We start from the raw sequence: 57,036 nt of genomic DNA, 5'->3' as shown, positions 1-57,036 counted from the left end.
TACTGAGCATCCCGGGCTACAAGGCCGGCACCTGGACCATCGACAAGACCCACAGCTCCGTCAGCTTCAGCATTCGCCACATCGTCATCAGCAAGGTCAAGGGCACGTTCGATGACTTCGACGCCACCTTCGTCACCGGCGAGAACCCCCTGCAGACGAGCGTCACCGCGTCCGCCCAGGTTGTCTCGATCAACACCAACGAGCCGGGCCGCGACGGTCACCTGCGCACCGGCGACTTCTTCGACGCCGAGACCTACCCGACCATCGACTTCGTGTCGACCGGCGTGCGCATGGTGAAGGACGAGTACCTCGTCGACGGCAACATCACCATCAAGGGCGTCACCAAGCCGGCCACGTTCGAGTTCGAGTTCGGTGGCTTCGGTGGAGACCCCTACGGCAACTACAAGTTCGGTGCCACGGCCAAGACCGAGGTCAACCGCGAAGACTTCGGCCTCACCTACAACGCTGCCCTGGAGACCGGCGGCATGCTGCTCGGCGACAAGGTCACCATCACGCTCGAACTGCAGGCCGCGCTCAACGCGTAACCCGTAGCTTTCTCGTGAGCGGGCCCCACTTCGGTGGGGCCCTGCTTCGTTTACGAGCCAGCAGGAGTATCCACTCGGTCAGGCGTCGACGCAGTTCGGCACCGTCGAGGTCGGTGCGGCCGAGGTCCTGATAGTTGGGCGCCCAGGTTTCCACCCGGGGGTAGGCCTTCAGGGCGGCGAACTGGTCCCAGCGGCCGACCTCGGGGGTGGGGGAGCCGAAGGCGTCGTCGTAGGCGCGAGTGAATTCCTCGGCGACCGTAACGTCGTAAAGGAAGACAAGGTCCTGGCGGCACCAAGCCAGGTCGTAGCCGCGCGGCGCGCGTCCGGCTCCCGACCAATCCACGATCCCGGTCAGGTGGCCCTCATGCCAGACAGTATTGCCAGACCAGAAGTCGTTGTGGGTGAGCACGCGGGGTGCATCGCGGAGTTCTGTCCAGACCGCGTGCAGCGGTGACGTGGCCGCTGGCTCGGTGAACAGGTCGGGGAGCGACGTATCAACGGCCACAGCGTGGATGCGCGCCAGCGCCTCCCCGAGTTGCCGTGCGAAGTCCTCCGGGTCCTGCGGGGTGATTGAAGCCCGACCGGGCAGCAGCGTCGTGACGATGAGCGGGTATGCGTTCTGGGCACCGCTTGGGTCGGCGGCGAGCAGTTGCGGTGCCAGCTCACCAAGATCGCCCAGCCCGGCGAGCACTTCAATCTCGCGGCGCACAGCGTCATCACCGGGTGGGAACTGGCGCAGCACGAACTCGCTGCCCGTGGACGTGCCGATGACGTTCGTGGTGGCGTGGGTGCCGCCGGGAAGCGTGCGCACCCAGTGGAGCTCGCTGACGGCAAGCTCGCGGGCGGCCCACTCCAACACGCCGGGGGAGACGGAGACGGAATTCATGCTCTAAAGTTACGCGTCTCGAACGGCCTGAGCTGCGGTCGAGTTGCGTTACCGCGAGATGACCACTCCGGCCCCATCGTTTTGGCGAGATGCCATGTTCGACCCCTTGGCGGGCGCTCACGGGCCGAAGTTGTCGTGTCGACGTTGACGTTCAACGTCCACGGGGCGGAACGTGTCGTATCGCCGCCGGTGCGGCCAGGCCATCGGGCCGATGTCGTCCTCTCGCCCCGTGAACCTCCTCCTCGTCGGCGAGCCCGACCGCGAGCCCTCGGAGGAGTCACGCCGGGCGTGAGTCCGTGCTGTCGAGCCACAGGTCGACGGACTCGCCGCGGTGCACGCCGTCGCTGCTGCACTACCTGTCCTCTGGTCGGTGAGGCACTGCCCTGGCTCCACGATGAGGCCGAGATCAATGCGGATATGTGGGCAACGCCCGAGCAATCCAGGGGTTGGGTGACCGACCTGTACCGGAGGGTCGGCGAGCACTCCGCCGCGACCATCGAGACCCGCCGACGCGGCATGGTGGAAGGACTATCGGAAACGGTTGAAAGCGATGGCCGGGTCGGTGCGACTCTAGAGCGGATGCCCCAGCGGTCATGGCGCCGTCCCGATCTGTGCCAAGGTGCAAGAGGGGACGGGCTGATTCGGGCCCGCCGCCAGCGCTTGGCGCCAAATAGATCATTATTCCAATAGATGGAACAGCGGTCTAATCTATTGAGGAGTTTCCGTGTTCACCCTTACAGCCCTTGAGATTCCCGTCATTGCTGCCCCGATGGCCGGCGGAGCCTCGACTCCGAACCTCGCCCTCGCCGTGAGCGAGGCCGGCGGCCTGGGTTTTCTTGCAGGCGGCTACAAGACGCCCTCGACCCTGGCCGAGCAGATCGCCGATCTGAAGCAGCGCTCCGAGCACGCCTTCGGCGTCAACCTGTTCATTCCGCAGCGACCGATCACGGACCGCGGCGCCGTCGAGACCTACCGCGATGCGCTCGCCCGCGAGTACCCCGCCGCCACGTTCGGCGAGATCGCCGACGCCGACACCGACTGGTTCGCCGAGAAGGTGGACGTGGTCATCGACCTCCAGGTTCCCGTGGTCTCCTTCACCTTCGGCCTGCCTCCTGTCGACGCCGTCGAGCGGATGCACGCGGCCGGTTCGTTCCTGATCGCCACCGTCACCTCGGTGGCCGAAGCCCTCCAGGCCGAAGCCCGTGGCGTCGACACGCTCTGCGTGCAGGGGCCGGAGTCCGGCGGGCACCGGGCGACGTTCAGTACCAGCGACGAACCGGGCGTGATGCCGCTGGGTGAGCTGTTGATCGCGATTCGCGAGGTGGTGACGCTGCCGCTGATCGCGGCGGGCGGCATCCACTCGGGCGGGCAGATCGCGTCGCTGCTGACCAACGGCGCCGCGGCCGTGCAACTCGGCACGGCATTTCTGCGCACGGCAGAGTCTGGCGCGAACCCTGCCCACCAGGACGCCCTGGTCGATGTGCGATTCACCGATACAGTCGTCACCCGGGCATTCTCCGGCCGGCCGGCGCGAGGCCTGAGCAACGCGTTCATCACCGCCCACGATGCCAGCGCGGCGCACGAGTATCCGCAGGTGCATCACCTCACCAAGGGCCTCAGAGCGGATGCCGCCCGCCGCAATGATGCCGACGGGCTCGCCCTCTGGGCCGGTACCGGGTTTCGTGAAGCAAGCACCGGTCCAGCCGCGGCGGTGCTCCTGGGCCTGTGGATCGATGCGCACGCTGCCGTCAGCTCGTAGACACATCTGCCTGACCGGCCTGAAGATCGGTGAAAACCGTGGTGGGGCGCGCCCGAGGTAGGCTCTTTCGACAGGTGTGTAGCATCCGCTACCCGGTAGATCAGCGTCGATCGGCGCGAACAGCCCTGTAGCCGCCAGGTGCGAGCAGGTCGTACGACAAGAAATGGTTCTCCTTTGCGCAAAATAACTGAATTCCGGTCGGGAAAGCTCGCGGTCGCCGTCACTGCGTTGCTGGCTCTCGCCGGCGGATTCGTCGGCATCAGCGCCGCAGCCGCCAGCCAGCCTCAAGCCCAGCCGAACACTGCGGTCACCGGCGAAACCTACATCATCGGCACCGACACCACTTTTGCACCGTTCGAGTACCGCAAAGACGGTGAACTGACCGGCATCGACATGGACCTCATTCGCGACATCGCGAAGAACCAGGGTTTCACCGTCGAGATCAAGTCGCTCGGCTTCGACGCTGCTCTGCAGGCGTTGCAGTCCAACCAGGTCGACGGCGTGATCGCCGGTATGTCGATCACCGACGAGCGAAAGCTCATCTTCGACTTCTCCGACCCGTACTTCGACTCCGGCGTGCAGATGGCCGTCGCCGAGGACAACACGAAGATCACCGGGTACGCCGACCTGGCCGGCGAGACCGTCGTCGCCAAGCGCGGCAGTGAGGGCGAGACCTTCGCCAATTCGATCAAGGACGAGTACGGCTTCACCGTCAAGGCCCTGGCCGACTCCGCCACCATGTACGACGACGTCAAGGCTGGCAACTCCGTTGCGGTCTTCGACGACTACCCCGTGCTCGCCTACGGCATCAGCCAGAACAACGGGCTGAAGTCGGTCACCGAGAAGGAACAGGGCAGTTCCTACGGCTTCGCCGTGAACAAGGGCCAGAACCCAGAACTGCTCGCCGCCTTCAACACCGGGCTGGCCGAACTGAAGAGCAACGGCGAGTACCAGGCCATTCTTGATTCCTACCTGGAGCAGCCGGCACCCGTCGCAGCATCCGGTTTCTTCGGCCTGCTGAGCGACAGCCTGCCCGCCCTGATGAAGGGCCTCGGTCTCACCCTGCTCGCGACCGCGCTCTCCATTGTGATCGCCCTCGTGCTGGGTGTGCTGTTCGGCTTCTTCAAGGTCTCGGAGAGCCGTGTGCTGCGCGGCATCGCAAGCGTCTACGTCAGCATCTTCCGCGGCACCCCGCTGCTCGTGCAGGCATTCTTCTTCTACTTCGGCCTGCCGCAACTCACCGGGCAGTCCATCGACGTGCTCACCGCCGGTGTGCTCACCCTGAGCCTCAATGCCGGTGCCTACATGACCGAGATCGTACGCGGCGGCATCCAGTCGGTTGACCCGGGCCAGACCGAGGCCGGTCGCAGCCTCGGCCTCGGCTACGTCACGACAATGCGCCGCGTCGTGCTGCCGCAGGCCGTCAAGATCATGACGCCGTCGTTCATCAACCAGTTCGTGATGACCCTGAAGGACACCTCGCTCCTGGCCGTGATCGGATTCGCCGAACTCACCTACCAGGGCCAGCAGATCTATGCCGCGAACTTCCGCACCGGTGAGACCCTGCTGATCGTGGCCGCGCTGTACTTCATCGTCATCAACCTGCTCACCATGCTCTCCAACAAGCTCGACAAGAGGTTCAACAAATGAGCAAGATCAGCGTCACGGGTCTCCGCAAGTCGTTCGGCTCCAACGAGGTACTCAAAGGCCTCGACGTCGAGATTCTGGAGGGTGAGGTCGTCTGCGTCATCGGCCCCTCCGGATCCGGTAAATCCACCTTCCTGCGCTGCCTCAATAAGCTCGATGAGCTGAGCGCCGGCACGGTCATCGTCGACGGCTTCAACCTCGGTGACAAAACGGTCGATCTCAACGAGGTGCGTCAGCACATCGGCATGGTGTTCCAGCACTTCAACCTGTTTCCGCACATGACCGTGCTGCAGAACATCATGCTTGCCCCGGTCGAGCTGAAGAAGGAATCCACAGCGGATGCCCGCACCACCGCACTGAAACTGCTCGACCGGGTAGGCCTCGCCGACAAGGCGACGGCCCGGCCCGCGCAGCTCTCCGGCGGCCAGAAGCAACGTGTGGCTATCGCCCGGTCGCTGGCAGTGAACCCCGATATCATGCTGTTCGATGAGGCGACGAGCGCGCTCGACCCCGAGATGGTCGGCGAGGTACTGCAGGTCATCCGCGACCTGGCCGCCGAGGGCATGACCATGGTCGTCGTCACCCATGAGATGGGTTTCGCCCGCGAGGTCGCCGACCGGGTCATCTTCATGGCGGACGGCGTCATCGTCGAGGAGGGCACCCCGGCCGAGCTGTTCGGCAACCCGCAACAAGCGCGCACCCAGGACTTCCTTTCCAAGGTGCTCTAACGGGCCCGACCGCGACCGCGCTCAGGCGCGGTCGCCGACGATCTCTTCGCGCACCCGGCGCAGGTCTTCCATGAGTGAGCCGATCAGAATCCAGTGGTCGGGGTGCGGCGTCACGATGCGCAGCGGCGCGGTCAGGGCGAGCACTTCGGGCGCCAGCGGTTGCGGCACGACCGAGGGGTCGCCCTCCGCTCGGGCGAGTAGCGCCAGGTCGTGCGCCGCCCGCGCCAGCTCCCGGGAGAAGGCCTGAACGCTCGGCTCGTACTGCAGCGACTCGTCGTAGTGATCGTGCAGGGCGCGGGTCATGCCGATCGCGCGGGTCACGAGCGTCGGCAGCCGCACGATCATGTCGTGATCGGCGTCGAGCGCCACCCGCAGCTTGGCCTTGCGCGGGTTGAGCATGAGGCTCTCCTCGGCCTGCGCGATGGCCTTCTCCGCCGACACCAGCATCGGCCGCAGCAGCCGGGCCTTGATCATCAGCTCCATCAGGTCGATCGGTGTCTGCGCGGTGCGCAGCGCCTGCGCGATGCGGTCGAAGGTGTCGGCCAGCTCGCGAGCCAGCAGGCCGACGGCGTCGCGTGCGGGCGCGACCAGCACCGGGGGAACGATGAGCGCATTGATGATCAGGGCGATTCCCGCGCCGATGAAGGTCTCAAAGATGCGGTCGAGGGCGTAGCCGGGCGTCGTGGCGCCGAGGGCGAGGACGAGCATGGCGCTGATCGGAATCTGACTGGCCGACACCGGTGACAGTCGCAGCGCCCAGGCTACGAGGATGCTCACCACGATCGTGCCGAGCACGACCCAGCTGGACTCGCCCAGGAAGAACCCGATCGACGAGGCGATGATGACGCCGCCGATGACCCCGGCGGTGCGTTCGATCGCGCGGCCGAGGGTCTGATTGACGCTCGGCTGCACCACGAGCAGGGCCGCGATCGCAGCGAAAATGGGGAGGTCGCTCGGTAGCAGCAGCTGGGAGGCGATCCAGGCCAGGCCGACGGCGACGGCCATCTTGACGACCTGCAGCATCGGGAGTCGTTTGGAGATGCGCAGGGCCGAGGTTAGTTTCACTGGTCAAGGCTAACCCGTAGACCGCACAGTGAGACGGATGCCGGCTCTCACCGGTTCGGCGTCGGTACCGGCCGAACCGGCAGCTCCAGAAACCTGGCGTAGTCGGTGACGGCCCGATCGAAGCCGCGCTGCGCCTTCTCCGCCCTCGTCCGTGCCGCGGCTGTGCTCGGCTCCTCGAACAGCGCGGCCTCGGCGGTGACCCCCACCGCGGAAATTTTCTTGACCCAGGTGCCCACGATCTGCCCGTTCGTGACTACGAGCGGCAGAAAGATGCCGTTCAGCCCGGGAACAACCCGGGTGAGGTTCTCGGTGGAGATCACGGGCGTGCGATCCCGGTACCCGAGCAGATACTCGTCGAACCCGGGCAGTGCGAGCACCGGCGTGTGCTGGCGCAGGCCAGCCGGCGCTGCGGCATCCGCTGTTTCGTCGGAGAGAAAATGGGCGCCGCCGTCGACCTGCACCTCGGTGAGGCGCTCCCGAGCCACGGCCAGGCCGATTTTCGTGTCGGCGACGGTCAGCTGCGACCACCAGACGAAGTCCGCCAGGGTCGCCGGACCGTGGCCCAGAAAATAGCGGTACACGAATTCGCCGAGGGCTTCGTCGCGCTCGAGCCTGCGTGGGTTCGGCACCCATTCGTCGAGCAGCACGAGCCCCTGCTGGGTGCCGATCTGGCGGCCCCAGCACAGGGTTCCGGTCAGGGCGAGGTGCGCGATCATGTGGTAGCCGCGCTGGCCGTCGGTCGACAGCCCGGACGCCTGCAGCATGGTCATGAAGTCGGCCCGGCTGAGCTGTTTCTGTCCGGTCAGGGCGGCGATCGCGGCTTCCCGCGCCCGCTCCAGCACGGCCGTGTCGAGACCGAGCCGCGCGTTGATGGTGCGGGTCTTCTTGAGTAGCCGTGGGGTCGTCAGGCCCTGCATCCAGCCCAGTTCCCGGGCCGGCACAAAGTGCAGCGTGCCGCGCATCGGCCAGGATCGCACGATTTCACCCGTCGAAACGGATGTCTGCAGCTGACTGCGCGTCGTGCCGGGGGAGCGCACCCCAAGGGCCCACTGTCCGGCCGGGTAGTCCTGGGCCTGCACCGCCAGCATCCGCTCGGCGACTTCGACGGCACTCGCCAACGGGTCGCCCGCCAGACCCTGGGCACAGAGGCGCAGACGAACGACGTCGGCGAGGGAGAGAGCAGCTGGCATGACACCAGTATGCTCAACTCCCGCGCCGCATTCGCCCAGGCGTGAAGTACGCTCGCGTTACTTTCCGCGCCGACTCGGGCGCACGGCCCGAATCACCCGGGCGCTACCATCGGAGGTCTGGGTGCCGAAGGCATCGAACTCCTCTTCCGGGGGCCCGTCAGTCGGCCCTGCCCCACGACCGAACCGACGACGCAGCGCCTTGATCACCGGCGGAACCACGAGGAACACCACGATAACGGTATACACGACAACCGCGAGCGGTTCGCTCAGCAGTGCGGCCGGGTCCCCGGCGCTGATCTGCAGTGCGCGGCGCAGCTGGCGTTCCATCTCCGGGCCGAGGATGGCGCCGACGATGATCGGCAGCACCGGAAACCCGAAGCGCCGAGCCATGTAGCCGAGTGCGCCCAGAAGCAGCAGGAGCACAATGTTGAATGCTTGCATGTCAGCGGCGTAGGCACCAAGCGTTGCGAAGAACAGGATGCCAGCATAGAGGTACGGCCGAGGAATGCGCAGCAGTTTCGCCCAGAGTGGTGCGAGCGGCAGGTTGAGGGCGAGCAGCAGCGTGTTGCCGATGAACAGGCTTGCGATCAGCGTCCAGACCAGCACCGGATGGGTCTGAAAAAGCAGCGGTCCCGGGGGAATGCCGTACTGGTTGAATGCGGCGATCATCACCGCGGCGGTCGCCGTGGTTGGTAGTCCAAGGGTCAACAGTGGCACCAGCGTGCCGGCCGCTGAGGCGTTGTTGGCCGCCTCAGGGCCGGCCACGCCCTCAATGGCGCCGTGGCCGAACTGCTCCGGATGCTTGGACAGCTTCTTCTCCGTCACGTACGACAGAAAGGTTGGAATCTCGGCGCCGCCCGCCGGAATGGCACCGAATGGAAAGCCGATGACCGTGCCGCGCAGCCACGGTTTCCAGGACCGCTTCCAATCGTCCTTGCCCATCCACGGCACCCCGACCGGGATCGTGGGGGGTGTGCCGTGGCGCAGGTGCGCGGCGATCCAGAGGGCTTCACCCACGGCGAACAGGGCGACGGCGATGACGACGACGTCGATGCCGCCGGAGAGCAGTGGCTGCCCGAAGGTCAGCCGCGGCTGGCCGGTGGTGACGTCGAGGCCGACCAGGCCGATGGTCAGCCCGATGAACAGCGAGGCGAGCCCACGAATGCGGCTCGAGCCGAGCACGGTACTTACCGCTACGAAAGCGAAGACCATCATGGCGAAGTATGAGGGAGCGCCGAGTCCGATCGCGATCGCCACCACGAAGGGAGCGACGAAAACGAGGGCGATGGTGGCCAGGGTGCCGGCCACGAAGGAGCCGATTGCGGCGGTCGCGAGTGCTTGTGAGCCGCGGCCGGCCTTGGCCATCTTGTTACCCTCGAGCGCTGTGACCACCGACGAGGATTCGCCCGGGGTATTGAGCAGAATCGAGGTGGTCGACCCGCCATACATACCGCCGTAGTAGATTCCGGCGAACATGATCAGCGCCCCGGTCACGTCGAGCGCATAGGTGAGTGGCAGCAGCAGCGCCACGGTCATGGCCGGGCCGATTCCGGGCAGCACGCCGACGGCGGTGCCCAGCAGCACACCGATGAGGGCGAACAGCAGGTTCTGCAGGGTCAGCGCGTTGCCGAATCCCTCCATCAACAGGGTCAGGTTTTCCATTAGAGGATTCCCGTCAGCAGGCCGGCCGGCAGGTTGATGCCGAGGCCCAGTACGAAGCCGTAGAACGTTCCGACGGCGAGAAGAATGCCGATCACGAGCGCCCAGATGAAGCGCCGTGAGCCGAGCAGCAGGGCGGAGCCGTAGAACAGCAGCGCACTGCCGATGACGAATCCGAGAAAGTCCATGGTGAGGGCGAACACGAGAATCAGGCCGCCAAGGCCGAAGACGGTGGGCCAGTGGGCCTTCTGAGTGAGGTCGATATCCTCACCGTCTTCGGCGTCGGCGTGGCCGCCCCGCAGCACAGAGATCGCCAGGGCGATCGCACACAGGCCCAGGCCGATCGCAATGATCGTCGGAACAACCTGTGGTCCCATCACGCCGGCGTTGATGGCGGTGTGACGGATGTTCGCGGTGTCGACCGCGATCACGATCGCGATTACGGCGAGCAGGGCGGCGACTCCGAGCTCGGAGCGACCGTGCAGGCGACCCTGCAGGCGGCCCTGCAGCCCGGATTCCGCGTCTGTAGTGGGGGCGGTCATGCTTAGACCAGGCCCAGGGTCTTCAGCACGTCGGCGACGCGGGTGTCCTGCTCGGTGAGGAAGGTGCTGAAGTCATCGCCGGTGATGAAGGCGTCGGTCCAGCTGTTGTCTTCCAGAACCTGCTTCCACTCGGGGCTGTCGTGCATGGCGGTGACAGCGTCAACGAGACGAGCGATTTCCGCGTCGGTCAGGCCCGGTGCTGCCAGGAGTCCGCGCCAGTTGGTGAAGACCAGGTCGATGCCCTCTTCGGTCAGGGTCGGGGCGTCGATGACCGGAACGCGCTCTTCGCTCGTGACGGCGAGCACGCGCAGGTCGCCCGACTTCACCTGCTCGAGGAATTCGCCGTAGCCGGATGCACCGAACTGCAGCTTGCCGCCGAGGATGGCCGGGAGCAGTTCGCCGCCGCCGTCGTAGGCGACGTAGTTGACGGCGGTCGGGTCGATGCCGACGGCATCCGCGAGCTGCATCGGCAGCAGGTGGTCAGGGCCGCCCGGGGAGGAACCGCCGCCGACGGCGAAAGTGGACGGGTCGGCCTTCCACGCGGTGACGAGGTCATCGATGGTCTGGTACGGGGAGTCGGCGGCGACGAAAATGGCGCCGGCCTCTTCGATCAGGCCAGCGATCGGGGTCGCGTCGGCGACCTTGGCGTCACCCTCGTTGGTGTACGCGGCGCCGACGACGCCGAGGCCCATCATGAGCAGAAAATTGGCGTTGCCGGTTTCGGTCAGGGTCCGGGCGAGGCCAACGGTTCCGCCGGCGCCGGCCAGGTTGGTGACCTCGGTGCCGGTGGCGAGGTCCAGGTCATCCATCACCTTGACCGCGGCGCGGCCGGTGACGTCATAACCGCTACCCGGGGCATTGGGGATCATGACCTGAAGGTTCTCGATCGGGCCGCCTACTGCGGCCTCGGTGTTCTTGGCGCTCGTGACTCCGCAGGCGCTGAGGGCCAGAACGACTGCCCCGGCTAGAAAAATTGTGCCCGCCGTTCGACGGGGGCGCATGGTGCGTGCTGTGATTGGCATGCTTCAAATCCTCTTCGATTTCTGGCGAGCGTCTTTGCCGGCCGGGATCAGCCTGCGTGGTGAGAGCTATCCGACACAACTTGTGGCGTTAGTGAACGTTGTGTAGCTTGTGGTTGCGTACCGGCTGGCCTGGGCAATTTCGGTTTGACCCCGCAATGAGCCATTATTTCTTATGGCCAGAGACGATCGACGAGACCGGATGCCGCGCCCGCGCGGGCCGGGCATCCGTTCGAGCCGCCTCAGCCTGACCCGGCAGCTCCTGCTGTTTCAATTAAGCCTGATCGCCCTCGTGCTCGTCGCCGTTACGGCCATCTCGCTCGAGCAGTCCCGCAGCAGCTTCACCAGCGGCGCCCAGCGACGTATGTTGACGGTCTCGGAGTACACCGCCGCCAACCCGCTCGTGCGCAGCCTGCTCGAGCGCCGAGCTGTGCCCCAGCAATTCTCCCTGCCGGTCGAGGCGCTCCGCACGACAACCGGGGTCGACCAGCTGCTCGTTACGGATGCCGCCGACCGCATTATCGCCTCACCGGCCGATCCGAGACTGCTCGGGGCCGTTCTTGCCATCGATCCAACGCCCGACGAGTCCGACGCCGCCTGGGCCGGCGTCGCCCCGATCGGCACGAACGACTACGTGGTCGCGCAGGTGCCGGTGATCGCGGACTCGGGAGAGGTCGTTGGGTCGGTCGTCGCCGCCCGGCAGTTCCCGGCCGTGGCCGAGCTGCTCGCGAGCGCGGCGCCGAACCTGCTCACCTACGTCGGGGTTGCCGGGGTGCTCGGTATTGCCGGTTCGCTATTGCTGGCTGCCCGGGTCAAACGCCAGACCCTCGGCCTCGAGCCGGAGCAGATCGGCCGGCTGGTCGAGCATCGGGATGCGATGATCCACGGCATTCGGGAAGGCGTGATCGCCGTCGACAGCGACGGACGAATAACGCTCGCCAACGACAGCGCGCGCACCCTGCTCGGTCTGCCGGCTGACGCCGAAGGCCGGGCGATCGACGCGGTCGGCCTCGACGCCGAAGCCGTGCTGGCGCTGCGACAGCAGGATGTCGGCGAGATCGACAGCGTCTTTGTGAACCGCGGGGTGCTGCTGGTGCTCAACCGGACGCTCATCTACCCGCCCCGGTCGCGGCCAGAGGTCGTCACGACCCTGCGCGACCGCACCGAGCTGGTCACGCTGCAGCACGACCTGGGCAGCAGCCGACAGGCCACCGACACCCTGCGCGCGCAAACCCACGAGTTCGCCAACCGGCTGCACACCATTTCAATGCTCATGCAGCTCGGCGACACCGATGCCGCGGTCGAATACGTCGACGCCGTTACGCGCGACCGCACCGAGCTGGATAATTCGGTGCTGACCCGCCTGCAGGAGCCGGCCGTGGCCGCACTCGTGATCGCCAAGACCTCGCTGGCGCGCGAACGCGGGGCGACTCTCGTGCTGTCGGCTGAGTCTGCCCTGAGCCGGATCGATGCAGACCTGTCCAGCGACCTTGTGACGGTGATCGGAAATCTGGTTGACAACGCGCTCGACGCGGTGACCGGAGCCCGTGAGCGCAGCGTGCGTCTCGATGTGCAGACCGGCGCGCCACCCGGTGCCGTGCGGGTGCGGGTGCGGGATTCCGGACCCGGCATCGATAACGCCCTGGTCGACCACGTGTTCGACGTGGGCGTGACTAGCAAATCGGCGCCGGGCGCCGCCGATACTCATGGCTACGGACTCGCGATTGTGCGCCTCGTTGCGACGCGACGGGGGGGAACGGTGAGCTATCAGAACGAGAATGGCACAGTGTTCGAGGCCCTGCTCCCCATCGACCCGGCCCAGTCGACCGTGGATGAGGAGCAAACCCGTGTGTGACGTGCTCATCGTCGACGACGACTTCATGGTGGCACGCGCCCACGAACGCATCGTGGCGCAGCAGCGCGGCTTTACCGTGATCGGCGTCGCGGCGACTGGGTCCGACGCGCTTGCCCAGATTGATCATAAGGCCCCGCAGCTCGTGCTCCTTGACATGTACCTGCCAGATATGACCGGCCTCGACGTAATTCGTCAGTCGAGAGAAGCCGGGCGCAACGTGGATTTCCTCGTGCTCAGCGCCGCCCGGGAAGCCGAGATGGTCACCGCCGCGCTGCAGGGCGGCATCGTGAGCTACCTGCTCAAACCGTTCAAGATCACCGAGCTGCAGTCTCGGCTGGTCGGGTACGCCGAGCGCCGTCAACTGCTCGGAAGCAGCGGCGACCTCAGCCAGAGCGATCTCGACCAAGCCTTAGGGCGGGCGTCCGCTCGGCCGGTCGACCGAGAGGTCTCCGCCCTGCCGAAAGGCCTGAGCAAGGAGACCGCGGCGCTGACCGGTGCCGCGCTGGCGGCCAGCGACCCGGACCTGGCCGCGTCGGAGTGCGCCGAACTGCTCGGCCTGTCGCGCGTAGTCGCTCGCAAATACCTGGAGTATTTCGTAACCGCCGGTCAGGCGTCGGTCAGCCTGCGTTACGGCCAGACCGGCCGCCCGCAGCGTCGCTACACCTGGCTGGCCGGCTAGCTGGGTTGGGCTCAGCCGAGGTCGTCGTCGGTGCGAGCGCCGAACACGATCTCGTCCCAGCTCGGCATCGAGGCTCGGCCGCGTTTGGGTGTTGTGCGGCCGTGGTTGGTGCGTTCCTGCGCCCTGGCGGCTTGGTTGGCCCAGGCGTTGCCGGTCGGCTCCGGCGTGGTGGCGGGCGCGGCGCTGGACTCATCTGTGACCGCTGCCTCCGTGCCGGCAGCGTCGGCCGGTGTCGCCCGACGCGGGCGCAACGGCTGTGCGGGTACCGGCACCAAAACGGATGCCGCCTCCCCGCTCAACGCCGCCTCGCGTTCGCCGCGGCGGCGACGCAGGGATTCCAGAAGGTCGGCGGTTTCGCTCATGTTCGAGGCCGGCTCGGCAGCGCGCTTGATCGCGGCCTTGGACACCGCGTCGTCCCGGCTCAGAGAGCGGGAGTACGGCACTGCCTCCAGGTTGGGGCTGGTGTCGTTCAAAATCTCGTCAGCGAGGGATTCCTTGAAGTTGAAGGCGTTGCTGTCGAACCGCGACACGTCGGCGTCGCTCGTCTCCGAGCCGACAGCGCGCAGGCGCGGAATCAGGGAGCCCTTCAGCTCGCCCTGCTGGGACAGTGCGACGGCCTCGCTGCCGACCGGCGACAGGGAATTCTTCTTCGGTTCGAAACCCCAGCGGGCGTCGTGATCGATCTCGTCGGCGGTGAACGACAGCTTGACGATCCACCCGCCGCCGGGCTCCTTCCAACTCGCCCAGCGCTCACCGGTGGCACCGAGGGAGGCGAGGCGCTCCCGAATGACGCTGCCGAAGTTGACGTTCTCGTCGATCGGGTCCGGATCGATGGCGGTGTGCACCGGAACGCTCAACGCGGAGGAGACAATGTATTCGCGTTCCGCCACGACCGGGCCTTCGAACCGGCGCACGTATTCGAGCGATGCGCCAGTGACCGCGGCAACATCCTCGGCGGACATGCCGGAGCGAATGTGCGCCTGGACTTCCCGCGGGGAGAGTTTCGGAGCGTTGACTCGTTCCGTCTGGGTTTGGCGAAGCCGGGACTGGAGAACCTCGTCAATGGCGATGCGATACCGGTCGCCATCTTCGGACGCTGCGAGCAGCGCACCGTTCTCAACCCCAATAACCTTCAATTCCTGCATGAAGACAAGCCCTCTCGCGATTACCGTTGGTTGCAAGACTGCCACGGGTTGGTGCCTTTTTGCGGGAATACGCCGGGCGTGCCGCAAGTTGTTTCTTCGTGTCCGAATAAAAAGGTTGGCGGGCGGTTTGCTATTCCGTCCGGATTGTTGGAAACTGTGCCCGCCGATTTCGTTTATCGGCGTAACTGAAATGGATGGGCATGGCAACCGATTACGACGCACCCCGAAAGACTGAAGACGACTCTGAGTCGATCGAGGCCCTTAAGGAACGTGTGCCAGACAAGATGTCCGGCAGCGTTGATGTCGACGACTCCGACAACCCCGGTGGGTTCGACCTTCCGGGCGCCGACCTGTCCGACCTGGACCTCGATGTCGTCGTTCTGCCCGCGCAGGCCGACGAGTTCACCTGCGTGAATTGCTTCCTCGTGAAGCACCGCTCGCAGATGGGACACGAGACCAAGCTCGGCACTGTCTGCCTGGAGTGCGACTCCTAAGCTTCAGCTTTTACCCCACGTTGGCCGTTCGCGATTCATTGATCGCGGCGGCCAACTCTGTTGGGTGACGGCTGGAGATGACCCAGTACGGCGCCGGATCTGTCGCATCCACGATGGGAACACGCACGACGGGGGCGATCCACCCGCGAATGAGCAGCCAGGCCCTGGCATCCAGCCGGGGACCACGCTCCTGGGTGGCTTCGGCCGCTTCGAAGACAATCGCTTCGCCGAGCAACGCGGTCGAAATCGTGGCGGGGCCGGCGACCAGCTCGCCGTTCTGCACGCGCACGACCGGTGAGGCCAGCACGAGCAGCACCACACACCCGCCGTACAGAACAGCGGCCGTGACAATGCCGGCGAACAGGGAGATCGGCACGAGCACGAGAATGCTCGCTGGTATCACCAGAGCGGTGACGATGAAGGCCCAGGCGTTGGGCCACAGTTTTTCACGGTAATCAGGCATGGCTCTATTCGATCAGATAACTGCACTACCCTCGACACGTGGCAGAAAGCGTCGAAGTCCTGATCCAGGCATCCATCCTCCCGAACTACGCACACCCCGGTGATGCCGGGGCAGACCTGCACGCGGCGGAGGCTCTCGAGCTCGCCCCTGGAACCCGTGCACTTGTCGCGACCGGCGTGTCGATCGCCCTTCCCGATGGTTTTGCGGCGTTCGTCGTTCCCCGCAGCGGTCTGGCCGTCAAACACGGCATCACCATCGTCAACGCTCCCGGAACAGTGGATGCCGGCTACCGCGGCGAAATCAAGGTGGCCCTGTTGAACACCGACCTGAACGAATCGTTCACCATCGCAGTCGGCGATCGCATCGCCCAGCTCATCGTCATGCCGGTCGCCCGCGCCACGTTCATCGCCGTCGACAAGCTGCCTGGCAGCCAGCGCGGTGAGGGCGGTTTCGGCTCGACCGGCGTTCTGCCGCGCACTCAAGAAAATGCACCAATGCCGGGCGCAGCCGCCCCGCAGACAGGAGATAACCGGTGAGTGACCTCACGAACTCGGGGGAGATCCCCGAATCCATGCCGAAATCGGCACCTGAAGACCGCGATACCGAGGGCCCGCTCGACGAGTCGGAGGCCAACCCGGTACGTCCGTACGTCGACCTCGGCGGGATTAAGATTCTGCCTCGCGAAGGACTGCACCTGCGCCTCGAAATTGAAGAGGGCAGCAAGCGGGTCGTGGCCATCGGACTCGACTTCGCCGGTTCCACCCTGCAGGTTCAACCGTTTGCCGCACCGCGCTCGAGCGGCCTGTGGCACGAGATCCGCGACCAGATCGCCGACCAGATCGGCAAGCAGGGCGGCACCACCACTCCGCGAGAAGGACCGTTCGGCCCGGAGCTCGTCGCCGAAATCCCGGTCGCGGCCGGCCAGGAAGCCGGTGGCGTCACGCGCCTTGCCCGCTTCATCGGCGTCGACGGCCCGCGCTGGTTCCTGCGCGGCGTTATCGCCGGTGAGGGCGCCATCGATCCCGATGCCGCGTTGCAGGTCGAAGACCTGTTCCGCAGTATCGTTGTCGTGCGCGGTTCGACCCCGATGCCGCCGCGCGACCTCATTCCGCTGCGCATGCCCTCTACCCCGGCCGGCGCGACTGAAACCGCCGCAGTCTGACCGGCGTCTTGCCACGCCATGAGTGACACCGCCAAAGACCAGCCCGATCAGCCGGAGCTGCCAGTCGTGCCTGCTGAACCAGGCTCGCCGGAGGCCGCCGTACCGCCGTCCACCTCCGCATTGTTCGCCGAGTCGATGGCCGGAGCGGCCCGCCGCGCCGGGTTCGGTGCGGCGACGGAGGGAGAGCCGATCAGCGGCCAAGCACTGATGAAGGCGATGGGCGGCATCCGCGGCCTGGTCGAAGCAGTGCTGCCCGGCCTGGTTTTTCTGGTCACCTATTCGCTCACCATCGACCCGTCCACCGATGTGACGAGCGATCCGATCGGCACGTTGTTGCCGTCGCTGATTGCCCCCCTTGTGATCGGTGTGGTCTTTGTGGTCCTGCGCGCGATCACCAAGCAGACCACGACCCCGGCTCTCGGCGGCCTGGTCGGAACCGCCATAAGCGTTGCGCTGGCCCTGTTTTCGGGCAAGCCGTCCGACTTCTTTCTGGTTGGCCTGTGGACCAACGCCGGATACGGTGCCGCCCTGCTCATTTCGGTACTGGTGCGCTGGCCCCTCATCGGCGTGGCCGTCGGGTTTCTAATGGGAGACGGCGTCGCCTGGCGCCTCAACGCGAGCAAGCGTCGGGTCCTGACCATTTTGACCCTGTGCTGGACCGGCCTATTTCTCGGCCGTCTGGCGGTGCAGCTGCCGCTCTACCTGGCCGACAACGTCGAACTGCTCGCCTCGATGAAGCTGCTCATGGGCATCCCGCTTTACGCGCCGCTACTCGTCGTCTCCTGGCTCATGGTGCGATCGGTTTATCGCAAAACGGATGCCGCTGACGCGGTCTGAATGACGACGGGGGAGACCTCCTCGCCCTGCTAGAGTTATCTCGACGTCAAGATAGTTGTTCGGTGAGAATTCACCAGCGCAACTCGATGGAAAAAGGCAGCCCCCGGCATCCGCTGGTTAGGCTTGCCTTGCTGGCACGAGGCTGTGCCTGCCACAAGAATTGAGGATTGCCGCCGGTATCCCGTCGGCTCCCACAACGGAGAGGGCATTGTGTCGGATTCAACGAATACCGCGGTTAATAGCTTCGGAGCCAAAGACACCCTGCGCGTCGGTTCGACGGACTATGAAGTCTTTCGCCTGGACGCGGTCGACGGTTACGAGAAGCTGCCGTACAGCCTGAAGGTGCTGCTGGAGAACCTCCTTCGCACCGAAGACGGCGCCAACATCACCGCCGAGCACATTCGTGCCCTGGGCGCGTGGGTACCGACCGCGGAACCCGACACCGAGATCCAGTACACGCCGGCTCGCGTCGTCATGCAGGACTTCACCGGCGTTCCCTGCATCGTCGACCTCGCCACCATGCGTGAAGCCCTCGTCGAGCTCGGCGGCGACGCCAAGAAGATCAACCCGCTGGCCCCGACCGAAATGGTCATCGACCACTCCGTCGTTGCCGACCTGTTCGGCACGACCGACTCGTTCGAGCGCAACGTCGAGATCGAGTACGAGCGCAACGGTGAGCGCTACCAGTTCCTCCGCTGGGGCCAGACCGCGTTCGACGACTTCAAGGTCGTCCCGCCGGGAACCGGCATCGTGCACCAGGTCAACATCGAATACCTCGCCCGCGTCACCATGACGCGTGAGGTCAACGGTGTGCTTCAGGCCTACCCCGACACCTGCGTCGGCACCGACTCGCACACCACCATGGTCAACGGCCTCGGCGTGCTCGGCTGGGGCGTCGGCGGAATCGAAGCCGAAGCAGCGATGCTCGGCCAGTCCGTCTCCATGCTCATCCCCAAGGTTGTCGGCTTCAAACTCTCCGGCATCATCCCGGCCGGCGTCACCGCAACGGATGTCGTGCTCACCATCACGCAGATGCTCCGGGGGCACGGCGTCGTGGGCAAGTTCGTCGAATTCTACGGAGCAGGCGTCGCAGCCGTGCCGCTCGCCAACCGCGCCACCATCGGCAACATGAGCCCCGAGTTCGGCTCGACGGCCGCCATGTTCCCGATCGACGATGTCACGCTCGGCTATCTGCGCCTCACCGGCCGCAGCGACGAGCAGGTCGCGCTGGTCGAGGCCTACTCGAAGCTGCAGGGCCTCTGGCACAACCCCGACCAGGAGCCGATCTTCAGCGAGTATCTCGAGCTCGACCTCTCCACGGTCGTCCCGTCGATCGCCGGCCCGAAGCGCCCGCAGGACCGCATCATCCTTTCCCAGGCCAAGACCCAGTTCGAACGCGACCTGGACAACTACGCCAACGCACCCGTCTCCCTCGTGGACGCGGCAATAGAGGGTACTTTCCCGGCCTCCGACCCGATCGGCCTCACCTCCCAGGACGAAGAGACCGCGCACAACCACGCGTTCGAGAGCGGCCTGGCCCGTGACACCAGCCACCCCACCCAGTCGCACCCGCAGCCCACCGACGTCACCCTCGCCGACGGCCGTGAGTTCACGATCGACAATGGTTCCGTCGCGATCGCGGCGATCACGTCCTGCACCAACACGTCGAACCCGTCCGTCATGCTCGCAGCCGGTCTGCTGGCCCGCAACGCGAGCCTCAAGGGCCTCAAGAGCAAGCCGTGGGTCAAGACCACGCTCGCTCCCGGTTCCAAGGTCGTCACCGAGTACTACGCGAAGGCCGGCCTGAACGGTTACCTCGAAGACCTCGGCTTCTACCTGGTCGGCTACGGCTGCACCACCTGCATCGGCAACTCGGGCCCACTCGAAGACGAAATCTCCACTGCAGTGCAGGAGAACGACCTCGCCGTCACCGCAGTGCTCTCCGGTAACCGCAACTTCGAGGGTCGCATCAACCCCGACGTGAAGATGAACTACCTGGCCAGCCCGCCGCTCGTCATCGCTTACGCCCTCGCCGGCACGATGAACTTCGACTTCGACACCGACTCGCTCGGCACCGATACCGAGGGCAACGACGTGTTCCTCAAGGACATCTGGCCCGACGCTGACGAGGTTCAGAAGACCATCGACGAGTCGATCGACTCGAACATGTTCGAGACCCAGTACGCCGGCGTCTTCGACGGCGACGAGCGCTGGCAGTCGCTCGAAACTCCCGTCGGCGACACCTTCGCCTGGGATGCCGAGTCAACGTACGTGCGGAAGCCCCCGTACTTCGACGGCATGAGCCTCGAAACCAGCCCGGTCGTCGACATCGATGGTGCCCGCGTACTCGCTAAGCTCGGCGACTCCGTCACCACCGACCACATCAGCCCCGCCGGTTCGATCAAGGCAGACGGCCCCGCCGGCCGCTACCTGGCCGAGCACGGCATCGCGCGTGGCGACTACAACTCGTACGGCTCGCGTCGCGGCAACCACGAGGTCATGATTCGCGGAACATTCGCGAACATCCGTCTGCGCAACCAGCTCCTGGACAACGTCGAGGGTGGTTTCACCCGCGACTTCAGCGTCGCCGGAGGTCCGAAGGCCGACATCTACGATGCCAGCCAGAACTACCAGGCCGCCGGAACCCCCCTCGTCATCTTCGGTGGCAAGGAGTACGGTTCGGGCTCCAGCCGCGACTGGGCAGCCAAGGGCACGAGCCTTCTCGGTGTCAAGGCCGTCATCGTGGAGAGTTTCGAGCGCATCCACCGCTCGAACCTCATCGGGATGGGCGTTGTGCCCCTGCAGTTCCCGGCGGGCCAGAGCGCCGACTCGCTCGGACTCGACGGAACCGAGATCGTCTCGGTCGCCGGTATCACCGAGCTGAACAACGGCAAGACCCCGAAGACCGTGCATGTCACCTGCGCCCCGAGCGAATTCTCGGCCGCCGGCAAGGCACCGGTCGAGTTCGATGCCATCGTGCGCATCGACACCCCGGGCGAAGCCGAGTACTACCGCAACGGCGGCATCTTGCAGTACGTTCTGCGCTCGCTCGTCTAGACCGGCACGCGCGCCGCTGGCGGGCGCTCCACCAGTACGACACCGGCGCGTAGACTCGATTCATTCGAGTCTGCGCGCTGGTTTGGTTTGATGAGCAGTCGTGGCAACATACGACGTGAAAGGACGACGAATGACTCTTCTGGAGACGATTCACGGTCCCCGGGACCTCGATGGTCTCTCGAAAGAGCAATTGCCGCAGCTGGCCGCGGAGATTCGCGCCTTTTTGGTGCGGGAGATCTCCAAGACCGGTGGGCACCTCGGGCCGAACCTCGGTGTGGTGGAAATGACCATCGCCATCCACCGGGTCTTTCACTCGCCGACCGATGCCATCGTCTTCGACACGGGGCACCAGTCCTACGTGCACAAGCTTCTCACCGGGCGGCAGGACTTCAGCAAGCTGCGGCAGCTGGGTGGTCTGGCCGGCTACCCGCAGCGGTCCGAGTCCGTGCACGACATCGTCGAGAGTTCGCACGCCTCCAGCTCGCTGTCCTGGGCCGATGGCATCTCCCGGGCCTTCGAGATCACCGGCCAGAACGACCGCCACGTCGTGGCCGTCGTCGGCGATGGAGCACTGACCGGGGGAATGACCTGGGAAGCGCTCAACAACATCAGTGATGACAACACCCGCAAGCTCATCATCGTCGTCAACGACAATGGGCGCTCCTACGCTCCGACTATCGGCGGTATGGCCCGATTCCTCAACACCATCCGCACTCGTGCCAGCTACCGGGATGCCTACCTCACCAGCAAGGACGTGTTCGATCGCCTCGGTGCGCCCGGACGCGCCGTCTGGCGTGGCGTTCGCGGCGGCATGCACGGGTTCCTCGCCCGCGTCACCAACAATGAGGCCCTGTACTCGAACCTCGAAATCAAATACATCGGCCCCATCGACGGCCACGACGTGCACGCGATGGAAGAGGCCCTGGCCCAAGCCAAGGGCTACGGCGCGCCGGTCATCGTGCACGCCATCACCCAAAAGGGCAAGGGGTACGATCCCGCGGTGCGGGACGATGCCGACCAGTTCCATGCCGTCGGACAGATCGACCCGGAGACTGGGGAATCGGTCGAAGAACCCGGCGCAGAATCGTATACCTCGGTCTTCGCCGATGAGTTGCTGCGACTGGCCATCGAGAACGATCGAATCGTCGCGATCACCGCCGCCATGCTGCGGCCCACCGGGCTGCACAAGATGGCCGAGCGTTTTCCGTCCCGCGTGCACGACGTCGGAATTGCCGAGCAGCACGCGGTCACCAGTGCCGCCGGGCTCGCCTTCGGTGGCCTGCACCCCGTCGTGGCGCTGTACGCAACGTTCATCAACCGGGCTTTCGACCAGGTGCTGATGGACGTGGCCCTGCACAAAGCCGGCGTCACCTTCGTGCTCGACCGCTCCGGCGTCACCGGACCGGACGGTCCCAGCCACCACGGCATGTGGGATCTCGCCATTTTGCAGGTCGTTCCCAATATTCGTCTGGCTGCGCCGCGCGACTCCATTCGTTTGCGTGAGGAACTGGCCGAGGCCGTCGCGGTCGACGACGGACCGACGGTGGTGCGCAACCCCAAGGGTACGGTCGGCCGCGAATTCGATGCCATTCGCCGTCTGGACGACGGCGTTGACGTGCTTCAGGAAGCCACCCAACAGGATGTCCTCATCGTGACGGTCGGTCCGATGGCAGCGATGGGGCTCGACGTGGCCGACCGGCTGGCAGCGCAGGGGATCGGTGCCACCGTCGTCGACCCACGCTGGGTCGTTCCCGTGCCGCGGAGCATCATCACCCTCGCCGCCGCTCACCGCATCGTCGTCACGATCGAAGATGGCATTCGAGTCGGCGGGATCGGCACGCGAATTCGTCAGGATCTGCGCGAGGCCGGCGTCGACACGGCGGTGACCGAACTCGGCCTGCCCGACCAGTTCCTCAATCACGGTACCCGTGCCGAAATTCTCGAGCGGGTCGGCCTCACCCCGCAACGCATCGCTCGCGATGTCGTTGCCATGGTGCTCGGAAGCAAGATTCCGAACGCCAGGCCGCTGCCGGCCGACCACACCGACACCGGTGCCATCAAGGTAACCCGTCGCGACTAGCAGCATTTACTACCGGGCCCGGGCCCGGGCCCGGAAAGCGGGCCCATGATCAATCATGGGCCCGCTTTCGTAAGGTGGGCCCGGTCGGCAGACCGGGCCCGGTTCTCGCTAGTGCTGAGCGGTTGCCGCCGGTACCGCAGCGCCGATCCCGCGGATCGGCGGGGTGTGAAACGTTCCGCCGAAGACCCGCTCGCTCGCGCCGACCCGGTCGAGGTACGGGGTGATCCCGCCCATCTGGAACGGCCAGCCGGCACCGAGGATCATGCACAGGTCGATGTCCTCGGCCGCGTGCACCACGTCGTCGTCCAGCATCCGCTTGGTCTCGTCGACGAGGCCGTCTTCGACCCGCTGCAGAATTTGCTCAGCCGTCATCGGTGTGCTGCCGCCGGCGACGATCTTCAGTGCGCCCTTGTCGAAACCGGTGCGGCGCCCCTTGCCATCGCGCTCGAGGATCTTGCCGTGATCGGCGAGCTTGTGCAGGTTGTCGCTCTCGAAGAACCGGTCCGGGAACGCGGCATGGTGCGTGTCGAGCACGTGAGCGCCCACGGTGAGGCCGACGAGCTCGAGCAGCTCGAACGGGGTCATCGGCAGCCCGAACGGCGCGACAGCGGCTTCAACGACCTCGAACGGGGTTCCGGTGTCGACGGCGTGCATGGCTTCACCGAGCAGCTTGGCCAGCACACGGTTCACGACGAAGCCGGGAGTGTCCCTGGTGATCACCGCGTTCTTGCGCAGCTTGCCGGCGATCACCATCGCGGTCGCGAGGGTGACCTGGTCGGTCTGCGGGGTGTTTACCACCTCGATGAGCGGCATGACCGCCACCGGGTTGAAGAAGTGGAAACCGACCAGTCGCTCGGGGTGGGTCAGCTTCGACCCGATCTGCTCGACCGACAGCGACGAGGTGTTCGTGGCCAGAATGGCCTCGGGCGAGATGAACTTCTCGATCTCGGCGAAGACCGACTGCTTGACGCCGAGTTCCTCGAAAACGGCCTCGATCACCCAGTCGGCATCCGAGAACAGCGACTTATCGGTCGTGCCGGTGACGAGGGCGCGAAGCCGGTTGGCTTCATCCGCTGAGATGCGGCTCTTGGTCTCGAGGGCAGCGATCTCGCCATGGATGTAGGCCACTCCCTTGTCGACGCGGGCCTGGTCGAGGTCGGTGATGACCACCGGAACCCGCAGGCGACGCACGAAGAGCAGGGCGAACTGGCTGGCCATAAGGCCCGCGCCGATCACGCCGACCTTGGTGATTGGGCGGGCGAGCTTCTTGTCCGGCGCTCCCGCGGGGCGCTTAGCACGCTTCTGCACGAGGTTGAAGGCGTAGATGCTCGCCTGCAGCTGGTCGCCGGCGATGAGACCGGCCAGGGCCACGTCCTCGCGTTCGAAGCCCTCGGCGCGGGTGCCACCCTTGGCCGCCTGCAGCAGGTCGAGCGCCACATACGGCGACTTCGCAACCTCGCCGATACGGTTCACCAGCATCTTGCGGGCGATGCCGACCGCGACGTCCCACTTGACCAGGCGCTCGATCTTGCCGGGCACATTGGGCCGGGCCGCCTTGGTCGTGCCGGCGATGACGCCGTCGGCCCAATCGATGGAGTCTTCAAGGAACCGCGCCGACGTGAACATGACATCCGCGATACCCAGCGCGAGGGCATCCGCTCCGGTGAGGGTGCGATTGTTCTTGAGCGGGTTCTCGATGATGACCTTGAGGGCGTTCTCGATGCCGATCAGGTTGGGCAGCAGGTAGGAGCCGCCCCAGCCTGGGATCAGGCCGAGAAACACCTCGGGCAGTGCGATAGCGGGCACGGCCGCGTCGACGGTGCGGTAGCCGGCGTTCAGGCCGATTTCGAGGCCGCCGCCGAGCGCGAGCCCGTTGATGAACACGAACGAGGGCACGCCGAGAGTGTCGAGCTTGCCCAGGGCGTGGTGGCCGAGCTGGCTGAGCAGCTGGCCGGCTTCGAGCGACGGAATCTCGGCGACCTTGCTGAGGTCGGCGCCGGCGGCGAGGATGAAGGGCTTGCCGGTGACGGCGACACCGTGGATCTCCCCGCGCCCGGCACGGGCTGTCAGCTCGTCCATGGTGGCGGCGAATTCGAGCAGGGTGACCGGGCCGAGCGTGTTCGGCCGGGTGTGGTCGCGCCCGTTGTCGAGGGTGACCAGGGCCAGGGTGCGGCCGCCCGAGAGCGGCACGTCGCGCACGAAGGAATGCGTGACGACCTCGTCGGCCGAGATCGCGACGAGTGAGGAGAAATCGAGGGAACTGTAGTCGGTCATCGCTTGGCTGCCTTCTTGTTGAAGTGCGGGTTTTCCCAAATTACGGAGCCGCCCTGGCCGAGGCCGACGCACATGGCGGTGAGGCCGTAGCGCACCTCGGGGTGCGACTCGAACTGGTGGGCGAGCTGGTTCATCAGGCGAACGCCCGAGGAGGCGAGCGGATGCCCCAGCGCGATCGCCCCGCCGTATTCGTTGACGCGGGGGTCTTCGTCGTCGATACCGAAGTGGTCGAGGAATGAGATGACCTGCACGGCGAAGGCTTCGTTGAGCTCGAACAGGCCGATGTCCGTGATCGACAGGCCGGCCTTGCGCAGCGCCTTCTCGGTGGAGGGCACCGGACCGAGGCCCATCACCTCCGGTTCAACGCCGGCGAAGGCGAAGCTCGTCATCGTCATTTTTACGCCGAGGCCGAGTTCCATGGCCGTGGTGCCGCTCGCCAGCAGGCAAGCGGATGCGCCGTCGTTAAGGCCGGACGCGTTGCCGGCCGTGACCCGGCCGTGCGACCGGAACGGTGTGCGCAGGCCGGCGAGGCCCTCGAGCGTGGTCTCCGGGCGTGGTGCCTCGTCCCGGGTCGCGAGACCCCAGCCGGACTCGCTGCGCGTGGCAACGGGAATCAGGTCGGGCTGAATGTTTCCGGCCTCGTAGGCTGCGGCGACCTTCTGCTGGCTGCGGAGCGCGAACCGGTCAGAGCGTTCCTTGGTGTACGAGGGGAACCGGTCGTGGATGCGTTCGGCGGTCGCGCCCATATTGAGGGCGTCTTCGCTGACCAGCCGCTCGGAGAGGAATCGCGGGTTCGGGTCGGCCCCGAAACCCATCGGGTGGCGCCCCATGTGCTCGACGCCGCCGGCGATGGCGAGGTCGTAGGCGCCGAAGCCGATCGACGACCCCATCATGGTGACGGCGGTCATCGCCCCGGCGCACATGCGGTCGATGGCGAAACCGGGAACCGATTTCGGCAGGCCGGCCAACAGGGCGGCCGTGCGTCCCAGGGTCAGTCCCTGGTCGCCGGTCTGGGTCGTGGCCGCGATCGCGACGTCGTCGATGCGTTCCGGCGGGACGCCGGCGTTACGTTCCATCAGCCCGATAATCGCCTTGACCACGAGGTCATCGGCTCGGGTGTTCCAGTACATGCCTTTTTCACCGGCGCGTCCGAACGGGGTTCGAACTCCGTCCACAAAAACGACTTCAGCTCTCTCGGCCACAATGCCTCCCGTAGGTGATTCACACAGGTACGACTGCTTGGCGCAGCGCATCTGCAGGGTCTTCCCCGATCCTAGGGTGGCAGAAATGGCCGCCCGAATCGTTTGGCGGTTTCTACGACTGCAGATCCGAGGCCGGGTCGGCCGTTTGTGGAACTTCTACAAAAGCATCCGCTATTAATTGTGCGGTCACGTCAACTTGCCAGTGCCGTGCTCCCAAATTGGTCAACGCTTGTGCAACGGATGCCGCATCCAGCGGCGCTGGTGGCGTCCAAGCCACCCGACGCAGAAAGTCGGGCGTGAGTAGATTCTCCAGGGGAATCGCGACCTCGTCGGAGAGGGCCTGGAGCGCAGCACGCGCCGCCTTGTAGCGCACGTCGGCTTCCGGATTGCGGTCGGCCCACGCCCGAGGCGGTGGCAGGGTGTCGTTGCTCGCCTTGAGCGCTGGCAGGTCCGCGGTGGCGCGGCCGCGCTGGATCGCAGCCCACCACCGGTCGAGCTCGTTGCGGCTCGCCCGACCGTTGAATTCGCGCAGGTCGGAGAGCGCCTGCCGGGTCGCCGGAAGGACCCGGGCGGCAGCGAGCAGGGATGCGTCGGGCACGAGACGGCCGGGGGAGACGTCCACGTCGCGCGCGAACTCGTCGCGGGCCAACCAGAGTTCCCGGGCGACAGCGAGGTTGCGCTGGCTGCGCAGGGAGTGCAGACCCGACAGCCGTCGCCACGGGTCGACTCGGGCGGCCTTGGCCTCCTTCGCCAGGGTCGCGGCGAATTCCTGGGCGGCAATCTCGGTCTTGTCGGACTCGACCAGCAGGTCGACCATGCGATCGCGCAGGTCGGGCAGGAGCTCGACGTCGAGGGCGGCGTAGACGAGCCAGGATTCGGGCAGGGGTCTGGTCGACCAGTTCGCGGCCGAGTGTTCCTTGGCGAGGTGGATTCCGAGCAGCTCTTCCACCACGGTGCCGAGGCCGACCCGCGGAATACCGAGCAGCCGCGCGGCAAGCTCGGTGTCGAAGATGTGTGCCGGGTCGAGGCCGACCTCGCGCAGGCAGGCGAGGTCCTGGCTCGCGGCGTGCAGAACCCATTCCTCATCGGCCAGCGCTTCGTTCAGCTCGCTGAAATCGCCGATCGGCGGCGGGTCGAACAGAAACGTGCCGGCGCCGCGGCGATAGATCTGAATCAGGTACGCGCGTTGCGAGTAGGTGAAGCCGGATGCCCGCTCAGCGTCGACCCCGACCGGCCCGTTACCGGCGGCCAGGGCGGCTGTCGCGGTGAGGTAGGCCTCACGGGTGTCAACGACCTGGTGTTGGACGGTGCTCTGCTTGGATTGCGATTCAGCCACGGGCTGCTCGGCGTGCTGACAACATGCTGACTCCTTCCCCAGCGGGAGGGAGGCCGGCGAGCATACAGAGCAGCTCGCCCCAGCCCTCGACGTGGGCGGTGAGATTGTGATCCAGGGGCGTCCACGACGCGCGCAGCTCAATCTGCGCGCCATCCCCCTGTTTGGCGAGTTCGCCAAAGCCTGACGAGATTATTTTAGTCGACGTTCCGGAGGCCGCGGTGTACTTCGCCTTGCGGGAGTCCAGGGCATCGACGAGCCAGGCCCAGGTGACCTCGGCCAGAAACGGGTCGAGGCCGATCTCCACCTCGAGCGGTGCCTGCGCGAAACAGACCACGCGAAAGGCTCCGTTCCAGCCGTCGGGCTCCTCCGGGTCATAGAGCAGAATGAAGCGGCCGGTCCCCAGATCGGAGTCGCTGCCGTGCCGCACCGGCCGGATATTCGCGGCGAGCGCGATCGAATACGGCGCGAGCTGGGCGGGCGCGGCAATTTCCGTGACGACTAATTCGGCCCGGCTCGTGGCGCCACGAATCGCGGTCAATGCCGCGGAAAACTCCGCGGGAAGCGATTGATCTGTTTCGGGCACGTCTGCAGACTAGAGTTTTTTCTGGGTGTTGTCCGTGAGGCACGCCGACCAGTCGGAGGTGCACATGCACGACCCACAGCCGCCAAACGGGCGTAACCACCACGTTCCGCGTGCGATTCTCGGCGTGACCGGTATCGTCGTCGCGGGTTCCGCCCTTGTTCTTGCCAGCGCCGTCGGCGTGCTCTCTGCGGTCATGGCCAAGACCATCGTCACCCCGCCGACAGCGCGGACCGATGACACCAGGGTCGTCGCGGTCGATTTGGCGAACGGCACGATTTCGCTGAAACGCCACCGCGATTCCGTGCTGCCTGGCGATTACAGCTTCTTCTTCAACGGCGGCACCGGCCACGCCCGGGTCGGTGAGGTCACCGCGCGCACGGCGACGACCGTCACCCGGCGCATCCTCGCTGTCGACTACGGTGACCTCCAGGTGGCGCGCCGTGGCCGGTTCAGCGGCTGGCTCTTCACGAGTCCCGCCGATCTGGACGTCGAGTGGACCGAGGTCGCCGTCCCCGCACCCCTGGGTCCAGCTCCCGCCTGGATCTTTCCAGCGGATACTGCAGCGCGGTCGACACGGTGGGTGATTCAGGTGCACGGCCGGGCGGTGCGCCGCGAGGAGGCACTGCGGGCGGTGCCGGTCTTTCGCGCGGCCGGCTACACGTCGTTGCTCGTCTCCTATCGCAACGACGGCGACGCCCCGGCGAGCGCTGACGGACGGTACGGCCTCGGCGACACCGAATGGCCCGACGTGGACGCTGCAATCGACTACGCCGCAGCGCACGGGGCGACGAGCATTGTGTTGATGGGCTGGTCGATGGGTGGCGCCGTGGTGCTGCAGACCCTCACCCGCAGCGCGCACCCGCACTTGATCCGCGGTGTCGTGCTGGAATCTCCCGTAATCGACTGGACCGACGTGGTCAAAGCGCAGGCGAGAGACCGGCGGCTGCCGGTTCTGATCGCCCACGGCGCGGTCGCAATCTTGGGGGCAGGCTGGGCCAGGCACCTCACCGGGCAGACCGAGCCGATTGATTTCAAGCGGCTCGACTTTGTGGCCAGGGCGCGCGACCTGCATGGACCCATTCTGCTGCTGCACAGCGATGACGACGGCTTCGTGCCGGCCACCGGATCGCGCCGGCTGGCCGGGCTCCGGCCCGACACGGTGACTTTCGTGGCGTTCAGCGAAGCCCGCCATACCAAACTGTGGAACTACGATCCCGCCCGGTGGGACGCCGCGATCGCGGCCTGGCTGGCCGCGCTCCCGGGCTCCTGAGGCCGAGATTCAGGCGGCGAGGCGATCCCGCAGCTGACGTTTGGCCCGGCCGAGCATCGCGCTCATGCCGCGCAGGCGCAGCGGAGAAACGGCCTCGCTCAGACCGATCGACTGCGGATAGTCATCGGGAACCGCCAGCACCTCCTCGGCGCTGAGGCCGTCCAGGCCCTGGGCCAGGATCGACGCGAACCCGCGAGTGGTCGGCGACTCCCGCGGTGCTGTCGCGTGCAGGTGAAACGCGCCGTCGGCATCCACTTCGACAAAGATGAACACCGGGGACTGGCATTCAACGACGCGTTCGAGCAGATCGGGGTGGTCCTGAAACTTCTGCGGAAGTTCGGGCAGCTCGTTGGCGAACTCCAGCAGCAGGAGCAAACGGTCCTTCTGCTCGAGCGCGAGAAAGTCCTCGCGAATCTCATTCAGCAGGTCCATGCTCACGGGCGCGGCGCCGGTGCAGTTCCGGGCGCGCTGCCGACCGCGATCGGCACCGCCACGGCGTTGCCCCACTCGGTCCAGGAACCGTCGTAGTTGCGCACGTTGTCGAACCCGAGCAGGTGGGTCAGCACGAACCAGGTGTGGCTCGAGCGCTCACCGATCCGGCAATACGCGATCACGTCGTCGCCCTCGGCGAGGCCGGCTTCGCCCAGGTAGATGCCGTCGAGTTCGGCGCGGGTACGAAACGTGGAGTCGGTGGCCGCGGCCCTGGCCCACGGGACCGAGGCGGCGGACGGAATGTGGCCGCCGCGCAGGGCGCCCTCTTCGGGGTAGGCGGGCATCGTCGTGCGGGCGCCGCTGTATTCCTCGTCGGAGCGCACATCGATGAGCGGGTTGCCGAAATGAGCGAGAACATCCGCTTTGAACGCACGAATCGGGGCATCGTTTCGCTCGATCACAGGGTAATCCGTTGGGGTGACCGGCGATGCCGTCGTGGTGATCTCGCGGCCTTCGGCGAGCCACTTGGAGCGTCCGCCGTCGAGAAGGCGAACATCGTCGTGGCCGAACAGAGTGAATACCCAGAGGGCGTAGGCGGCCCACCAGTTGCTCTTGTCGCCGTAGATGACGACCGTGCTGTCGCGGGCGATGCCCTTGCTGGTCATGAGCGCGGAGAAGGCAGCGCCGTCGATGTAGTCACGGTTGACCTTGTCGTTGAGGTCGGTGTGCCAGTCGATCTTCACCGAGCCCGGGATGTGCCCCACCTCGTAGAGCAAAACGTCTTCGTCGGACTCCACGACGACCAGTCCAGCGTCACCGTGGTGCTCGGCCAGCCATTCGGTCGAAACCAATTTGGACGGGTGGGCGTAGGCGGCAAACTTCTCGGTCGGATCGAACGGGGCAGACATATAACCTCCATGTGGACCGGATGCATACGGATTCGGGTTGACCGCGGATTAGGCTTGGCTGGCCCACCACTTAAACTTACGCGGTGCCGGCATTCAGCGCATTCGCAGCAACAGAACGAGAACGGGCGTTTCCCATGGCACCAGAGGCTCACCAGAAGGCACAGCACACGGTTCCGCAACTGGCCGAGCGAACCCCCAGCATCACGGGCCGGGAAATCGTGGCCGAGTTGGTGCCGCCTCCCCAGTTTGAACACGCCTCGTTCGAGAACTACCGGCCCGATCATGACTACCCGTCGCAGGTCGCGGCCGTCGAAAAGTTAAAGGAGTTCGTGAACCCTCGTCCCGCCGGGTTCTTCTCCCGCCGCCGCCAGGCCAAGGACGACCTGCCCGGCATCTACCTGGACGGTGGGTTCGGTGTCGGCAAGACGCACCTGCTCGCCGCGCTCTGGCACGCCGCGACCGGCCCGAAATATTTCGGAACTTTCATTGAGTACACGGCCTTGGTGGGGGCGCTCGGCTACCAGGAGACCATCAAGGAACTGCGCAGCGCGAAGCTCATCTGCATCGACGAGTTCGAGCTCGACGATCCGGGCGACACCATGGTGATGACCCGGTTGCTCGGCGAACTGGTTGCCACCGGCACCCGCGTCGCCGCCACGTCGAACACCCCGCCCAATTCGCTCGGCGAGGGCCGATTCGCTGCCCAGGACTTTCTGCGCGAGATCTCGGCCATGAGTGCCAACTTCGAGACCCTGCGCATCGACGGCCTCGACTACCGTCGCCGCAATGTCACCGGCCAGGCCGTGGCGGTGGAGCCTGAGGCACGTGAACACCTGGTCAACACCCTGCTCGGTCGCGGTTCCAAGGTCACCGAAGACGACTTTGGTTCTCTGATTCGTCACCTCGGCACCGTGCATCCGTCGAAGTACGTCAAGGTCATTCGCGACGTCGAGGTCATCGCCCTGCGCGGCGTTTTTCTGCTCACCGACCAGTCAGACGCCCTGCGGCTGGTGGCGTTCATCGACCGGGTCTACGACGCCGAGATTCCGATCGTCGCCAGCGGGCGCCCACTCAATGAGGTCTTCGACGACGAGATGATGGCCGGCGGGTACCGCAAGAAATACCAGCGCTCCCAGTCGCGCATGGTCGCCCTCACCACGGGAGAGCTGCCGCTGCACACCGACTGACCCGGAAATCTGGCGTTAACAATTCGCCAAAGCTCGTAACCGGTACGAAACACGACGGAACGTTGGTTGTAACACCCACCTCAGATACTTGATCCGTATCCGAGGTGGGTCACCTCGCGCTACACCCTGCACATTCGACGCGTAAGGACAATCTATGGATACCGGAAGCATTGCATGGGGGCTCACAGCCACCGCACTCGTGTTGTTTATGACACCAGGTGTCGCCTTCTTCTACGGCGGACTGGTCAAGGCCAAGAGCGTCATCAGCATGATGATGATGAGCTTCGGCGCGCTGGGCCTGATCAGCGTCCTGTGGATCCTCTACGGCTTCAACATGAGCGCCGTCAACGGCCCCACGGAATTCGCCGGTAACCCGTTCTCCGACTTCGGCCTCGGCAAGCTGGCGATGGGCGAGACCGGGAGTATAGACCTTCTCGGCGCCACTTACGGAGCCACCTTCGCCATCATCACCGTCGCCCTCATCAGCGGTGCCGTCGCCGACCGGGCCAAGTTCGGCTCGTGGATGATCTTCGCCGGCGTCTGGGCGACCCTCGTGTACTTCCCCGTCGCAGCCTGGGTCTGGGGCGGTGGCTGGATTATGAAACTCGGCGAGACTCTCGGCCTCGGTGACATCGCTGTGATCGACTACGCCGGTGGTACCGCCGTGCACATCAACGCCGGTGCCGCAGCCCTCGCTCTCGCGCTGGTACTCGGAAAGCGCGTCGGCTTTCAGAAGGGCATCACCAAGCCGCACAACGTGCCGCTGGTGCTCATCGGCGCCTCCATCCTCTGGTTCGGCTGGTTCGGTTTCAACGCCGGAGCTGAATGGCTCAACGGCCTCGAAAACGTCGGCATCATCGTCGTCAACACCCTCGGTGCCACGGCAGCGGCCATCCTCGGCTGGATGCTCGTCGAGAAGTTCAAGGACGGCAAGGCAACCTCGGTCGGCGCCGCCTCCGGTGCAGTCGCCGGCCTGGTCGCTATCACGCCGGCCTGCGCCAACCTCGAGCCCGGCTGGGCACTGCTGCTCGGTGCCGTCGCCGGTGCCGTCTGCGCCCTCGCCGTTGAACTCAAGTTCAAGCTCGGCTTCGACGACTCGCTCGACGTCGTCGGCATCCACCTCGTCGGTGGCGTCATCGGAACCCTCTACCTCGGCTTCTTTGCCATTGGTACCGGGCTGTTCACCGGCGGTGACCTGAGCCAGCTCCTCGTGCAGGCCATCGCAGCCTTCGCCGTTCTCGCCTACTCCTTCGTCGTTGCCTATGTTCTCGGTTTCGCGATCGAGAAGACCATCGGCTTCCGCATCAAGAACGAAGACGAACTGGCCGGGATCGACACGAGCGTGCACGGCGAAGAGGGCTACGCCCTCGAGCGTGTCTAGCGACTGACTCCCGCTCGACTCGGGCACAGGGGCGGTATGGAGAACGGGGTGACCCCGGCTCTGTACCGCCCCTTATCGGTGCATGCCGTGGCGGCTGTTCCAGCGAAGCGGATGCCGCGGCTCAGCCGCGAACGCAGGTACCGGAGGAGACCGGAGCGCCGAGGCCGGGCGCAAGGCTAATGACCGGCTGAACCTCTTCGAGCGCGAGGGCATAGCCGACGTTCTCGGTGTTGCTGGCCTTGGCAAAGATGACGCCAACGACCTGAGCGGATTCGCTCAGCAGCGGCCCGCCAGATTCCCCTTGCTGCACGTCGGATGCCACGGTGTACACCTGGCGGGGCGTCGGATCCTGGCCATAAATGTCGGCGACGCTGATGGTGCCGATCGAGATGACCTGCGCCGGGTCGGAGACATACGGTCCGCCGAACGGATACCCGTCGGCGACGGCGCCGTTGCCCGCAGCGAGATTAGCACCGATGGTGAGTGGTACAGCGCCGAGGCCAGGCACCGCAATGATGGCGAGGTCGTCGACCGGGTCGAAATACACGATCTCCCCGGCCATCGATTCGCCCGCCGGGGTTTCTACGACGGGCTGGCCTACTCCGGCGACGACGTGCGCGTTGGTGATGACTCGGCCGTCAGAGACCACGAAACCGCTGCCGGACTGGCTCTGTCCGCAGGCGTAGGCCGTTCCGGTGATGCGCACGACCGACTGCGCGGCCACGGCCAGCGCCGGGCTGCTGGTATCGGCTTCGGCGGCATCCGGTGTCGGTCCGGTGAACGCGTCGACAATGCGCGGCAGCCCCTGCTGCACGGCTACCGAGCGCAGCTCGGCCATCAGTGATTTCACCGGGTCGGGAGTGAGCGAGTCAATCCCGGAGACGACGGTGGATGAGGCGATTGCGGGGGAGAGAAAGGGAATGCCGAGGGCACCGATGCTGAACGCCACCATCGATGCCACGAGCGCGGAGGCGACGGCAGCGAAGGCCGCGCCGAGCACCCGATTGATCGTGCCGAAGGGAGATCGCTTCTTTCGGCGTCCGACCATGCCGCCGGCCGATGCACCGAGGGAGTGGCCAATGAGCACGAGCAGAACGGCGACCGCGATGGTGCCGGGGGTGCGCCACTCCGGGGCAGGAATCCAGCCGCCGACGAGCGGAACCACGAAGAAAGCGGCGATGCCGCCGAGCACCGCTCCGACAATTCCGGTGAGGCTCTGCAGCAGTCCGCTCCGGTAGCCGTTAACGAGGGCAACAAAGAGGACCAGAATCAGGAAGAGGTCGAGAACGGTCGAGCCCGGCATCCGTCTCCCTCATCTGTTCTATGTCGACGATTTCGTCTTCTTCATGTTTACACAGGCCTCCTCCGCGATTGCTGAGCGGGGCGGCCTCGGGTCCCGCATTCCCGGGCGATCAACAGGCGAAGTGGGTGCCCGGCGAGTACCCTGAGACCTCTGAGAGAGGAAACACGTGACGAACGCCGGGGCCTACCCCATTTCAGCGATCGCGCCGCCGCTGGCCGGACGGGCCGTGGCGAGTCAGCGCTGGTCGAACCTGGTTTTCCTGCATTGGCGAGTGGATGCCGCGCTGGTTGCGCCGCTCCTGCCCGCTGGCCTGGTGCCCGACGAATACGACGGTTCGAGCTGGGTCGGCCTGATTCCCTTCGTGCTCGATCGCGCGACCATCCTCGGCAGCCCGCCTATCCCATACTTCGGCACCTTCGTCGAAGTGAATGTGCGGCTTTATGCCGTGGATTCGCAGGGACGTCGCGGTGTCGTGTTCGTGTCGCTCGAGGCGAGCCGTCTCGCGGCCGTATTGGCCGCCCGGGCTCTGTTCTCGCTGCCCTACGTCTGGTCGCGCACACGCCTGCGGGTGAACTCCGGCCAGTACCGGTATACCTCTACCCGCCACGGCGCCGCGACCATTCGCACCGAGGTCGTAGCCCGCCCCGGAGCTGTCGCCGTGGCGGACGACCCGCTGGCTGACTTTCTGACGGCGCGCTGGGCGCTGTTCACGAGAATCCGTGGTCGCATCGTGCACCTGCGTAACCACCACGAGCCGTGGCCGTTGTATCCTGCCGTGCTGGTGAGCCTCGACGACACGCTGCTGGCCGCCGCCGGTTTCGCCGGTCTCGCCGATCGTGCGCCGGATTCCGTGCTCTATTCGCCCGGCGTCACGACCTGGTTCGGTCGTGGCGCCTGACTCCGGCGCTGAACCCCTTACTAACCAGCGATGGCGTCATTAATCGGCACGTCCCCGTCGGTGAATTCGATGAACCGGCCCACGGTGTTGTCGTTGGCCAGCACGGCGGCGGTGACGAGTGCCACGTTCTCGCGTGACGTGGTGCCGGAGGAGTCGGGTCCGACCGTGATGGCGCCGGTCGACGCGTCCAGAGTCAGCGCGCTCGGGCCGAGAATGGTCCAGTTCAGCGACGTGGCGCGCAGGTAGTCGTCCGCGGCGGCCTTGGCCTCGTAATAGGCGAACATGCCGTCGTCGGGGGAGGCGCCGTGGTCGGCACGTGACCCCTTATAGGACACCATGACGTACCGGTAGATGCCAGCCTGCGCGGCGGCATTGATCGAGCGGATGGCCGCGTCCCGGTCGACCGCGTAGGTGCGGTCCGCGCTGCCTCCGCCGGCTCCGGCCGACCAGACCACAGCGTCGTGCCCGACCAGTGCGGCCGCGAGCTGGTCTGTGGTCAGATTCTCGACATCCGCTACGACCGGCGTGGCACCGGTCGCGCTCACGTCGGCGGCGTGCTCGGGGTTGCGTATGAGTGAGCTGACGTCGTGGCCGTCAGCCGTCAGCAAGCTGGCCAGGTGGAGGGCAACTTTTCCGTGCCCGCCGATGATCGCAATTTTTGTCATGTAAACAACCCTGCCACGGTTGGCTGCGTACGGTACTCAGATTTGGATGAAGCCGAGCAGGCGTGCGCTGAGGGTGAGGCAGCCCAGTTGCACGAGGAGGAAAACGGCAACCCAGACGATTCCGGGAATGTGGGTGAGTCTCGCGAGCTGGTCGGCATCCGATGCGGAGCCCGCCCGCCTGGATCGGGATTGCTGCAGCTCGAGCGACGTGCGTAGCGAGCCGAGGAGCACAAACACCGTGACGAGCAGCGCAAAAATCCCCTGCACCTGGGGGGAGCCAAACCAGGAGACCCCGAAAACCAGGGCGCCGGTTGCGGCCACCGACCACAGTCCGAACCAGTTGCGAATCTGTACGAGCAGCAGGGTCAACAGCACCAGGAGTACCCAGAGCAGGCCCACGTCGTAGCCTAGGCTGAGCAGCCAGGCCGCACCGAGGCCGAGCAGCGCAGCCGCCGGGTATCCCGCCAGGAGGGTGAAGATCATGCCGGGTCCGCTCGGGCGCCCGCGACTCACCGTGAGCCCTGACGTGTCCGAATGCAAGCGGATGCCGCCCAGCCGCCGACCGCTCAGCACCGCGACAACACCGTGGCCGCCCTCGTGCACGATCGTTATGGCGTGGCGGGCGAGGCGCCACACCGGCGGAAACAGCACGATCACGGCGGCCGCCACGACGGTCAGCCAGGCCGCGAAGGGTTCCAGCCCGGCATGCGGTGTCGTCATGCGCTGCCAGATGTCGAGAAGCACGTCCATGTCTCTCAGACTAGGTTGCCCCAGGCTGCTCTCCCCGCTGTCGTGCGCGCAGGCGTAGGGAATGCAAAAAACCCCCTCGTAAAAGGGGGTTTTCGTGGTGGGCGATGCGGGACTTGAACCCACGACCTCTTCCGTGTGAAGGAAGCGCGCTACCAGCTGCGCCAATCGCCCAATTGCATTCGCAAGGCAACTAAAATTTGCCTTGCGACTTTTGATACTAGCCCAGAGTGGAGTGTCGCCGCACATCGACCCCGCACCCGGTGTGGCGTGTGCGGCCATGGGCGGATGAAGGCCCTTTTTGAGCGCGGTCGAGCTCAATTTCCGGGCGCGCGGGAGTTGCGCCGCAGCGCGGGAGGCGAAGCTCGAGCTCACTGGCGCGGCTCCCGAACCTCGAGTTACGCGGGTATTGCGGCCAGGACCGCACTCCCACGGACTGGCGCAACTCCCGCGTTTGGCGCAGCTCCCGCGCTCGCCCGACCCGATGCCAGGGCAGCCGAGTCAGCCCGAAGGCCTCCGCAGCACACCGCGCAACACGCCGTAGACGGCTCGGTTTGGTTTCCGTCTTGCTATTCAGCTAGAGTCTCTGAGTACGCAGAAATGCGGACAGTTGCGGATGTGGCGCAGTGGTAGCGCATCACCTTGCCAAGGTGAGGGTCGCGAGTTCGAATCTCGTCATCCGCTCAAATGAACTGGAATCGGCCAATTGGCCGGTTCCAATTCGTTTGGTATGAACCCATATGGTGTGAACCCACATGGTGGATTGGCCGAGAGGCGAGGCAGCGGCCTGCAAAGCCGTTAACACGGGTTCGAATCCCGTATCCACCTCCATTCTTTGAGCACGTCCTGAAGATGAGCATGTACAACAGAATGAGCAGTTCCCAGAATCTTGGGCGATTGGCGCAGCGGTAGCGCGCTTCCCTGACACGGAAGAGGTCACTGGTTCGATCCCAGTATCGCCCACAGAGTAGTTTGTACAGAATGTAGTTCACACAGAAGCCCCGGTTCGCCGGGGTTTTTTTGTACCCAAACCGCGCCGGTGCATGAACGCACGCCCGGTCTCGAGGCAGACCGACGGACAACCCCGCGCACGCCGCTAAAGTTGACGGGTAGGCAAACAATAGGGAGTTATACACGTGGCTGACGGCTTTGCGCTTTTCACCGATCGATCCGTTGTCGCGATGCGCGTCAACGGTGAGTTGAAAGATCTGGCGGCCACCGTGTTGCCGACGGATGCTGTCGAACCGGTCAGCATAAACTCTCCCGACGGCCTCAACATTCTGCGCCACTCCGCCACCCACGTGCTGGCCCAGGCCGTGCAGACCGTGAATCCGGCCGCCCGCCTCGGCATCGGCCCGTTCGTCACCGACGGCTTCTACTACGACTTCGACGTTGCCGACCCGTTCACTCCGGATGACATCAAATCGCTCGAAAAGGCGATGGACCGCATCATCCGCCAGGGCCAGCGTTTCGTGCGTCGCGTGGTCAACCACGATGAGGCACGCGCCGAACTCGCCGCTGAGCCGTACAAGCTCGAACTGATCGGCATCGAGGGCGGCCCCGGGGAGGGCGGAGATGCTGCAGCCAACAACAGCCCGACCGCCGACGAAGAATCGGTTGAGGTCGGCGGCGCCGAACTCACCATCTACGACAACGTCGATCCGAAGACGGGGGAGACGGTCTGGAAGGACCTCTGCCGCGGCCCCCACCTGCCGAACACCCGCATGATCGGCAACGGCTACTCGCTCACCCGCCTGGCCGCGGCTTACTGGCGCGGTTCGGAGAAGAACCCGCAGCTGCAGCGCATCTACGGCACCGCCTGGCCCACCAAGGATGAGCTGCGCGCGTATCAGACCCGTCAGGAAGAGGCGGCCAAGCGCGATCATCGCAAGCTTGGCGCCGAACTCGACCTGTTCAGCTTCCCGGAGGAGATCGGTTCCGGCCTCGCCGTGTTCCACCCCAAGGGCGGCATCATCCGCCAGGAGATGGAGAACTACTCCCGCAAGCGTCACACCGAAGCCGGCTATGACTTTGTCTACTCGCCGCACATCACCAAGTCGACCCTGTTCGAAACCTCCGGACACCTCGACTGGTACCGCGAGGGCATGTTCCCCCCGATGCACCTCGACGAGGAACGTGATGACACCGGCCATGTCACCCGCCAGGGCGTCGACTACTACCTGAAGCCGATGAACTGCCCGTTCCACAACCTCATCTTCAAGTCCAGCGGTCGCAGCTACCGCGAACTGCCGATGCGACTGTTCGAATTCGGTTCGGTCTACCGCTATGAGAAGTCCGGCGTGCTCAACGGGCTCACCCGTGTGCGCGGCATGACCCAGGACGACGCACACATCTACACCACCAAGGAAGGCATGAAAGAAGAGCTCACCAGCACCCTCAACTTCGTGCTGCAGCTCCTCGCCGATTACGGTCTGCAAGACTATTACCTCGAGCTCTCCACCAAAGACCCGAAGAAGTTCGTCGGCACCGACGAGGCGTGGGAAGAAGCCACCGAAACGCTGCGCGAGGTGGCCGAGGCATCGGGTCTCGATCTGGTTGCCGACCCGGGTGGTGCCGCGTTCTACGGCCCCAAGATCTCGGTGCAGGCCAAGGATGCGATCGGGCGCACCTGGCAGATGTCGACCATCCAGCTCGATTTCAACCTGCCGGAGCGCTTCGACCTCGAATACACGGCGAACGACGGCAGCCGCCAGCGCCCGGTCATGATCCACCGTGCCCTGTTCGGCTCGATCGAGCGCTTCTTCGCCGTACTCACCGAGCACTACGCCGGGGCGTTCCCGGTGTGGCTGGCTCCGGTACAGGTCGTCGGAATTCCCGTGTCGGAGCAGTACGGTCCGTACCTCGACGATGTCATCGCGACCCTCAAGAAGGCCGGAGTACGCGCCGAAGTCGACCATTCCGACGACCGGATGCAGAAGAAGATCCGTACCCACACCAAAGCCAAAGTGCCCTACCAGCTCATCGTGGGCGAAGACGACCAGGCCAACGGTGCGGTCAGCTTTCGGTACCGCGACGGTACCCAGCAGAACGGTGTGCCCGTAGCCGAAGCCGTGCGACTCATCGTGGAATCGATCGAGACCCGCGCCCAGGTGACGACCACCCCGATCGCGCCCGCCGAAGTGCAGGCCTGACATGGCTGAAATTCCGGTTGATCGGCTGCGGGGCTCCGATACCGCCGACGCCGGCGCGGGGGAGACCTCCGTCGAATTTGCGGCGGTTCCGGATGCCTTCCAACGGCTCTGGACACCGCATCGAATGGTCTACATCCAGGACGGACAGCAGCCGCACTCCGACGATTGCCCGTTCTGCATCGCGCCGACCCTGGAGGATGAGAAAGCACTGATTGTCGCCCGCGGCACCCACGCCTACGTTCTGCTCAATTTGTTTCCCTATAACAGCGGTCACTTGCTGGTTTGCCCATACCGGCACGTCGCCACCTACGACCAGGCCACACCCCAGGAAGTCGCCGAGATCGCCGAACTCACCCAGATTGCCATGCGCGTGCTGGCCGAGGTGTCGAACTGCGACGGATTCAATATCGGCATGAACCAGGGGCGCATCGCGGGGGCCGGCATCGCCGAGCACCTTCACCAGCACATCGTGCCCCGCTGGGCGCTCGATTCCAATTTCTTTCCCATCATCGCCGGAACCAAGGCCATTCCGCGCTTGCTCGGCGACGTGCGTCGGGAAATCGCAAAGGGCTGGCCCGTCGCGGGGGCTCCTGCGGCTGCTGCCACAAGCGTTCTCTAGCTTTTTCTCACGGCCGGGCGCGTGCTGGTGCGCCCCGGTCTTCCGCTCACACCCACCAGCCTCCGACCAGACCACCACCGTGCAAGGAATAGGATCGTACTTATGACTGAATCAACCTCTGCCGAGCAGTTCGGCTCGAGCCGCGTCAAGCGTGGACTCGCCGAAATGCTCAAGGGCGGCGTCATCATGGACGTCGTCACCGCTGCCCAGGCTCGTATTGCTGAAGACGCCGGTGCTGTCGCCGTCATGGCTCTCGAGCGCGTTCCCGCCGACATCCGCTCGCAGGGTGGCGTGGCTCGCATGAGCGACCCCGACCTGATCGACAGCATCATCGCCGAGGTCAACATTCCGGTCATGGCGAAAGCCCGCATCGGCCACTTCGTCGAAGCACAGATTCTCGAGGTGCTCGGCGTCGACTACATCGACGAATCCGAAGTGCTCAGCCCGGCCGACTACATGAACCACATAGACAAGTGGAACTTCACCATTCCCTTCGTCTGTGGCGCCACCAACCTCGGTGAGGCGCTTCGCCGCATCAACGAGGGCGCGGCCATGATTCGTTCCAAGGGCGAAGCCGGTACCGGCGACGTCTCCGAAGCCACCAAACACATTCGCACCATCAACGGGGAGATCAAGCGCCTCACCTCGATGAGCCGTGACGAACTCTACGTCGCCGCCAAGGAGCTGCAGGCTCCCTACGAGCTCGTCGCCGAGATCGCCACCACCGGCAAGCTGCCCGTCGTGTTGTTCACCGCCGGAGGTGTGGCCACCCCGGCCGACGCCGCCATGATGATGCAGCTCGGTGCTGACGGCGTGTTCGTCGGCTCCGGCATCTTCAAGTCGGGCAACCCCGAGCAGCGTGCAGCGGCCATCGTGAAGGCCGTCACGTTTTACGACGACGCAAAGGTCATCGCGGATGTCTCGCGCGGACTCGGCGAAGCCATGGTCGGCATCAACGTGTCCGACATCCCGGCGCCGCACCTCCTCTCTACCCGCGGCTGGTAGCGCAACCGTTCGTGACGATTCTCTCCAGAGTGGGCACCCGACCAACAGAAACCGCCTTACCGGCAGGTCTGCGGGTCGGCGTGCTCGCTCTGCAGGGCGACTTTCGTGAGCACGCGCAGGTCTTGCGCGAGCTCGGCGCAGAAGTCGATCTGGTGCGCCGCCCGGAAGAGCTCGACCGCATTGACGGTCTGGTCATTCCGGGCGGCGAATCGAGCGTCATGGACAAACTTGCCCGCATCTTCGGCCTGGCCGAACCGCTGAAGGCCGCCATTCGCGGCGGTCTGCCGGTCTACGGCACCTGCGCCGGCCTGATCATGCTTGCCGACACCGTTCTCGACGGCATGAACGGGCAGCAGAGTCTCGGCGGGCTGGACATCGCGGTACGCCGCAACGCATTCGGCTCGCAAACCGCCTCCTTTGAGACCGACCTTGACGTTGCCGCGCTCGGCGACAAGCCCGTGCACGCGGTCTTTATTCGCGCCCCGGTGGTCGAAACCGTCGGCCCGCGGGCGACCGCACTAGCCACCCTCGACGACGGCCGCTGTGTTGCCGTGGAGCAGGGAAACCTGCTCGGCACGTCCTTTCACCCGGAGATCACCGGCGAATATCGTTTTCACCAGTATTTCCTTCAGAAACTGGTCGCCGCTGCTCGGTGAACAGCGCCTGAATTGTGCCGGGCGCGCGAGTGTGGCTAGGGTTCAGACATGACTCAGACACCCGGTGGTCAACGATGACCCGATATGTAGCACTGCTCCGTGGCATCAACGTCAACGGCATCACCATCGCCATGGCCGATCTTGCCGACACCTTTCATGACCTCGGTTACACCGACGTCAAAACCGTGCTGGCGAGCGGCAACGTCATCTTCAGCATCGACAGTCCCCTGGCTGATAAAGCCGATACAGCGGCCCTCAAAGCCCGCATCGAAGCGGCCCTGACCGCCCGGTTCGACTACGAGGCGTGGATCGTGCTGGTCGACGCCGAATCCCTCGACCGGATCGTTCGTGCCTTTCCGTTCACCGCCGAGCATGACGGCTGGCATTCCTATGTCATGTTCTCCTCCGACCCCGGTCATTTGAGCGAACTGGCCGGTCATGCCAAGGAGCTCGAGCCGTCCGACGAACGAATCGAACTCGGCCACGGCGTGCTGTACTGGGAGGTTCGCAAGGCCGTCGGCATCAAGAGCGCCTTCAGCAAGAAAAGCGCCAAGCTCAAGTACCGCGACACTACGACCACCCGCAACCTGCACACGCTGCACAAGCTGCTGGAAGTCACTCCGGGATAGACTGATTCGGCACTAAGCGTGCACCGACTTCGCAGCGCTCACTTAATTTTGGCGTAGCACAACAACGGGAGATTTATGTCCGGGCATTCCAAATGGGCCACCACCAAGCACCAGAAAGCGGTCACCGACTCCAGGCGCGCCAAGGCGTTCGCCAAACTCATCAAGAACATCGAGGTCGCGGCCCGACTGGGCGGCGCTGACCTCTCCGGTAACCCCACACTGGTCGACGCCATTCAGAAGGCCAAGAAGACTTCGGTGCCCAACGACAACATCGACCGCGCCGTCAAGCGCGGTGCCGGGCTGTCGGGCGAGCAGGTCGACTACACGACCATCATGTACGAGGGCTACGCCACCCACGGTGTCGCCATCATGATCGAGTGCCTCACCGACAACAAGAACCGTGCAGCGGCTGAAGTGCGCACCGCGATGGCTCGCAACGGCGGAGCTATGGCCGACCCGGGCAGTGTCGCCTACAACTTCCACCGCAAGGGCGTCGTCGTGGTCAAGCACCTGCCGACCCTCACCGAAGACGACATCATGCTCGCCGTTCTCGATGCCGGCGCCGAAGAGGTCATCGACGAGGGAGACACCTTCGAGATCCACTCTGATGTGAGCGACCTCGTCGCCACCCGCACCGCGCTGCAGGCCGCCGGAATCGACTATGAGTCGGCCGACATCGCGTTCATCCCGTCGCTCAAGATCGAGGTCGACGCCGAAACCGCCCGCAAGGTATTCCACCTGATCGACGCGATGGAAGACCTCGACGACGTGCAAAACGTGTACTCGAACTACGACCTGTCGGCCGAGGTACAGGCCGCACTCGCAGCCGAGTCCGAGTAGTTCGATGGCGGTCCGGGTTCTCGGCATCGACCCGGGCCTCACCCGCTGCGGCGTCGGCGTGGTCGACGTCGAGGGCAACCGATCAGCCAGGTTAGTTGATGTGACCGTGTTGCGCAGCGCCCCCGACCTGCCTCTCGAGCAGCGGCTGCTGTTGCTGTCCCAGGGGCTGGAGGAGATGCTCGACCGCCACCGGCCGCAGTTCATCGCCATTGAGCGGGTCTTCGCCCAGCACAACGTGCGCACCGTCATGGGCACAGCGCAGATCAGCGGGGTCGCCCTGCTGCTCGCCGCCCAGCGCGGTCTGCCGGTCACCCTGCACACCCCGAGCGAGGTGAAGGCCGCCATCACCGGTTACGGTGCCGCCGACAAGAAGCAGGTCGGCACCATGGTCGCCCGCATCCTCGGGCTGACCGAGATTCCCAAACCGGCCGACGCAGCGGATGCCCTCGCCCTCGCGATCTGCCACGCCTGGCGCACCGGAGCATCCGGCGGCACCCTGCCGACAGTCGCCTCGGTGAAAGCTGCCACGGTCACGACGGGCGCGCTGACGCCAGCGCAGAGGGCCTGGCGTGCCGCCGAACGTGGGTCGGCGCCAGAAGTGTCAGCGGTGCCCCGTAGTCTTAAGCGGTGATCTCTTCCGTACGTGGCCTTGTCCGCTCAGCTGTCGGCTCAACAGTCGTGATCGAGGTCGGGGGAGTCGGCCTCGGCATCCAGGTGACGCCGGCCACCGCACTCGGCCTGCGCATCAATGACGAAGCCCGGCTGGTGACCACCCTCATCGTGCGCGAAGATTCGCTCACCCTCTATGGCTTTCCCAGCGCAGACGAGCTTGCGGTCTTCGAACTGCTCGTCGGTGTGACCGGTGTGGGGCCGAAGTCCGCCCTGGGCGTGCTCGCGGTGCTCAGCCCCAACCAGATCGCGCAGGCCGTTGCCGGCGACGACGACGGCGTTTTCCGCAAGGTCAGCGGCATCGGACCGAAAACCGCCAAACTCATCGTGCTCTCCCTGGCCGGCAAGCTCGCCGTCACCGCGGCGACGTCTCCAACCCGCGCAGCCCCGGCTACGTCGGTCGCTGCCAGCGTGCAGGCTGCGCTGATCGGTCTCGGCTGGTCGGAGCGCGTCGCGGCCGAGGCCGTCGACGAAACCCTCACCGAGTTGGCGGATGCCGCCGGTGACGACGCTGCGCCGCCGGCGGTGGCGGCAGTGCTTCGGTTGGCTCTCGGCCGCCTTGGTCCGGCAGCGCACCACGCCACCGGGTCGGCGGCCTCGAGCACCGGAACGGCTCGCTCATGAGCACCGATCCCGCCGTCGAAAACTCCGCCATCAAACTGGTCACCCCCTCTCTCGAAAGTGAGTCCGAGCTGGCCTTCGAGGGCGCTCTGCGCCCGGCGAGTCTGGCCGAATTCGTCGGCCAGAAAAAAGTGCGTGGGCAGTTGCAGCTGCTGCTGACCGCCGCGACCATGCAGAATCGAACGCCAGACCACATTCTTCTGGCTGGCCCTCCCGGCCTCGGCAAAACCACCCTGGCCATGATCGTCGCCTACGAGGGCAACCGCCCGCTGCGAATGTCGAGCGGCCCGGCCATTCAGCACGCCGGCGATCTCGCGGCCGTGCTGTCGTCCCTGGTTCCCGGCGAAGTGCTGTTCATCGATGAAATCCATCGCATGGCACGTTCCGCCGAGGAGATGCTCTACCTCGCTATGGAAGACTTTCGCATCGACATCATGGTGGGAAAGGGTGCCGGCGCCACTTCCGTTCCACTCGACCTGGCCCCGTTCACCCTGGTAGGTGCAACGACCAGATCTGGCTTGCTGCCGAACCCTCTACGGGACCGTTTCGGTTTCACCGCCCACCTCGAGTTCTACGCCGAGAGTGAGCTCGAACAGGTGTTGGCCCGGGCAGCGCAGCTCATTGAGCTGCCGATCAAGAAGGATGCCCTGGCCGAGATCGCCGGACGGTGCCGTGGGACGCCGCGCATCGCGAACCGCCTGCTGCGCCGTGTGCGCGACTATGCGCTCGTGCACGGCGGAGCTGCCGACATTGCCGCGGTGCACGCGGCCCTCGAACTCTACGACGTCGACGCGATCGGCCTCGATCGGCTCGACCGGGAGGTCATGAAGATCATTTTGACGCGTTTTGGCGGCGGCCCGGTGGGGCTCAATACCCTGGCCGTGTCGGTGGGGGAAGAGTCCGAAACTGTCGAAGCGGTCGTTGAGCCCTTCCTGGTGCGGATAGGCTTCCTCACGCGTACCCCGCGAGGGCGCGTTGCCACCGGCGCAGCGTGGCAACATTTTGGTCTCGTGCCGCCCCCGGGCTCGACTGCACAGGGCACTACGACCCTTCTTGACCTATAATTCAATTTGGCCCGCCTGTCTAGAGGCATATTCTCTAGGCCTGCTGTCGGGTCGTAACTCACAGCTTCGGCCACCCGCGCCGCAATCGAAAGGTTTCACCGCTCTATGGATTCTTTGACTCTCGTTATGCTGGCCGTCTTGGCCGTACTCGTCTTCTTCATGTTCCGCAACGGACGCAAGCGCAAGAGGGACCAGGAGGCCCTGCAGGCCACCATGGTTCCCGGCGCCGACGTCATGACCAACTTCGGCATGTACGGCACGATCATTGCCATTGATGAAGAAGCCAACAAGGTCGAGCTGCAGATCGCGCCCGGCGTCATCGTCGAGATCCACCGCCAGACCATCGCTCGCGTGGTTGAGCCCGTTGTCGCCGACGAACTCGACGACGAGAGCGTTCAGGCCATCGACTCGCTGAACGAGCCGGAATTCGGCCAGCGCGTTGCCGACCTTGACACCGACACGACCGACCAGCCCAAAAAGGGTGACGCGTAGTCGTTTCTCGGCAGGCCTAGTTCGGTACGGCCTATTTCGTAAGGCATACTCGCTTGGCACGTCTATTTTTTTGCACGAAACGCACGTAATGCATCAAGCGGCGCGCCCACACAGTCTGGTGTGGGCGCCAACAGAAAGCTGAGTTCATAGGTGGCTAAGTCGTCTCCGGTCAAGAAGGCCTGGCGTTCCCTGACCTGGCTTGGCGTGATTATCGTCGGCCTCATCGCCCTCAACGCATTCGGTGTCTTCACCCAGAACGGATCGTGGACGCCGAAACTGGCCCTCGACCTCGAGGGCGGAACCCAGATCATCCTCGCCCCGCAGGTGGAGAGTGGCGCGACAGTCACCTCGGAGCAGCTGGACGAGGCCGTTGGGATCATTCGTCAGCGCATCAACTCCTCTGGAGTGTCGGAAACAGAAGTCAACACTCAGGGCGGTCGAAACATCGTCGTCTCGATTCCAGGAACCCCTGATGATGCCACCCTCGAGCGCATCAAGTCCTCGGCGAAGCTCGAATTTCGGGCCGTACTCGTAGCCGGGCAGCCGTCTGGCCAGACCGTCGGGGCCGACGGCACCGCAACGCCATCGCCGCAGGCGACGGTCGATCCGAGCCTGTCGACCACACCGGCCGTCGCACCGACCGACGCGAGCGACCTGAACTACGTCACCCCGGCTCTTCAGGCCGAGTACGACGCCTTTGACTGCAACAAGATCAACAGCACCAACGTGGCACCCGCCGACCAGCCCCTGATCACCTGTGAGACCGACGGCTCGGTCAAATACATCCTCGGCCCGGTCGAGGTCGACGGTTCCACGATCTCGGACGCGACCAATGGCCAGCGCACCACTCAAAATGGCGCGACCACCGGCGAGTGGGCCGTAAACATCGTCTTCAACAGCTCGGGAACCTCGAAGTTTGCTGACGTGACGACCCGCCTGTTCAGTCTGACCGGTGTGCAGAACCAGTTCGCCATCGTGCTCGACGGTCACGTGATTTCCGCCCCGGCCACCCAGGGCGCCATCCTCGACGGCAAGCCTCAGATCACCGGGTCCTTCGATCAGGAAAGTTCCAAGGCCCTGGCTGACCAGCTCAAGTTCGGCGCACTCCCGATCAGCTTCACCGTGCAAAGCCAGGACACCATCTCGGCAACGCTCGGTTCGACCCAGCTACTCAACGGCCTCATTGCCGGACTGATCGGTCTGATCCTCGTCGTCCTCTACTCACTCGCTCAGTACCGCCTGCTCGGTTTGGTCACCGTTGCGTCCCTCGGCGTGGCAGCGGTGATCACCTACCTGCTGATCACCATCCTGTCCTGGCGTGAAGGCTACCGTTTGTCACTGGCCGGCGTCGCCGGTTTGATCGTGGCCATCGGTATCACCGCCGACTCGTTCATCGTCTACTTCGAACGCGTGCGCGATGAATTGCGTGACGGGCGCGGGCTGGAATCGTCGGTCGAGGCCGGCTGGAAGCGAGCCTTCCGCACCATCGTCGCCTCCGACGTCGTCAACTTCCTCGCCGCCGCCGTGCTGTTCGTGCTCGCCGTCGGTAATGTTCGCGGCTTCGCGCTGACCCTCGGACTCACCACTATCGTCGACCTTCTCGTGGTCAGCCTGTTCACGCACCCCATGCTGCAGCTGGCAGCCCAGACCAAATTCTTCAACGAGGGCCACAAGCTCAGTGGGCTCGACCCGCGGGCACTCGGCGCCGTCTACCGTGGTCGAGCTCGGTTTGAACCTTCGGCAGCCGTGTCGCCGACCAAGGTCGCATCCTCCAGCAAAGAGGCGGCGAAACGACAGACCATCGCTGAGCGAAAAGCATCCGAACTCGTAAGCAGCAGTACCGATCGAACGACAGACGGGAAGGATTCCTGATGGCCAGCTTCTCGAAATTTGGAAATGACCTCTACACCGGAGCGCGGTCGCTGAACATCGTCGGGCGTCGTAAACTCTGGTACCTCATCGCCGGTGGCATGATCCTCATCGCCCTCGTCGGTCCCTTCCTGCTGCGCGGCGGTTTCGTCTTCGGCATCGAATTCACCGGTGGCAGCCAGTTCGTCGTGTCGCAGACCACGAGCCAGTCCGAGACCACGGCAACGAATGCCGTCGCGAGCGTCGTTCCCGACGCCGTAGCGAAGATCTCCACCGTCGGCTCCGACGGTGTTCGCGTGCAGACCGACCAGCTGTCGGAGGCCGAGACGACGACCGTGCGTGACGCTCTCGCCGCCGGGTTCAACGTGCCGGTCAAGGAAGTCGCCACCTCCTTCATTGGCGCCACCTGGGGGCAGGACATCACGGGACAGGCACTGCGCGCCCTGGTCGTGTTCCTCGTGCTCGCCGGTATCATCATGGCTATCTATTTCCGCACCTGGAAAATGTCCGTGGCGGCTATGGTCGCCCTTCTGCACGACCTGGTCATCACCGCGGGGTTCTACGGAATCACCGGTTTTGAAATCACGCCGGCGGCAGTGATCGGGTTCCTCACGATCCTGGGATACTCGCTCTACGACACCGTCGTGGTCTTCGACAAGATTCGCGAGAACACCAACTTCGACGGGTCCGGCTCGAGCCGAACTTTCTCCGAGTCGGTCAACCTCGCCGTGAACCAGACCCTCGTGCGCTCGATCAACACTTCTGTGGTGGCGGCCCTGCCCGTGGCATCCATTTTGTTCATCGGTGCGTTCGTCTTGGGTGCCGGCACGCTGCGCGACATCTCGCTCGCGCTGCTCATCGGAATTCTGGTCGGAACTTACTCGACCATCTTCATCGCATCACCGCTGTACGCCCAGCTGCGGAACGGCGAGGACGCTATTCGCAAGCACGACAAGAAGGCCCTCGCTGCGCGCGCGAAGGCCTCGGTCCCGGCTGCTGCGAGCGTCACCGCTTAGTCGAAACACCTGCACCAGGAACGGCCAGCCCCCGCGGGTTGGCCGTTCCTGTCTCTGCAACTGGACCGCGCAAAATTCCCCGGAAAAAAGGAATCGGGGTAGGGTCCCCGTTCTTCCCATTCTCCCGGGAATTTTGCTCGGCAGCCCACCTCATCGGCGTTACGCCGGAGGCGTACGGACTGCGCGCGCGGAACCGGCATAATTGAGAGATCGCAAATCCCGCGTCTTTTGCCGGGCGAGACGTATGAGGTGAGACTATGACGGACACGACGACCCCCTCCCCGGCCTCGCTGCGCCGGCTGGTTCCTCGCATCTTCTCTCGGGCCCAGCCCGCCGGTGCTGTTGACCGCCTGATCAAGACGGTGCGGTTGAACCACCCGAAGGTTGACCTGTCGATCATCGAACGCGCGTACACCGCCGCCGAGCGAGCGCACGACGGACAGCTGCGTCGCAGCGGCGAGCCGTACATCACCCACCCGGTCGCCGTAGCGCAGATTTTGGCCGACCTGGGGATCGGCACTAAAACCATTGCGGCCGCCCTGCTGCACGACACCGTAGAAGATACCGATTACACCCTCGACGCCCTACGGGCCGACTTCGGCGATGAAATCGCCATGCTCGTCGATGGGGTCACCAAGCTCGACAAGGTGAAGTACGGTGATTCGACCCAGGCCGAAACCGTGCGCAAGATGATCGTTGCAATGTCCAAAGACATTCGCGTCCTCATCATCAAACTTGCTGACCGCCTGCACAACGCCCGCACCTGGGGCTTCGTTCCCAACGAATCCGCCGTGCGCAAAGCCACCGAGACCCTGGAGATCTACGCCCCTCTCGCGCACCGCCTGGGGATCCAGACGATCAAGTGGGAACTTGAGGACCTCTCTTTTGCGGTGCTGTACCCCAAGCTCTACGCCGAGATTGAAAGCCTGGTCAAGCAGCGCACTCCGCAGCGCGAAGAGTTCGTTCAACAGATCATCGACACCATCAACGATGATCTCAAATCGGCGCGAATTCGCGGCAAGGTAGCCGGTCGCCCCAAGCAGTACTACTCGATCTACCAGAAAATGGTCGTGCGCGGCCGGGACTTCGACGAGATCTACGACCTCGTCGGCATTCGCGTGCTCGTGAACTCGGTGCGGGACTGCTACGCGGTGCTGGGATCCATCCATGCCCGCTGGACGCCGCTGCCCGGCCGGTTCAAGGACTACATTGCGACTCCGAAGTTCAATCTGTACCAGTCCCTGCACACCACCGTGCTCGGGCCGAGCGGTCGCGCGGTCGAAATTCAGATTCGCACCACCGAAATGCACCAGCGTGCCGAGTTCGGTGTGGCCGCGCACTGGAAGTACAAGGAGCAGGTCAACGGCAAGAGTGCCGGCGGACCCGGCCCGCAGAGCGACACCGATATGGCCTGGCTCGCCCATATCTCTGACTGGCAGGCCGAAACGGCCGACCCCGGCGAATTCCTTGACTCCCTGCGGTATGAGATCGGCGCCAAAGAGGTTTACGTGTTCACGCCGAAGGGCCGCGTCATCGGCCTTCCCTCCGGTGCGACCCCGGTTGACTTCGCCTATGCGGTGCATACCGAGGTGGGTCACCGCACCATGGGCGCCAAGGTTAATGGTCGATTGGTGCCGCTGGAGAGCGAGCTGATTACCGGCGACGTGGTCGAGGTGTTCACCTCGAAAAACCCCGATTCCGGCCCGAGCAAAGACTGGCTGAACTTCGTCAAGAGCCCCAGGGCGCGCAACAAGATTCGGCAATGGTTCACCAAGGAACGCCGCGACGAGGCCATCGAGCAGGGCAGGGACGCGATCGCCCGTGCCATGCGCAAGCAGAACCTTCCTCTGCAAAAGCTGATGAACCAAGACTCCTTCGCGGAGGTCGCGGCTCAGCTCAAGTACGAAGATGTATCGGCGCTCTATGCCGCCGTCGGTGAAGGTCACGTTTCAACCCAGTCGGTGCTCGAAAAGGTCGTTTCTTCGGTGCAGAGCATCGAAGACAACGACAGCAACGACTTTCCGGTCGCCGCTCGCGGACGGCAGCAGACCACCCGCAATGGAGATTCCGGAGTGCTGGTGCGCGGTGCGCCGGACATTCTGGTCAAACTGGCCCGCTGCTGCACCCCGGTGCCCGGCGACAGGATCGTCGGATTCGTCACCCGCGGCGCAGGAGTCTCTGTACATCAGGCCGCCTGCCACAATGTGCAGTCGCTGCTCAAAGAACCCGAGCGCATGATCGAGGTCGAGTGGGCACCAACCTCGAAGAGTTTGTTCCTCGTGCACATTCAAATCGAAGCCCTCGACCGCTCCGGCCTGCTCTCCGACGTCACCCGGGTCTTGTCGGAGCACCACGTGAACATCCTCTCGGCCACGGTCAACACGTCGAGCGATCGCCTCGCGCTCAGCCGCTTCGTCTTTGAGATGGGGGACACCACCCACCTCGACCGCGTACTCAACGCCGTGCGTCGTATCGATGCGGTGTACGACGTGTACCGGGTCAGCGACGGCTAACCTGCGGCACTGCGCGCGCGGCCCTGCTGGCGCAGCGCAAACAGTGGTGCGCTGACGGCCGTGAAGCGCGCGACAGCTAGAGCGCTGTGAGCGGGGCTGCCTCGCTTGCAGAGGTGGATGGCGGCCGACACGTCGGGGTACCCGCCGTAGTTGAGGAGGCGGGCCAGGAGGGAAGTCAGCTCCGATGTGGTTGATGATGACACGGTCGGCGGTGTAACCGCATAGCGGGCGAGATCTACGGCGGTGCGCAGGGGAGTGGTGACCCGCACCCCCGAGATGGTGCGCACGTCATCGGGTGTTCGCACAATTTCACGCACCGATGCCCGAGCCGACCACAGGGTGGTGGCACGCGCGCCGATCAGCACACAGAACTGGTGCCGCCGCGGCTCCGGCGCGACGCCGTAGATCCACGCTGCGGTGAGCTGCTCGGCGATGGCGCGGGGCGGGACCAGCTGGCTGGCGGCGATCGCGCGGCTGTCGCAACCGTCTATTTCATCGATCACGCACCAGGAGTCCGCGATCTGAAAGACTTGGCCGTCGAGGCGGGCGGCGTAGAGCTCGGCGAGGGGCAGGTCGTTCAGGGCGAGCGGTCGCCCCGGTGGATTCGTCATGCCACCAGAGTGAGGCTTAACCAGGTCCAGGCCCCCGAAAGAGCCTGGATCTGTGGAAAAACAGTTCACGTGCGCGGCGTGTGGATAACTCCGTACCTGCGTGAAGTTGTCTGCCGGCTACTGGCCGATGGCCTTGAGCCAGGCTTTGCGGGCCTCGAGCGCTTCGGTGGCGTCCTTGATGGCCCGGGCGTTCTGACCCTTCTGCGCCGTGGCCAGCTCGGCCTCGAGCTTGGCGATCGCGTCGTTCAGCTGCCCGGCCAGGCCCTCGGTGCGCGCCTTGGTCTCGGGGTTGTTGCGCTTCCAGTGATCGTCGTCGAGCTTGCGCACGACGGCTTCCACCTTGCGCAGGCGATCCTCGATCGGCTTCACCTGGTCCCGCGGGACCTTGCCGATTTCGTCCCACTTGCGCTGGATCGAAGTGAGGGTGTCGCGCGCGGCATTCCGGTCGGTGGTGGTGAGCAGGGTTTCGGCCTGGGTCAGCAATTCGAGCTTGAGTACGAGGTTCGCGGAGAACTCTTCGTTGTCCTGGGCTTCGACCTCACTCTTGACCGAGTAGAGCACGTCGCCGGCAGCCTTGAATTTGGCCCACATGGCGTCGTCCTGCTTCTTACCGCTGCGGCCGGCTTTCTTCCACTCGTCGAGCAGGTTGCGATAGGCGGAGACACCGTCGGCGCCCTGCGGGGCGAGGGCCTCGGCCTGCTCGATCAGGTGCTGCTTCTTGGTACGAACGTCTTTGTGAGCGCTGTCGAGTTCGGCGAAGAACGCCTTGCGGTTCTGCTCGATCGTGGTGCGGGCTGCCCGAAAACGCTTCCACAGGTCGTTGGCTTCGCCCTTGGGAATGCGCGGGGCGTCGTGCTGGTGTGCCTGCCACTTGGCAAAGAGGGCGTCGAGAGCGGCGCTGGTCTGCTTCCACTGCGTCTTGGCCGGATCCTCGGCGGCGAGGCGCTCAGCCTCGGTCACGATCTCGGCTCGTTCGGCGACAGCGGCAGCGGATGCAGCCTTCGTTTCGATGCTCTGCTGCTCGGTGAGCTCACTGACGGCACCGCCGAGAGCGCCGAGGCGCTCGGCCAGGGCAGCAAGGTTTCCGACCGCGTTGGCATTGGCGACGGCAACTGTGAGGTTGGCGACCGACTTGGCGATATCCGCGGCCGGCGCGCCACCCTTCGCACGCTGCTCGAGCAGGGTGACCTGTCCGTTGAGCTCGACGTACTTGCGCTCGAAGTAGGCCAGGGCCTCTTCCGGAGTGGCATCCGGGTACTGGCCGACGGCGCGTTCGCCATCTGCCTCGCGCACGTAAACCGTGCCGGTTTCGTCTACGCGACCCCATGGTTGCTGATCTGTCGTAGTCAAGAGCCTCACCTTTGCTGAGTTGTTGTGTGTGGATCCGCGGGAGTGAAGAGTGCGGAACCTAAGAAATACCCTGATAAGCCTATTGCAATAGCGCAGGGGTGACGATCGATCCTACTGAAGTGTTATGCCCGTGATCGTCGTTGGCACTTTCGGGGCGCCGTCGCCGGAGCCGTCCGCGGTGCCGGCATCCGTGATCTGGGCCTTGAGCTCGTCCAGTCCGCTCGTGACGTGACCGAGCACGGTGTAGCCGCCGCCCGCGTCGGACGGGATAGTCGTGTCGTCGTAGACTACGAAGAGCTGACTGCCCATGCTGTACCCATTGCCGCCTTGGCGAGCCATGGCGAGGGTACCGGCCGGGTAGACGTTATCGGCCGGAGCGTTTTCGACCGGACCGTAGCTGTAACCGGGGCCGCCGGATCCGTCGCCGGCCGGGTCGCCGCACTGCAGAACGAAGAAGCCACCGTTGGTGAGGCGGTGGCAGGTGGTGCCGTTGTAGAAACCACTCTGGGCGAGGCTGATCGTGGAGGAGACGCCCTGGGGGGCGAGCGCGCCGTCGAGTTCGATGCCGAGGTCGACGTCGTTGAGGGTCAGGGTGCCGGTCCAGGTTCGTCCCTCGGCCAGGGTGCTCGCGGGCACGTCGCCGGTATTTGCACCGGCCGCTGCCGTGGTCGTCGGCGTCGGAGTGGACGTTGAGGCGGCCGTGGGCGCTGGGGTACCCGGGCCGCCGTCGAAGTAGAACACCTGGGCGATCACGATCAGGGTGAGCGCCACGAGGAGTCCGCCACCGTATATCAGATTGTCACGCACGCGCCGCTTCTGCTGGTGCTCGTGCACGGCCCTGCGCGCCTGGTAGGAACGAACACGGCCGCGCTCTTCACGTGCCGCACGCTCAAGCTTGTAATTCGAAGCCACTTGGAACCCCTCCAGGGCCGTCGGGGTTGGCGACGACCGGACAAAACGTGACCGTACGCCAACGCGACCGACCTCGTAGAACTCTCTCACAAACTACGCTGGAGGAATGTCGGATGCACAACCGGGTCTGCGCAGTGGCGCAACCCCCCTCGCCGTACGAATGCGCCCCAAGACCCTCGACGAGGTTGCCGGCCAACGTCACCTGCTCACCCCCGGGTCGCCGCTGGTGAGCCTCGCCAGCGACAAAACCGGGGAGCGCGGCAGCGTCTCGGTCATTTTGTGGGGTCCTCCCGGCACCGGCAAGACCACGCTCGCCCAGGCCATCGCGCACAGCTCCGGCCGTCGCTTCGTCGAACTTTCCGCGGTGACCGCCGGCGTGCGCGACGTACGTCAGGTGATGGAAGACGCCCGCACGAACCGAGACCTGTACGGCTTGTCGACCGTGTTGTTCCTCGACGAGATCCACCGTTTCTCGAAGGCCCAGCAGGATGCCCTGTTGCCCGGTGTTGAAAACGGTGTGATCATCCTGGTCGCGGCGACGACCGAGAACCCGTCGTTCTCGATCATTTCGCCCCTGCTCTCCCGGTCGCTTCTGCTCACCCTCGAAGTGCTCAGCGACGATGATCTCGGCATCGTCGTCGACCGGGCCGTCACCGACGCCCGCGGCCTCGCCGACCGGTTCGAACTCGAGCCCGAGGCTCGTGGCGCGATCATTCGGCTGGCATCGGGCGACGCGAGGCGGGCGCTGACCGCGCTGGAGGCGGCATCCGTTTCGGCAGAAACGACCCTGGAGGCCGGCGCGCCGGGCAAGCCGGTGATCACGACCGACATCGTCTCACTCGCAGTCGACCGCGCGCTGTTGCGTTACGACCGCAATGGTGATGAGCACTACGACGTGATCAGCGCGTTCATCAAATCGGTGCGCGGCAGTGACGTCGACGCCGCGCTGCACTACCTCGCGCGCATGATCGAGGCCGGCGAAGACCCACGTTACATTTGCCGCCGCATCATTATTCTTGCCTCCGAGGACATCGGGATGGCCGACCCGCAGTCGCTGCTGATCGCTGTCGCCGCCGCCGACGCCGTCGCCCTGATCGGCATGCCGGAAGGTCGTATTCCGCTCGCCCAAGCGGTCGTTCACCTGGCCACGGCACCCAAGTCGAACGCCGCCTATATGGCCCTCGACGCGGCCATCGCCGACGTGCGCGCCGGGAAGATGGGCCGCGTACCCAAGGGTATGCGCGACGCGCACTACCCGGGAGCCAAGCGCCTCGGCCACGGCAAAGGCTACGTCTATCCGCACAATGACCCGCTCGGCGTCGTCACGCAGCAGTACCCGCCGACCGAACTCACACAGACCATCTACTACGCCCCCACCGAGCACGGCCACGAGCGCGAAGTCTCCGCCCGCCTCCTAAAAATCCGCCGGATAGTCCGCAACCAATAACTCGTCAGGGCTCGGCTCTGGACTTGCGGCGGCGGCGGGTTTCCCGCGGGGTTGCGAGTTTCGCGGAGTGTCCTGCGCACCCGCGATGTTTGAGCGAGGAGCGGGTGACCCGCCGACGCTGCCCGCCTCGAGAACGCGATCAACAGCATCCGCTCGTGTGCTAACCTTGACTCTGCCTACAACTGGTTTCGGCATGCGGCTGCGTCCGGATCCAGTTTGGAGGGGTTTCGTTTTGTAGCCGAACGACCCATGGCACCCAATCCTCTGATCTCCCATGACCTGTGCCCATTCCGGCGCACTCGCCCTGGTATCCCTGTTATTGAGTCCGATTGAAAGGAAACCGTGTCTACCAAGTCACGTACCCGCAGTAAAACTCGCCTCTCGCGCGCCCTGGGCATTGCCCTCACGCCGAAGGCAGCCCGCTTCCTCGAGAAGCGCCCCTATGCACCCGGTGAGCACGGTCGCACCAAGCGCAAGACCGACTCGGACTACGCCGTTCGACTGCGCGAAAAGCAGCGCTTACGCGCCCAGTACGGCATCCGCGAAGCCCAGCTCAAGATTGCCTTCGAGCAG

51 protein-coding genes and 4 tRNA genes (2 of these 55 running past the window's edge) are annotated in these 57,036 nt (G+C 65.1%); 34 read left to right on the top strand and 21 right to left on the bottom strand.

Features of this window, described 5'->3' with window-relative positions; translation table 11 throughout:
- Window positions 1-545: the 3' portion of a YceI family protein gene (locus QMF22_RS10330; protein ID WP_283453215.1), read on the top strand. The gene continues 16 nt to the left of window position 1, outside the view; only the last 545 of its 561 coding nucleotides appear in the window; its start codon lies beyond the left edge, outside the window; its stop codon occupies window positions 543-545.
- Here QMF22_RS10330 and QMF22_RS10325 read toward each other — a convergent pair.
- Window positions 535-1,431: a phosphotransferase family protein gene (locus QMF22_RS10325; protein ID WP_283453213.1), complete on the bottom strand. Its 897-nt coding sequence runs from the start codon at window positions 1,429-1,431 to the stop codon at window positions 535-537. The two genes, QMF22_RS10330 and QMF22_RS10325, sit on opposite strands and share 11 nt — an antisense overlap.
- Before the next feature lie 724 nt (window positions 1,432-2,155).
- On the opposite strand from QMF22_RS10325, the gene QMF22_RS10320 reads away from it, so the two are divergent.
- From QMF22_RS10320 to QMF22_RS10310, 3 genes are all read left to right on the top strand, one after another.
- Window positions 2,156-3,190 (top strand): nitronate monooxygenase, encoded by a 1,035-nt coding sequence (locus tag QMF22_RS10320; protein WP_283453212.1) that lies wholly within the window; start codon window positions 2,156-2,158, stop codon window positions 3,188-3,190.
- A 174-nt stretch (window positions 3,191-3,364) separates the two neighbouring features.
- Window positions 3,365-4,840, top strand: a complete 1,476-nt coding sequence (locus tag QMF22_RS10315; RefSeq protein WP_283453192.1) for an amino acid ABC transporter substrate-binding protein/permease — start codon at window positions 3,365-3,367, stop codon at window positions 4,838-4,840.
- The gene (locus QMF22_RS10310) at window positions 4,837-5,565 is read left to right on the top strand and encodes an amino acid ABC transporter ATP-binding protein (protein ID WP_283453189.1); all 729 of its coding nucleotides are present in this window, start codon (window positions 4,837-4,839) and stop codon (window positions 5,563-5,565) included. The genes QMF22_RS10315 and QMF22_RS10310 overlap by 4 nt, the downstream gene beginning before the upstream one ends.
- 21 nt (window positions 5,566-5,586) lie before the next feature.
- Here QMF22_RS10310 and QMF22_RS10305 read toward each other — a convergent pair whose 3' ends face one another.
- Genes QMF22_RS10305 through QMF22_RS10285 form a run of 5 tightly spaced genes read right to left on the bottom strand, consistent with a single transcriptional unit; the run spans window position 5,587 to window position 11,022 of the window.
- On the bottom strand, window positions 5,587-6,630 hold the full coding sequence (locus QMF22_RS10305) for an FUSC family protein (protein ID WP_283453187.1): 1,044 nt from the start codon (window positions 6,628-6,630) through the stop codon (window positions 5,587-5,589).
- A 47-nt stretch (window positions 6,631-6,677) separates the two neighbouring features.
- A complete protein-coding gene (locus QMF22_RS10300) occupies window positions 6,678-7,820 on the bottom strand; it encodes a winged helix DNA-binding domain-containing protein (RefSeq protein ID WP_283453185.1) in 1,143 nt (380 codons plus the stop codon).
- A 57-nt stretch (window positions 7,821-7,877) separates the two neighbouring features.
- On the bottom strand, window positions 7,878-9,482 hold the full coding sequence (locus QMF22_RS10295; protein WP_283453182.1) for a tripartite tricarboxylate transporter permease: 1,605 nt from the start codon (window positions 9,480-9,482) through the stop codon (window positions 7,878-7,880).
- Window positions 9,482-10,021, bottom strand: a complete 540-nt coding sequence (locus QMF22_RS10290) for a tripartite tricarboxylate transporter TctB family protein (RefSeq protein WP_283453181.1) — start codon at window positions 10,019-10,021, stop codon at window positions 9,482-9,484. Before QMF22_RS10290 ends, QMF22_RS10295 begins: the two co-directional genes overlap by 1 nt.
- A 2-nt stretch (window positions 10,022-10,023) precedes the next feature.
- Complete coding sequence (locus tag QMF22_RS10285; protein ID WP_502846936.1) at window positions 10,024-11,022, bottom strand: Bug family tripartite tricarboxylate transporter substrate binding protein; 999 nt, start codon at window positions 11,020-11,022, stop codon at window positions 10,024-10,026.
- A 193-nt stretch (window positions 11,023-11,215) separates the two neighbouring features.
- Between QMF22_RS10285 and QMF22_RS10280 the strand changes: the two genes are divergently transcribed.
- Entirely contained in the window at window positions 11,216-12,895 is a 1,680-nt protein-coding gene (locus QMF22_RS10280) for a sensor histidine kinase (protein WP_283453176.1), read from the top strand.
- Window positions 12,888-13,574, top strand: coding sequence for a response regulator (locus QMF22_RS10275; RefSeq protein ID WP_283453174.1), 687 nt, complete (start codon window positions 12,888-12,890; stop codon window positions 13,572-13,574). Before QMF22_RS10280 ends, QMF22_RS10275 begins: the two co-directional genes overlap by 8 nt.
- 11 nt (window positions 13,575-13,585) lie before the next feature.
- Here the strand turns inward: QMF22_RS10275 and sepH are convergent, their stop codons facing one another.
- Entirely contained in the window at window positions 13,586-14,719 is a 1,134-nt protein-coding gene (gene sepH, locus QMF22_RS10270; RefSeq protein WP_283453172.1) for a septation protein SepH, read from the bottom strand.
- Window positions 14,720-14,919: 200 nt separating this feature from the next.
- On the opposite strand from sepH, the gene QMF22_RS10265 reads away from it, so the two are divergent.
- Entirely contained in the window at window positions 14,920-15,213 is a 294-nt protein-coding gene (locus QMF22_RS10265; RefSeq protein ID WP_092112645.1) for a DUF4193 domain-containing protein, read from the top strand.
- Window positions 15,214-15,223: 10 nt separating this feature from the next.
- Here the strand turns inward: QMF22_RS10265 and QMF22_RS10260 are convergent, their stop codons facing one another.
- A complete protein-coding gene (locus tag QMF22_RS10260) occupies window positions 15,224-15,676 on the bottom strand; it encodes a DUF3093 domain-containing protein (RefSeq protein ID WP_283453166.1) in 453 nt (150 codons plus the stop codon).
- A 38-nt stretch (window positions 15,677-15,714) separates the two neighbouring features.
- Here QMF22_RS10260 and dut point away from each other — a divergent pair, with 38 nt between their 5' ends.
- The 5 genes from dut to dxs all read left to right on the top strand — a co-directional run bounded on the left by dut (window position 15,715) and on the right by dxs (window position 22,812).
- Complete coding sequence (gene dut / locus QMF22_RS10255) at window positions 15,715-16,212, top strand: dUTP diphosphatase (RefSeq protein ID WP_283453164.1); 498 nt, start codon at window positions 15,715-15,717, stop codon at window positions 16,210-16,212.
- Window positions 16,213-16,247: 35 nt separating this feature from the next.
- On the top strand, window positions 16,248-16,838 hold the full coding sequence (locus QMF22_RS10250; RefSeq protein WP_283453439.1) for a DUF3710 domain-containing protein: 591 nt from the start codon (window positions 16,248-16,250) through the stop codon (window positions 16,836-16,838).
- An 18-nt stretch (window positions 16,839-16,856) separates the two neighbouring features.
- Complete coding sequence (locus QMF22_RS10245; RefSeq protein ID WP_283453162.1) at window positions 16,857-17,675, top strand: DUF3159 domain-containing protein; 819 nt, start codon at window positions 16,857-16,859, stop codon at window positions 17,673-17,675.
- Window positions 17,676-17,885: 210 nt separating this feature from the next.
- On the top strand, window positions 17,886-20,732 hold the full coding sequence (locus tag QMF22_RS10240) for an aconitate hydratase (RefSeq protein WP_283453160.1): 2,847 nt from the start codon (window positions 17,886-17,888) through the stop codon (window positions 20,730-20,732).
- 130 nt (window positions 20,733-20,862) lie between these two features.
- On the top strand, window positions 20,863-22,812 hold the full coding sequence (dxs, locus tag QMF22_RS10235) for a 1-deoxy-D-xylulose-5-phosphate synthase (protein ID WP_283453158.1): 1,950 nt from the start codon (window positions 20,863-20,865) through the stop codon (window positions 22,810-22,812).
- A gap of 108 nt (window positions 22,813-22,920) precedes the next feature.
- Here the strand turns inward: dxs and QMF22_RS10230 are convergent, their stop codons facing one another.
- The 4 genes from QMF22_RS10230 to QMF22_RS10215 form a co-directional block, all read right to left on the bottom strand.
- Entirely contained in the window at window positions 22,921-25,086 is a 2,166-nt protein-coding gene (locus QMF22_RS10230; RefSeq protein WP_283453156.1) for a 3-hydroxyacyl-CoA dehydrogenase NAD-binding domain-containing protein, read from the bottom strand.
- A complete protein-coding gene (locus tag QMF22_RS10225) occupies window positions 25,083-26,288 on the bottom strand; it encodes a thiolase family protein (RefSeq protein ID WP_283453153.1) in 1,206 nt (401 codons plus the stop codon). Before QMF22_RS10225 ends, QMF22_RS10230 begins: the two co-directional genes overlap by 4 nt.
- A 112-nt stretch (window positions 26,289-26,400) precedes the next feature.
- Window positions 26,401-27,624 carry an HRDC domain-containing protein gene (locus QMF22_RS10220; RefSeq protein ID WP_283453151.1) on the bottom strand — a complete coding sequence of 408 codons (1,224 nt, stop codon included), beginning with the start codon at window positions 27,622-27,624 and terminating at the stop codon, window positions 26,401-26,403.
- Complete coding sequence (locus tag QMF22_RS10215; protein ID WP_283453149.1) at window positions 27,617-28,207, bottom strand: DUF3000 domain-containing protein; 591 nt, start codon at window positions 28,205-28,207, stop codon at window positions 27,617-27,619. Before QMF22_RS10215 ends, QMF22_RS10220 begins: the two co-directional genes overlap by 8 nt.
- Before the next feature lie 64 nt (window positions 28,208-28,271).
- Between QMF22_RS10215 and QMF22_RS10210 the strand changes: the two genes are divergently transcribed.
- Window positions 28,272-29,477, top strand: coding sequence for an alpha/beta hydrolase family protein (locus tag QMF22_RS10210; protein WP_283453147.1), 1,206 nt, complete (start codon window positions 28,272-28,274; stop codon window positions 29,475-29,477).
- A 9-nt stretch (window positions 29,478-29,486) separates the two neighbouring features.
- On the opposite strand, the gene QMF22_RS10205 is transcribed toward QMF22_RS10210, so the two are convergent.
- Both QMF22_RS10205 and QMF22_RS10200 read right to left on the bottom strand, forming a co-directional pair.
- A complete protein-coding gene (locus tag QMF22_RS10205) occupies window positions 29,487-29,909 on the bottom strand; it encodes a SufE family protein (RefSeq protein WP_283453437.1) in 423 nt (140 codons plus the stop codon).
- A gap of 2 nt (window positions 29,910-29,911) precedes the next feature.
- Window positions 29,912-30,817 (bottom strand): sulfurtransferase, encoded by a 906-nt coding sequence (locus QMF22_RS10200; protein ID WP_283453145.1) that lies wholly within the window; start codon window positions 30,815-30,817, stop codon window positions 29,912-29,914.
- A 134-nt stretch (window positions 30,818-30,951) separates the two neighbouring features.
- On the opposite strand from QMF22_RS10200, the gene zapE reads away from it, so the two are divergent.
- Window positions 30,952-32,004 (top strand): cell division protein ZapE, encoded by a 1,053-nt coding sequence (gene zapE, locus QMF22_RS10195; protein ID WP_283453143.1) that lies wholly within the window; start codon window positions 30,952-30,954, stop codon window positions 32,002-32,004.
- A 154-nt stretch (window positions 32,005-32,158) separates the two neighbouring features.
- Window positions 32,159-33,385, top strand: coding sequence for an ammonium transporter (locus tag QMF22_RS10190; protein ID WP_283453142.1), 1,227 nt, complete (start codon window positions 32,159-32,161; stop codon window positions 33,383-33,385).
- A 121-nt stretch (window positions 33,386-33,506) separates the two neighbouring features.
- Here the strand turns inward: QMF22_RS10190 and QMF22_RS10185 are convergent, their stop codons facing one another.
- Window positions 33,507-34,688 (bottom strand): MarP family serine protease, encoded by a 1,182-nt coding sequence (locus QMF22_RS10185; protein WP_283453140.1) that lies wholly within the window; start codon window positions 34,686-34,688, stop codon window positions 33,507-33,509.
- Between the two features lie 166 nt (window positions 34,689-34,854).
- On the opposite strand from QMF22_RS10185, the gene QMF22_RS10180 reads away from it, so the two are divergent.
- Window positions 34,855-35,586, top strand: a complete 732-nt coding sequence (locus QMF22_RS10180) for a YqjF family protein (protein ID WP_283453138.1) — start codon at window positions 34,855-34,857, stop codon at window positions 35,584-35,586.
- A 20-nt stretch (window positions 35,587-35,606) separates the two neighbouring features.
- Here QMF22_RS10180 and QMF22_RS10175 read toward each other — a convergent pair whose 3' ends face one another.
- The 3 genes from QMF22_RS10175 to QMF22_RS10165 form a co-directional block, all read right to left on the bottom strand.
- On the bottom strand, window positions 35,607-36,251 hold the full coding sequence (locus QMF22_RS10175; RefSeq protein ID WP_283453135.1) for an SDR family oxidoreductase: 645 nt from the start codon (window positions 36,249-36,251) through the stop codon (window positions 35,607-35,609).
- Between the two features lie 36 nt (window positions 36,252-36,287).
- Window positions 36,288-37,001, bottom strand: a complete 714-nt coding sequence (locus QMF22_RS10170; protein ID WP_283453133.1) for a M50 family metallopeptidase — start codon at window positions 36,999-37,001, stop codon at window positions 36,288-36,290.
- 95 nt (window positions 37,002-37,096) lie between these two features.
- A tRNA-Val gene (locus tag QMF22_RS10165) sits at window positions 37,097-37,172 on the bottom strand.
- A 438-nt stretch (window positions 37,173-37,610) separates the two neighbouring features.
- Here QMF22_RS10165 and QMF22_RS10160 point away from each other — a divergent pair.
- The 16 genes from QMF22_RS10160 to QMF22_RS10085 all read left to right on the top strand — a co-directional run bounded on the left by QMF22_RS10160 (window position 37,611) and on the right by QMF22_RS10085 (window position 52,143).
- Window positions 37,611-37,682 (top strand) — tRNA-Gly (locus QMF22_RS10160).
- Between the two features lie 73 nt (window positions 37,683-37,755).
- Window positions 37,756-37,829: transfer RNA gene (locus tag QMF22_RS10155), tRNA-Cys, on the top strand.
- Window positions 37,830-37,889: 60 nt separating this feature from the next.
- Window positions 37,890-37,961 (top strand) — tRNA-Val (locus QMF22_RS10150).
- A gap of 218 nt (window positions 37,962-38,179) precedes the next feature.
- The gene (thrS, locus tag QMF22_RS10145; RefSeq protein ID WP_283453435.1) at window positions 38,180-40,150 is read left to right on the top strand and encodes a threonine--tRNA ligase; all 1,971 of its coding nucleotides are present in this window, start codon (window positions 38,180-38,182) and stop codon (window positions 40,148-40,150) included.
- A 1-nt stretch (window position 40,151) separates the two neighbouring features.
- Window positions 40,152-40,769 carry an HIT family protein gene (locus tag QMF22_RS10140; RefSeq protein ID WP_283453131.1) on the top strand — a complete coding sequence of 206 codons (618 nt, stop codon included), beginning with the start codon at window positions 40,152-40,154 and terminating at the stop codon, window positions 40,767-40,769.
- A gap of 102 nt (window positions 40,770-40,871) precedes the next feature.
- Window positions 40,872-41,774: a pyridoxal 5'-phosphate synthase lyase subunit PdxS gene (gene pdxS, locus QMF22_RS10135; RefSeq protein ID WP_283453129.1), complete on the top strand. Its 903-nt coding sequence runs from the start codon at window positions 40,872-40,874 to the stop codon at window positions 41,772-41,774.
- Window positions 41,775-41,785: 11 nt separating this feature from the next.
- A complete protein-coding gene (gene pdxT / locus QMF22_RS10130; protein WP_502846932.1) occupies window positions 41,786-42,430 on the top strand; it encodes a pyridoxal 5'-phosphate synthase glutaminase subunit PdxT in 645 nt (214 codons plus the stop codon).
- Window positions 42,431-42,504: 74 nt separating this feature from the next.
- The gene (locus tag QMF22_RS10125; RefSeq protein WP_283453127.1) at window positions 42,505-43,059 is read left to right on the top strand and encodes a DUF1697 domain-containing protein; all 555 of its coding nucleotides are present in this window, start codon (window positions 42,505-42,507) and stop codon (window positions 43,057-43,059) included.
- 75 nt (window positions 43,060-43,134) lie between these two features.
- Window positions 43,135-43,899 (top strand): YebC/PmpR family DNA-binding transcriptional regulator, encoded by a 765-nt coding sequence (locus tag QMF22_RS10120; RefSeq protein ID WP_283453125.1) that lies wholly within the window; start codon window positions 43,135-43,137, stop codon window positions 43,897-43,899.
- A gap of 4 nt (window positions 43,900-43,903) precedes the next feature.
- On the top strand, window positions 43,904-44,530 hold the full coding sequence (gene ruvC, locus QMF22_RS10115; RefSeq protein WP_283453123.1) for a crossover junction endodeoxyribonuclease RuvC: 627 nt from the start codon (window positions 43,904-43,906) through the stop codon (window positions 44,528-44,530).
- Window positions 44,527-45,192 carry a Holliday junction branch migration protein RuvA gene (gene ruvA, locus QMF22_RS10110; RefSeq protein ID WP_283453121.1) on the top strand — a complete coding sequence of 222 codons (666 nt, stop codon included), beginning with the start codon at window positions 44,527-44,529 and terminating at the stop codon, window positions 45,190-45,192. Before ruvC ends, ruvA begins: the two co-directional genes overlap by 4 nt.
- The gene (gene ruvB / locus QMF22_RS10105) at window positions 45,189-46,253 is read left to right on the top strand and encodes a Holliday junction branch migration DNA helicase RuvB (RefSeq protein WP_283453119.1); all 1,065 of its coding nucleotides are present in this window, start codon (window positions 45,189-45,191) and stop codon (window positions 46,251-46,253) included. Before ruvA ends, ruvB begins: the two co-directional genes overlap by 4 nt.
- A 105-nt stretch (window positions 46,254-46,358) precedes the next feature.
- Entirely contained in the window at window positions 46,359-46,745 is a 387-nt protein-coding gene (yajC, locus tag QMF22_RS10100; protein ID WP_092340030.1) for a preprotein translocase subunit YajC, read from the top strand.
- A gap of 150 nt (window positions 46,746-46,895) precedes the next feature.
- Window positions 46,896-48,617: a protein translocase subunit SecD gene (gene secD, locus QMF22_RS10095; protein WP_283453117.1), complete on the top strand. Its 1,722-nt coding sequence runs from the start codon at window positions 46,896-46,898 to the stop codon at window positions 48,615-48,617.
- On the top strand, window positions 48,617-49,630 hold the full coding sequence (gene secF / locus QMF22_RS10090) for a protein translocase subunit SecF (RefSeq protein ID WP_283453115.1): 1,014 nt from the start codon (window positions 48,617-48,619) through the stop codon (window positions 49,628-49,630). Before secD ends, secF begins: the two co-directional genes overlap by 1 nt.
- A 257-nt stretch (window positions 49,631-49,887) precedes the next feature.
- On the top strand, window positions 49,888-52,143 hold the full coding sequence (locus QMF22_RS10085) for a RelA/SpoT family protein (protein ID WP_283453113.1): 2,256 nt from the start codon (window positions 49,888-49,890) through the stop codon (window positions 52,141-52,143).
- Here QMF22_RS10085 and QMF22_RS10080 read toward each other — a convergent pair.
- The 3 genes from QMF22_RS10080 to QMF22_RS10070 form a co-directional block, all read right to left on the bottom strand.
- Window positions 52,140-52,754 (bottom strand): type IV toxin-antitoxin system AbiEi family antitoxin, encoded by a 615-nt coding sequence (locus QMF22_RS10080; protein ID WP_283453111.1) that lies wholly within the window; start codon window positions 52,752-52,754, stop codon window positions 52,140-52,142. The two genes, QMF22_RS10085 and QMF22_RS10080, sit on opposite strands and share 4 nt — an antisense overlap.
- Window positions 52,755-52,871: 117 nt before the next feature.
- Entirely contained in the window at window positions 52,872-54,104 is a 1,233-nt protein-coding gene (locus QMF22_RS10075; protein WP_283453108.1) for a DUF349 domain-containing protein, read from the bottom strand.
- Window positions 54,105-54,215: 111 nt separating this feature from the next.
- Window positions 54,216-55,016: a peptidylprolyl isomerase gene (locus tag QMF22_RS10070; RefSeq protein ID WP_283453106.1), complete on the bottom strand. Its 801-nt coding sequence runs from the start codon at window positions 55,014-55,016 to the stop codon at window positions 54,216-54,218.
- A 106-nt stretch (window positions 55,017-55,122) separates the two neighbouring features.
- Here QMF22_RS10070 and QMF22_RS10065 point away from each other — a divergent pair, with 106 nt between their 5' ends.
- Together QMF22_RS10065 and rpsD are read left to right on the top strand one after the other, a co-directional pair.
- Complete coding sequence (locus QMF22_RS10065; RefSeq protein ID WP_283453104.1) at window positions 55,123-56,463, top strand: replication-associated recombination protein A; 1,341 nt, start codon at window positions 55,123-55,125, stop codon at window positions 56,461-56,463.
- Between the two features lie 342 nt (window positions 56,464-56,805).
- A protein-coding gene (gene rpsD, locus QMF22_RS10060; RefSeq protein ID WP_092107727.1) for a 30S ribosomal protein S4 crosses the window boundary here: on the top strand, window positions 56,806-57,036 show its beginning. The gene runs 399 nt beyond the window's last position; only the first 231 of its 630 coding nucleotides appear in the window; its start codon is at window positions 56,806-56,808; the stop codon falls past the right edge of the window.

It is taken from the genome of Cryobacterium sp. PH31-L1, from assembly GCF_030063145.1.
In the GTDB taxonomy this organism is placed as follows: domain Bacteria; phylum Actinomycetota; class Actinomycetes; order Actinomycetales; family Microbacteriaceae; genus Cryobacterium.
Note: the sequence above shows the minus strand (reverse complement) of the source record. Positions and strands in the feature narration are given on the sequence as shown.

Bases quoted from the DNA above. Each gene is read 5' to 3' on its own strand.
- QMF22_RS10325 (WP_283453213.1), bottom strand. From the start codon at position 1,431: ATGAATTCCGTCTCCGTCTCCCCCGGCGTGTTGGAGTGGGCCGCCCGC.
- QMF22_RS10310 (WP_283453189.1), top strand. From the start codon at position 4,837: ATGAGCAAGATCAGCGTCACGGGTCTCCGCAAGTCGTTCGGCTCCAAC.
- QMF22_RS10300 (WP_283453185.1), bottom strand. From the start codon at position 7,820: ATGCCAGCTGCTCTCTCCCTCGCCGACGTCGTTCGTCTGCGCCTCTGT.
- QMF22_RS10295 (WP_283453182.1), bottom strand. From the start codon at position 9,482: ATGGAAAACCTGACCCTGTTGATGGAGGGATTCGGCAACGCGCTGACC.
- QMF22_RS10290 (WP_283453181.1), bottom strand. From the start codon at position 10,021: ATGACCGCCCCCACTACAGACGCGGAATCCGGGCTGCAGGGCCGCCTG.
- QMF22_RS10285 (WP_502846936.1), bottom strand. From the start codon at position 11,022: ATGCGCCCCCGTCGAACGGCGGGCACAATTTTTCTAGCCGGGGCAGTC.
- QMF22_RS10280 (WP_283453176.1), top strand. From the start codon at position 11,216: ATGGCCAGAGACGATCGACGAGACCGGATGCCGCGCCCGCGCGGGCCG.
- sepH (WP_283453172.1), bottom strand. From the start codon at position 14,719: ATGCAGGAATTGAAGGTTATTGGGGTTGAGAACGGTGCGCTGCTCGCA.
- QMF22_RS10265 (WP_092112645.1), top strand. From the start codon at position 14,920: ATGGCAACCGATTACGACGCACCCCGAAAGACTGAAGACGACTCTGAG.
- QMF22_RS10260 (WP_283453166.1), bottom strand. From the start codon at position 15,676: ATGCCTGATTACCGTGAAAAACTGTGGCCCAACGCCTGGGCCTTCATC.
- QMF22_RS10250 (WP_283453439.1), top strand. From the start codon at position 16,248: ATGCCGAAATCGGCACCTGAAGACCGCGATACCGAGGGCCCGCTCGAC.
- QMF22_RS10245 (WP_283453162.1), top strand. From the start codon at position 16,857: ATGAGTGACACCGCCAAAGACCAGCCCGATCAGCCGGAGCTGCCAGTC.
- dxs (WP_283453158.1), top strand. From the start codon at position 20,863: ATGACTCTTCTGGAGACGATTCACGGTCCCCGGGACCTCGATGGTCTC.
- QMF22_RS10230 (WP_283453156.1), bottom strand. From the start codon at position 25,086: ATGACCGACTACAGTTCCCTCGATTTCTCCTCACTCGTCGCGATCTCG.
- QMF22_RS10210 (WP_283453147.1), top strand. From the start codon at position 28,272: ATGCACGACCCACAGCCGCCAAACGGGCGTAACCACCACGTTCCGCGT.
- QMF22_RS10205 (WP_283453437.1), bottom strand. From the start codon at position 29,909: ATGGACCTGCTGAATGAGATTCGCGAGGACTTTCTCGCGCTCGAGCAG.
- QMF22_RS10200 (WP_283453145.1), bottom strand. From the start codon at position 30,817: ATGTCTGCCCCGTTCGATCCGACCGAGAAGTTTGCCGCCTACGCCCAC.
- zapE (WP_283453143.1), top strand. From the start codon at position 30,952: ATGGCACCAGAGGCTCACCAGAAGGCACAGCACACGGTTCCGCAACTG.
- QMF22_RS10190 (WP_283453142.1), top strand. From the start codon at position 32,159: ATGGATACCGGAAGCATTGCATGGGGGCTCACAGCCACCGCACTCGTG.
- QMF22_RS10185 (WP_283453140.1), bottom strand. From the start codon at position 34,688: ATGCCGGGCTCGACCGTTCTCGACCTCTTCCTGATTCTGGTCCTCTTT.
- QMF22_RS10175 (WP_283453135.1), bottom strand. From the start codon at position 36,251: ATGACAAAAATTGCGATCATCGGCGGGCACGGAAAAGTTGCCCTCCAC.
- QMF22_RS10170 (WP_283453133.1), bottom strand. From the start codon at position 37,001: ATGGACGTGCTTCTCGACATCTGGCAGCGCATGACGACACCGCATGCC.
- thrS (WP_283453435.1), top strand. From the start codon at position 38,180: ATGCGCGTCAACGGTGAGTTGAAAGATCTGGCGGCCACCGTGTTGCCG.
- QMF22_RS10140 (WP_283453131.1), top strand. From the start codon at position 40,152: ATGGCTGAAATTCCGGTTGATCGGCTGCGGGGCTCCGATACCGCCGAC.
- pdxS (WP_283453129.1), top strand. From the start codon at position 40,872: ATGACTGAATCAACCTCTGCCGAGCAGTTCGGCTCGAGCCGCGTCAAG.
- QMF22_RS10125 (WP_283453127.1), top strand. From the start codon at position 42,505: ATGACCCGATATGTAGCACTGCTCCGTGGCATCAACGTCAACGGCATC.
- QMF22_RS10120 (WP_283453125.1), top strand. From the start codon at position 43,135: ATGTCCGGGCATTCCAAATGGGCCACCACCAAGCACCAGAAAGCGGTC.
- ruvC (WP_283453123.1), top strand. From the start codon at position 43,904: ATGGCGGTCCGGGTTCTCGGCATCGACCCGGGCCTCACCCGCTGCGGC.
- ruvB (WP_283453119.1), top strand. From the start codon at position 45,189: ATGAGCACCGATCCCGCCGTCGAAAACTCCGCCATCAAACTGGTCACC.
- yajC (WP_092340030.1), top strand. From the start codon at position 46,359: ATGGATTCTTTGACTCTCGTTATGCTGGCCGTCTTGGCCGTACTCGTC.
- secF (WP_283453115.1), top strand. From the start codon at position 48,617: ATGGCCAGCTTCTCGAAATTTGGAAATGACCTCTACACCGGAGCGCGG.
- QMF22_RS10085 (WP_283453113.1), top strand. From the start codon at position 49,888: ATGACGGACACGACGACCCCCTCCCCGGCCTCGCTGCGCCGGCTGGTT.
- QMF22_RS10080 (WP_283453111.1), bottom strand. From the start codon at position 52,754: ATGACGAATCCACCGGGGCGACCGCTCGCCCTGAACGACCTGCCCCTC.
- QMF22_RS10065 (WP_283453104.1), top strand. From the start codon at position 55,123: ATGTCGGATGCACAACCGGGTCTGCGCAGTGGCGCAACCCCCCTCGCC.